Source organism: Photobacterium sp. NCIMB 13483, assembly GCF_003025475.1.
In the GTDB taxonomy this organism is placed as follows: Bacteria; Pseudomonadota; Gammaproteobacteria; order Enterobacterales; family Vibrionaceae; genus Photobacterium; species Photobacterium piscicola.
In genome coordinates this window covers 1-57,671 of sequence record NZ_PYLV01000004.1, presented here as the reverse complement: position 1 = coordinate 57,671, position 57,671 = coordinate 1, and the positions used below count along the sequence as shown (strand labels likewise).

General features: G+C 36.5%; 51 protein-coding genes (1 of these 51 running past the window's edge). 25 read left to right on the top strand and 26 right to left on the bottom strand.

Annotation, left to right across the window (positions count from 1 at the left end):
- The 3 genes from C9I86_RS05080 to C9I86_RS05070 form a co-directional block, all read left to right on the top strand.
- Window positions 1-308, top strand: partial view of an NAD-dependent malic enzyme gene (locus C9I86_RS05080; RefSeq protein ID WP_107275816.1) — the final stretch only. It extends 1,381 nt beyond the left edge of the window; only the last 308 of its 1,689 coding nucleotides appear in the window; the start codon falls outside the window, past its left edge; its stop codon occupies window positions 306-308.
- A 199-nt stretch (window positions 309-507) separates the two neighbouring features.
- Window positions 508-1,278: a vancomycin high temperature exclusion protein gene (locus C9I86_RS05075; RefSeq protein ID WP_107275815.1), complete on the top strand. Its 771-nt coding sequence runs from the start codon at window positions 508-510 to the stop codon at window positions 1,276-1,278.
- 496 nt (window positions 1,279-1,774) lie between these two features.
- Window positions 1,775-3,145, top strand: coding sequence for a DASS family sodium-coupled anion symporter (locus C9I86_RS05070; protein ID WP_107275814.1), 1,371 nt, complete (start codon window positions 1,775-1,777; stop codon window positions 3,143-3,145).
- A 75-nt stretch (window positions 3,146-3,220) separates the two neighbouring features.
- On the opposite strand, the gene C9I86_RS05065 is transcribed toward C9I86_RS05070, so the two are convergent.
- Window positions 3,221-3,619 (bottom strand): hypothetical protein, encoded by a 399-nt coding sequence (locus tag C9I86_RS05065; protein WP_080157325.1) that lies wholly within the window; start codon window positions 3,617-3,619, stop codon window positions 3,221-3,223.
- Between the two features lie 1,004 nt (window positions 3,620-4,623).
- Here C9I86_RS05065 and C9I86_RS05060 point away from each other — a divergent pair.
- Window positions 4,624-5,577 carry a TerC family protein gene (locus tag C9I86_RS05060; RefSeq protein ID WP_080157323.1) on the top strand — a complete coding sequence of 318 codons (954 nt, stop codon included), beginning with the start codon at window positions 4,624-4,626 and terminating at the stop codon, window positions 5,575-5,577.
- 98 nt (window positions 5,578-5,675) lie between these two features.
- On the opposite strand, the gene C9I86_RS05055 is transcribed toward C9I86_RS05060, so the two are convergent.
- Both C9I86_RS05055 and C9I86_RS05050 read right to left on the bottom strand, forming a co-directional pair.
- A complete protein-coding gene (locus tag C9I86_RS05055) occupies window positions 5,676-6,407 on the bottom strand; it encodes an HAD family hydrolase (protein ID WP_080157322.1) in 732 nt (243 codons plus the stop codon).
- Between the two features lie 148 nt (window positions 6,408-6,555).
- The gene (locus C9I86_RS05050; RefSeq protein ID WP_080157320.1) at window positions 6,556-8,337 is read right to left on the bottom strand and encodes a murein L,D-transpeptidase; all 1,782 of its coding nucleotides are present in this window, start codon (window positions 8,335-8,337) and stop codon (window positions 6,556-6,558) included.
- Window positions 8,338-8,982: 645 nt separating this feature from the next.
- Between C9I86_RS05050 and C9I86_RS05045 the strand changes: the two genes are divergently transcribed.
- Window positions 8,983-10,515 (top strand): YjjI family glycine radical enzyme, encoded by a 1,533-nt coding sequence (locus tag C9I86_RS05045; RefSeq protein ID WP_080157318.1) that lies wholly within the window; start codon window positions 8,983-8,985, stop codon window positions 10,513-10,515.
- A 16-nt stretch (window positions 10,516-10,531) separates the two neighbouring features.
- Window positions 10,532-11,404 carry a YjjW family glycine radical enzyme activase gene (locus C9I86_RS05040; RefSeq protein WP_107275813.1) on the top strand — a complete coding sequence of 291 codons (873 nt, stop codon included), beginning with the start codon at window positions 10,532-10,534 and terminating at the stop codon, window positions 11,402-11,404.
- Here the strand turns inward: C9I86_RS05040 and C9I86_RS05035 are convergent.
- Together C9I86_RS05035 and folE are read right to left on the bottom strand one after the other, a co-directional pair.
- Complete coding sequence (locus C9I86_RS05035) at window positions 11,395-12,330, bottom strand: LysR family transcriptional regulator (protein ID WP_107275812.1); 936 nt, start codon at window positions 12,328-12,330, stop codon at window positions 11,395-11,397. The two genes, C9I86_RS05040 and C9I86_RS05035, sit on opposite strands and share 10 nt — an antisense overlap.
- 88 nt (window positions 12,331-12,418) lie before the next feature.
- Window positions 12,419-13,072 (bottom strand): GTP cyclohydrolase I FolE, encoded by a 654-nt coding sequence (folE, locus tag C9I86_RS05030; protein ID WP_080157315.1) that lies wholly within the window; start codon window positions 13,070-13,072, stop codon window positions 12,419-12,421.
- Between the two features lie 310 nt (window positions 13,073-13,382).
- Between folE and moeA the strand changes: the two genes are divergently transcribed.
- From moeA to C9I86_RS05015, 3 genes are read left to right on the top strand one after another with little or no spacing between them, the layout of a single operon-like run.
- On the top strand, window positions 13,383-14,615 hold the full coding sequence (moeA, locus tag C9I86_RS05025) for a molybdopterin molybdotransferase MoeA (RefSeq protein ID WP_080157314.1): 1,233 nt from the start codon (window positions 13,383-13,385) through the stop codon (window positions 14,613-14,615).
- Between the two features lie 47 nt (window positions 14,616-14,662).
- On the top strand, window positions 14,663-15,430 hold the full coding sequence (gene moeB / locus C9I86_RS05020) for a molybdopterin-synthase adenylyltransferase MoeB (RefSeq protein WP_107275811.1): 768 nt from the start codon (window positions 14,663-14,665) through the stop codon (window positions 15,428-15,430).
- Window positions 15,431-15,455: 25 nt separating this feature from the next.
- Window positions 15,456-15,695 carry a glutaredoxin family protein gene (locus C9I86_RS05015; RefSeq protein WP_369925039.1) on the top strand — a complete coding sequence of 80 codons (240 nt, stop codon included), beginning with the start codon at window positions 15,456-15,458 and terminating at the stop codon, window positions 15,693-15,695.
- A gap of 100 nt (window positions 15,696-15,795) precedes the next feature.
- Here the strand turns inward: C9I86_RS05015 and C9I86_RS05010 are convergent, their stop codons facing one another.
- Complete coding sequence (locus C9I86_RS05010) at window positions 15,796-16,638, bottom strand: S1 RNA-binding domain-containing protein (RefSeq protein ID WP_080157312.1); 843 nt, start codon at window positions 16,636-16,638, stop codon at window positions 15,796-15,798.
- 326 nt (window positions 16,639-16,964) lie between these two features.
- Here C9I86_RS05010 and C9I86_RS05005 point away from each other — a divergent pair, with 326 nt between their 5' ends.
- Complete coding sequence (locus C9I86_RS05005) at window positions 16,965-18,359, top strand: hypothetical protein (RefSeq protein WP_080157311.1); 1,395 nt, start codon at window positions 16,965-16,967, stop codon at window positions 18,357-18,359.
- A 59-nt stretch (window positions 18,360-18,418) separates the two neighbouring features.
- Here C9I86_RS05005 and cfa read toward each other — a convergent pair whose 3' ends face one another.
- Window positions 18,419-19,561, bottom strand: coding sequence for a cyclopropane fatty acyl phospholipid synthase (gene cfa, locus C9I86_RS05000; protein ID WP_107275810.1), 1,143 nt, complete (start codon window positions 19,559-19,561; stop codon window positions 18,419-18,421).
- Window positions 19,562-19,941: 380 nt separating this feature from the next.
- On the opposite strand from cfa, the gene C9I86_RS04995 reads away from it, so the two are divergent.
- Window positions 19,942-21,408 (top strand): YdiU family protein, encoded by a 1,467-nt coding sequence (locus C9I86_RS04995; protein ID WP_107275809.1) that lies wholly within the window; start codon window positions 19,942-19,944, stop codon window positions 21,406-21,408.
- A gap of 102 nt (window positions 21,409-21,510) precedes the next feature.
- On the opposite strand, the gene gpmA is transcribed toward C9I86_RS04995, so the two are convergent.
- Together gpmA and metC are read right to left on the bottom strand one after the other, a co-directional pair.
- Window positions 21,511-22,203: a 2,3-diphosphoglycerate-dependent phosphoglycerate mutase gene (gpmA, locus tag C9I86_RS04990; RefSeq protein ID WP_107275808.1), complete on the bottom strand. Its 693-nt coding sequence runs from the start codon at window positions 22,201-22,203 to the stop codon at window positions 21,511-21,513.
- 507 nt (window positions 22,204-22,710) lie between these two features.
- Window positions 22,711-23,898, bottom strand: coding sequence for a cystathionine beta-lyase (metC, locus tag C9I86_RS04985; RefSeq protein WP_107275807.1), 1,188 nt, complete (start codon window positions 23,896-23,898; stop codon window positions 22,711-22,713).
- Between the two features lie 166 nt (window positions 23,899-24,064).
- Here metC and C9I86_RS04980 point away from each other — a divergent pair, with 166 nt between their 5' ends.
- The 3 genes from C9I86_RS04980 (at window position 24,065) to C9I86_RS04970 (ending at window position 26,280) form a co-directional block, all read left to right on the top strand.
- Window positions 24,065-24,550: a hypothetical protein gene (locus C9I86_RS04980; RefSeq protein WP_107275806.1), complete on the top strand. Its 486-nt coding sequence runs from the start codon at window positions 24,065-24,067 to the stop codon at window positions 24,548-24,550.
- 68 nt (window positions 24,551-24,618) lie between these two features.
- On the top strand, window positions 24,619-24,867 hold the full coding sequence (locus C9I86_RS04975) for a hypothetical protein (protein WP_107275889.1): 249 nt from the start codon (window positions 24,619-24,621) through the stop codon (window positions 24,865-24,867).
- 249 nt (window positions 24,868-25,116) lie between these two features.
- On the top strand, window positions 25,117-26,280 hold the full coding sequence (locus C9I86_RS04970; RefSeq protein ID WP_107275805.1) for a lysozyme inhibitor LprI family protein: 1,164 nt from the start codon (window positions 25,117-25,119) through the stop codon (window positions 26,278-26,280).
- 90 nt (window positions 26,281-26,370) lie between these two features.
- Here C9I86_RS04970 and C9I86_RS04965 read toward each other — a convergent pair whose 3' ends face one another.
- Window positions 26,371-26,913, bottom strand: coding sequence for a DUF3332 domain-containing protein (locus C9I86_RS04965; RefSeq protein WP_080157300.1), 543 nt, complete (start codon window positions 26,911-26,913; stop codon window positions 26,371-26,373).
- Between the two features lie 428 nt (window positions 26,914-27,341).
- Here C9I86_RS04965 and C9I86_RS04960 point away from each other — a divergent pair, with 428 nt between their 5' ends.
- The 6 genes from C9I86_RS04960 to C9I86_RS04935 all read left to right on the top strand — a co-directional run bounded on the left by C9I86_RS04960 (window position 27,342) and on the right by C9I86_RS04935 (window position 33,020).
- Complete coding sequence (locus C9I86_RS04960; protein WP_107275804.1) at window positions 27,342-27,644, top strand: helix-turn-helix domain-containing protein; 303 nt, start codon at window positions 27,342-27,344, stop codon at window positions 27,642-27,644.
- Window positions 27,645-27,822: 178 nt separating this feature from the next.
- Window positions 27,823-28,134: a helix-turn-helix transcriptional regulator gene (locus tag C9I86_RS20380; RefSeq protein WP_080157297.1), complete on the top strand. Its 312-nt coding sequence runs from the start codon at window positions 27,823-27,825 to the stop codon at window positions 28,132-28,134.
- Window positions 28,135-28,143: 9 nt separating this feature from the next.
- The gene (locus tag C9I86_RS04950; RefSeq protein WP_107275803.1) at window positions 28,144-28,914 is read left to right on the top strand and encodes an EAL domain-containing protein; all 771 of its coding nucleotides are present in this window, start codon (window positions 28,144-28,146) and stop codon (window positions 28,912-28,914) included.
- A 376-nt stretch (window positions 28,915-29,290) separates the two neighbouring features.
- A complete protein-coding gene (locus C9I86_RS04945) occupies window positions 29,291-30,883 on the top strand; it encodes a phosphoethanolamine transferase (RefSeq protein ID WP_080157765.1) in 1,593 nt (530 codons plus the stop codon).
- Between the two features lie 76 nt (window positions 30,884-30,959).
- Window positions 30,960-31,637, top strand: a complete 678-nt coding sequence (locus tag C9I86_RS04940) for a response regulator transcription factor (protein WP_080157294.1) — start codon at window positions 30,960-30,962, stop codon at window positions 31,635-31,637.
- A 6-nt stretch (window positions 31,638-31,643) separates the two neighbouring features.
- Window positions 31,644-33,020: a HAMP domain-containing sensor histidine kinase gene (locus C9I86_RS04935; protein WP_080157292.1), complete on the top strand. Its 1,377-nt coding sequence runs from the start codon at window positions 31,644-31,646 to the stop codon at window positions 33,018-33,020.
- Between the two features lie 32 nt (window positions 33,021-33,052).
- On the opposite strand, the gene C9I86_RS04930 is transcribed toward C9I86_RS04935, so the two are convergent.
- On the bottom strand, window positions 33,053-34,021 hold the full coding sequence (locus C9I86_RS04930; RefSeq protein ID WP_199190745.1) for a LysR family transcriptional regulator: 969 nt from the start codon (window positions 34,019-34,021) through the stop codon (window positions 33,053-33,055).
- Between the two features lie 80 nt (window positions 34,022-34,101).
- Here C9I86_RS04930 and C9I86_RS04925 point away from each other — a divergent pair, with 80 nt between their 5' ends.
- Together C9I86_RS04925 and C9I86_RS04920 are read left to right on the top strand one after the other, a co-directional pair.
- Window positions 34,102-35,313 carry an MFS transporter gene (locus C9I86_RS04925; protein WP_107275800.1) on the top strand — a complete coding sequence of 404 codons (1,212 nt, stop codon included), beginning with the start codon at window positions 34,102-34,104 and terminating at the stop codon, window positions 35,311-35,313.
- 395 nt (window positions 35,314-35,708) lie between these two features.
- A complete protein-coding gene (locus C9I86_RS04920; protein WP_080157288.1) occupies window positions 35,709-37,355 on the top strand; it encodes a SulP family inorganic anion transporter in 1,647 nt (548 codons plus the stop codon).
- Window positions 37,356-37,503: 148 nt separating this feature from the next.
- On the opposite strand, the gene C9I86_RS04915 is transcribed toward C9I86_RS04920, so the two are convergent.
- Window positions 37,504-38,124 (bottom strand): HAD-IA family hydrolase, encoded by a 621-nt coding sequence (locus tag C9I86_RS04915; protein WP_080157287.1) that lies wholly within the window; start codon window positions 38,122-38,124, stop codon window positions 37,504-37,506.
- 102 nt (window positions 38,125-38,226) lie between these two features.
- Complete coding sequence (locus C9I86_RS04910; protein WP_080157286.1) at window positions 38,227-38,670, bottom strand: hypothetical protein; 444 nt, start codon at window positions 38,668-38,670, stop codon at window positions 38,227-38,229.
- Window positions 38,671-38,996: 326 nt separating this feature from the next.
- Here C9I86_RS04910 and C9I86_RS04905 point away from each other — a divergent pair, with 326 nt between their 5' ends.
- Window positions 38,997-39,941 carry a DMT family transporter gene (locus C9I86_RS04905; protein WP_080157285.1) on the top strand — a complete coding sequence of 315 codons (945 nt, stop codon included), beginning with the start codon at window positions 38,997-38,999 and terminating at the stop codon, window positions 39,939-39,941.
- 84 nt (window positions 39,942-40,025) lie between these two features.
- Here C9I86_RS04905 and C9I86_RS04900 read toward each other — a convergent pair whose 3' ends face one another.
- Complete coding sequence (locus C9I86_RS04900) at window positions 40,026-40,259, bottom strand: hypothetical protein (protein ID WP_080157284.1); 234 nt, start codon at window positions 40,257-40,259, stop codon at window positions 40,026-40,028.
- Between the two features lie 328 nt (window positions 40,260-40,587).
- Here C9I86_RS04900 and C9I86_RS04895 point away from each other — a divergent pair, with 328 nt between their 5' ends.
- On the top strand, window positions 40,588-40,890 hold the full coding sequence (locus C9I86_RS04895) for an antibiotic biosynthesis monooxygenase (protein WP_080157283.1): 303 nt from the start codon (window positions 40,588-40,590) through the stop codon (window positions 40,888-40,890).
- 96 nt (window positions 40,891-40,986) lie between these two features.
- On the opposite strand, the gene C9I86_RS04890 is transcribed toward C9I86_RS04895, so the two are convergent.
- Window positions 40,987-41,688 (bottom strand): aldehyde dehydrogenase family protein, encoded by a 702-nt coding sequence (locus C9I86_RS04890; RefSeq protein WP_107275799.1) that lies wholly within the window; start codon window positions 41,686-41,688, stop codon window positions 40,987-40,989.
- Window positions 41,689-41,691: 3 nt separating this feature from the next.
- Window positions 41,692-44,841: a bifunctional proline dehydrogenase/L-glutamate gamma-semialdehyde dehydrogenase PutA gene (gene putA, locus C9I86_RS04885; protein WP_107275798.1), complete on the bottom strand. Its 3,150-nt coding sequence runs from the start codon at window positions 44,839-44,841 to the stop codon at window positions 41,692-41,694.
- Window positions 44,842-45,092: 251 nt separating this feature from the next.
- Here putA and C9I86_RS04880 point away from each other — a divergent pair, with 251 nt between their 5' ends.
- Window positions 45,093-45,728 carry an SDR family NAD(P)-dependent oxidoreductase gene (locus C9I86_RS04880; protein WP_107275797.1) on the top strand — a complete coding sequence of 212 codons (636 nt, stop codon included), beginning with the start codon at window positions 45,093-45,095 and terminating at the stop codon, window positions 45,726-45,728.
- Between the two features lie 439 nt (window positions 45,729-46,167).
- Here C9I86_RS04880 and ykgO read toward each other — a convergent pair whose 3' ends face one another.
- From ykgO to C9I86_RS04815, 10 genes are all read right to left on the bottom strand, one after another.
- A complete protein-coding gene (gene ykgO / locus C9I86_RS04870) occupies window positions 46,168-46,302 on the bottom strand; it encodes a type B 50S ribosomal protein L36 (protein ID WP_080157270.1) in 135 nt (44 codons plus the stop codon).
- Between the two features lie 882 nt (window positions 46,303-47,184).
- Complete coding sequence (cyaB, locus tag C9I86_RS04855) at window positions 47,185-47,745, bottom strand: class IV adenylate cyclase (RefSeq protein ID WP_107275794.1); 561 nt, start codon at window positions 47,743-47,745, stop codon at window positions 47,185-47,187.
- A 125-nt stretch (window positions 47,746-47,870) separates the two neighbouring features.
- Window positions 47,871-48,503, bottom strand: coding sequence for an HD domain-containing protein (locus tag C9I86_RS04850; protein WP_107275793.1), 633 nt, complete (start codon window positions 48,501-48,503; stop codon window positions 47,871-47,873).
- A gap of 219 nt (window positions 48,504-48,722) precedes the next feature.
- The gene (locus tag C9I86_RS04845; protein WP_107275792.1) at window positions 48,723-50,432 is read right to left on the bottom strand and encodes a L,D-transpeptidase family protein; all 1,710 of its coding nucleotides are present in this window, start codon (window positions 50,430-50,432) and stop codon (window positions 48,723-48,725) included.
- Between the two features lie 486 nt (window positions 50,433-50,918).
- Entirely contained in the window at window positions 50,919-51,911 is a 993-nt protein-coding gene (locus C9I86_RS04840; protein ID WP_107275791.1) for a 5'-nucleotidase, read from the bottom strand.
- Window positions 51,912-52,279: 368 nt separating this feature from the next.
- A complete protein-coding gene (locus C9I86_RS04835) occupies window positions 52,280-52,939 on the bottom strand; it encodes a hypothetical protein (RefSeq protein ID WP_107275790.1) in 660 nt (219 codons plus the stop codon).
- Window positions 52,932-53,798, bottom strand: coding sequence for a hypothetical protein (locus tag C9I86_RS04830; protein ID WP_107275789.1), 867 nt, complete (start codon window positions 53,796-53,798; stop codon window positions 52,932-52,934). The genes C9I86_RS04835 and C9I86_RS04830 overlap by 8 nt, the downstream gene beginning before the upstream one ends.
- 814 nt (window positions 53,799-54,612) lie before the next feature.
- Window positions 54,613-55,068, bottom strand: a complete 456-nt coding sequence (locus C9I86_RS04825) for a YaiI/YqxD family protein (protein WP_080157251.1) — start codon at window positions 55,066-55,068, stop codon at window positions 54,613-54,615.
- Between the two features lie 125 nt (window positions 55,069-55,193).
- On the bottom strand, window positions 55,194-56,789 hold the full coding sequence (locus tag C9I86_RS04820) for an ABC-F family ATPase (protein ID WP_080157764.1): 1,596 nt from the start codon (window positions 56,787-56,789) through the stop codon (window positions 55,194-55,196).
- 145 nt (window positions 56,790-56,934) lie between these two features.
- Window positions 56,935-57,411: a VF530 family DNA-binding protein gene (locus C9I86_RS04815; protein ID WP_080157250.1), complete on the bottom strand. Its 477-nt coding sequence runs from the start codon at window positions 57,409-57,411 to the stop codon at window positions 56,935-56,937.
- Window positions 57,412-57,671: the final 260 nt, after the last annotated feature.

Below are 57,671 nucleotides of genomic sequence, written 5' to 3'. Positions count from 1 at the left end.
GCTACATTTTCCCAGGTATTGGTTTAGGCGTTCTGGCTGTTAATGCGCGTCGTGTTACCAGTGAAATGCTAATGGAAAGTAGCCGCGCGCTTGCGGAGTGTTCACCATTAGCGATTCACGGTAAAGGTCCACTGCTTCCAGGGCTTGAGGATATTCAAAAAGTATCCCGTAAAATTGCTTTTGCGGTTGCCAAAAAAGCGGTTGAACAACACAAAGCACCTAAAAATTCTGATGAACGTATTCGTGAGAAAATTGATGCTAACTTCTGGCAATCAGAATACCGCCGTTACAAGCGTACCTCATTTTAACTAACCGTTAATTTGTCACTAACATTCGAAGTATTGAATAATGCTTCGAATGTTTATTTCGAGCAGTTTAACGCATGATATCGCGCACAAAACATACAAACCGTCATGATTGAAGCTTACGTTTGGGCTTTTTTAAACAAAAACATCATTTATTAAGGTAAGATATTAATAAAGCATTATATTTTTTTATTGGATAATTATGAAACTGCTCAACATAATTCGCATTACTGCAGTTCTCTTTATCATCTTTGTTGCCACGTTATTATTACTTGATCGTTGGGTTTCAGTACAAACAGCAAACCAAATTTACCACGATCCAGCAAAACTGCCTGATTATAATGTTGGATTGGTTTTAGGCACCAGTAAATACATAGCTAAAACACTCAATCCTTATTATACCTACCGCATGTCTGCTGCCGTCGATTTATATAACAAGCATAAAGTTGATGTTTTCTTAGTCAGTGGTGATAACGCACATCGTTCGTACAATGAGCCTCGTACAATGAAGCGCGACTTATTAAAGGCTGGTGTAGCTAAAAATGAAATAGTGCTAGATTATGCTGGCTTTCGTACCCTTGACTCTGTTGTTCGAGCAAAAGAAGTCTTTGATACTAATCGTTTTGTTATTATTACTCAGCAGTTTCATTGTGAACGTGCATTATTTATTGCCAATCACTATAATATCAACGCAAGCTGTTTAGCTGTTAAAGAGCCTCGCCGTGGTATGGCAAGTTTTAAAATTCGTGTACGTGAAGTGTTTGCTCGCATAAAAGCAATGATTGATTTGTTTATATTACATGTGCAACCTAAATTCTTAGGCCCCAAAGAACCCATCATTGATCCATTAATTACCGCGCCTGTGGAACATATTCTTGCACCAATAACTGATCAGGCTCCAATTAAAATAATCGTCCCCTCTGCCGCGATAAAAACAATTTCACCACCACCAGCATTAAAAACTGAACATTAAAAAAGCCAGACCCGTACTCATGAGGTATCTGGCTTTTAATCAGTCTTTTATTAAACTATTTGACTGACTTTATTTCTATTATTCATATTATCAAAAACCCGCTGTCGAACACATTTCATATGCTCTTGCGCTTCTCTATGAATTTTTTTAGTTAAGCTGATCTTTTTTTCTTTCATTATCCACTAGTCTTTATACTAATAAGCACTCCATTGCAGTACCTATAATAGCATAGCCTAGATCGCGCAGCACTAGTTATCTTAAGCCAAATTATATAACGCTAAAAAGCATTATTTCAGCAATATATAGCTTCCAGAAAATACAACCCAGCACATTAAAAGCCACATAAAGATCACAATACACACAAATAATCAACAAACACGCCTTATTAATATACTTTCATCACATTCATACTACCGTAACCCATCGTATGATCACTTCCGCTTACTAAAAGCTAACTATAAAAATAATGTAGTCTCAACATATGGAAGATTCACCTATGACAACACTTGCTCTTACACTCAAACATTGGCTATTCAATAGGAATAGTTTAATTCTGATTGGCAATAGTTTAATGATGTTTATACTCATCAATACATTACCTTTTGAACGTAATGTTGTGATTGGTTTAAGCATATTATTCTTCGTTGCTGTAATGTGGTTGACTGAAGCCATCCATGTCAGTATTACAGCCCTACTCGTTCCACTGCTCGCTGTAGGGTTCGGTGTTTTTGATACATCTAAAGCATTAACGAGCTTTTCAAATCCAATCATATTCCTATTCTTAGGTGGATTTGCACTTGCAGCAGCATTACATAAACAGCAACTCGACCAAGTAATTGCAGATAAAGTGCTGATTGCAGCCAAAGGGCGTATGTCTGTGGCTGTATTTATGTTGTTTGGTGTAACTGCTGGATTATCAATGTGGATCAGTAATACCGCCACCACAGCGATGATGCTGCCACTCGTATTAGGTGTCTTAAGCAAGGTCAATACAAAAAGTGGCCATAAGACCTATGTTTTTGTGTTATTAGGTACAGCTTATTGTGCCAGTATTGGCGGTATCGCAACCATTGTTGGTAGTCCACCGAACGCTATTGCTGCCGCTGAAGTGGGTTTAAGTTTTACTGAGTGGATGGCCTTTGGCGTTCCCGTTACTATTATTCTATTACCACTCACTGTCACACTGCTATACATCATCTTAAAGCCAGATCTAAACCATCAGTTTGAACTTGATCATACTCCCATTCAATGGAGTAATGGTAAGCTAATCACAATGGCTATTTTCATGGTGACCGTGGCCTTATGGATCTTCAGTAAACCCATAAATACCTTTTTAGGCGGCTATGCTAAATTTGACACCTTGGTTGCTTTAAGTGCCATCATCATGCTTGCGGTATCTAGAGTTGTTGAATGGAAAGATATAAAGAATTCAACCGATTGGGGCGTATTATTACTGTTCGGAGGTGGCATTTGTTTAAGTAACATACTTAAAGTAACGGGAACAAGTGTCTTCCTTGCCACAGCACTCAGTGACATGCTACATCAAGCAGGGCTTCTACTCACTATTCTTGGAGTAGCTATTTTTGTAGTTTTTCTTACTGAGTTTGCGAGTAATACGGCAAGTGCCGCATTATTGGTCCCAGTTTTTGCAACCGTAGCTGAAGCGCTAGGTGTATCACCCATTGTATTATCAGCATTAATTGCTATCAGTGCGTCTTGTGCGTTTATGCTACCAGTTGCCACACCACCCAATGCGATTGTGTTTAGTACCGGTTATATAAAGCAAAGTGAAATGATGCGAGTTGGACTTTATTTAAATATTGTTTGTATTATATTTTTAACTGTATTTACATGGCTATTTTGGTAAATCGACCAATAACTGCATAATATACTGAAAAATAAGAAAGGTGACATAAACCGTCACCTTTTTTTATGCGTTATTTTAATCGAGAATAAATAATAGCTGTTCCGTATTGTCTTTGACGAAGTCAACTGTTCCTTTTATTTCACTTTTTAATTCAATTAATTGTTGTTCTTCAAGCGAGTATGGAAGATAAACGACAAGCCGCATAATACCTTCTTGTTTTGCTAAAGAGGACAATCGAATTAAATTATTAATATCACTTGTATGGCTTGATAATATTTTTAATGCTTTTTTTTCTAGTCGCTCAGCACAAGATAAATTATTTTTACCCATTGTTTTTACTGTCGCTTCAAATAAAGGAATTAAATATTTTAAAGCGTCCATAAATGATAAACGTTGCTGGCATGATTTAGATAGAAACTCCGTGTAATCAAAAATCACATCCTTTTCTATGGCTTTATCAACGATTGTTTCCATAGCTATCCTTAGTCAGAAACATAATATTCATTTAAATATCATTAGTGGAACTACCTAATGTAATCACTATACGTTGATATCAATTCTAATTGTATATTTCACAATTAAAGTCTGTGATGAATATCTCATTCTATTTACACTTAAATTCACAAAAACACAATAAAAACAAATATTTAACAAAACGATCACAGTTAATACTTTATAAATAACTCTATATCTATAAAATCATTCTATACTTACAATAAATCGTTACTAGCAATAATTCCTCTTATCTCTGCCAAACAATTTATAGCAACATCACCACTAATAAATAAGCAATCATTCAATAATCTAACATCATATGATTATTCTTAACCTACTCCCTGCTGTAAGTAAAACATCCTTTATTGGCACCAATAATTTTATAATTGATTACATTTAATAAACTCACCACCTTACGAGTGTGAAACATCACCAATTATTATTAACAACCTAAAATAATGATTTTCACCACCCCAATAAAACGGTAATTTATTCACCATATTGATAATTAATTGCTTCAAATTAACGCTTTTTTAAATCTTATGTAAAATTAACCATAAAAACGACTGGAAACTTATGGGCTACAAGTCTAAAATTGCCTCGTTTGGGGAGTAGTCACAATTGTTCGCCTGTCGTCATCTCGAAGTCACAAACTTCCGGCAGCCGTGAATGGATTTGCTCGCAGTAACTTTTTGTCTGCAATAGACACCACTGCCAGCACCATTTTGACGAGACCAATGCCATTATCGTTTACATATAAATGTATTCGAACCTATGCAACATAATTGCATGGGTTTTTTTAATGTGCGGAAGGTTTTGTTTAGGCTCGCCTATGGCATACCTTTCGTATTTTATTCTATGCAATAACATATTGTTATGATTACTGTTTCATTTAATTCGATTTTTATAAATATCATTAAATAAACAATAAAACTAATAGCAATAAATTATCGCACTAGATATTTATATAAAGAGAGAACTCTATGAGTATTTTTAGTTATGAAGGGTTTGCTGTATTAACAGTATTAATGTTTGCACTCGATCTGTATCAAACACGTGGTGGTAAAATATCGATTAAAACAGCCGCACTTTGGAGTGTTTTTTGGGTATGTTTAGCTCTTATTTTTATGGGCTTTATTTACCTATACTGGCCTCAAATGGCACCAGAGAGTACATATACAAATAAACAAGCAGCAACATCATTTATTACTGGCTACTTATTAGAGAAATCGTTAAGTGTTGATAACTTATTTGTTTTTGCATTAATCTTTGGCCAATTTGCCGTACCTGAACGTCTACGTCCTCGTATTCTTATGCTGGGTATTGTCGGTGCACTCTTCCTACGTGCTGGTATGATTGGTGTTGGCGCAAAACTATTGGCTGATTATCATTGGATCCTATACATCTTTGCTGTTTTCTTACTTTATACTGGTTTTAAACTATGGCGCGAAGGTGAAGAAGAACAGGAAGATTTCTCAGATTCAGCACCAGTGCGTATTGTGAAGCGCTTCTTTAGAGTCTCTGATGATTATCATGATCATAAAATGTTTATTAAAGACAGTAAAGGTTGGCTTGCAACACCACTATTAGTTGTCGTCGCAGTTATCTCACTAACCGATGTGATGTTTGCACTGGACTCAATTCCTGCAATTTTCGCCGTTACCCAAGAAGCATTCTTAGTCTTTACAGCTAATGTGTTTGCCCTACTGGGTTTACGTTCACTGTATTTCGTATTGGAAGGCATGTTGACTCGTTTCTGCTATTTACGCGTCGCTTTAGCATTTATACTGAGTTTTATTGGTATCAAAATGCTACTTGTTGGTTCACCATATGCGATTCCAACAGTGATTTCACTTTGTGTGATCATTCTTTCTATTACGATTGCTATCAGTGCATCGCTATGGAAAACACGTAATATTGAAACAACTGAACAATAATCACTGCTGATTACTGATTAAATAAAAAATGCCACTGCTAACTAAAAATGATAACCAGTGGCATTTTTATTCTTTACTTTATCACTACTAACTATTCACTAAGCAAGATGTTGTGTTATCACATTCAAGAGCTGTTGTGGCTGAGTCACAATATATGACGGTATGATTTGCGAAAGCTTGTCATGATCGCTCTTCTTGCCTGTATCAACCCACACACTAGCAATACCAGCCCCATTTGCACCTGCAATATCAGCCGCTAATGAATCTCCCATATGAAGGGTTTCACTTGGCTCACACTTCACCAGATCTAATGCTTTTTTAAAAATACTTAATGCAGGCTTCTCTTCTGGCTCTTCCCCACCAACAATAATATAGTCTACATGTTGATCCATAGCGGTAGCTGCAAGTTTAGGATACTGAGAAAAAACAGGCCCGTTAGTGATCACCACCAGCTTATAATGTTGACGAAGCGTCGCAAGCATCGCTTTAACTTCAGGAAAGAAATCAAACCCAGCCATACGACCATCATCAAACGCTGCTTGAATAGCTTTTGCTTGCTCAAAAGAAAGAGAGATCTGTTGTTGAGCAAATAGTGTTTGTACTAATGTTTGACGAAACAGTAATTCATTATCTAATAACGCCACTAATTGTGGAAATTCACTATTTAACTGTTTATAAATTCCGGCAATGTAACGTTGGCAAAAAACATCAGCATTCAATGTCGGAAATTGTGATTGAACATAGTGTGTTAATGTCGCTAAAGCTTGTTTATCTGCAACTGATGTTGCACATAACGTTTCATCCATATCTAAAAAAATAGCTTTTAACATTACGTCCCCATTGTGCCGTACATCATGACACTCTAACTATGTAGTTTTAAAAATAATAATTAAATTCTACCCTGAGTTACCAAATTGCGCACATAAAAAAGCCAGCATTCAAGTGCTGGCTTTAACAGATTACGCAATCAATAATAATTTAGTGATTCACAAAATCTTTCATTGTAATAAATTTAGCTTTAATTGGCTTAGCTTGTGGTGAGTCATAGCCATAAATATCACTACGCATTTGTAGGTGACCATCTTGATCAACCCATGCAGTTAAGTACACAAAATCAACATCAATACGCTTAGATAGGCTTACCACTTTATGTTGCTTGGTATCTAACATTGTCTTAAACGGTGCAATACTACTACGATTTTGATAATTAATTACATAATTAGCTAAATCATCAGCACGCTCAACACGTACACAACCAGAGCTTAAATCACGCTTATTACGGCTAAATAAACCATGAGCAGGCGTATCATGTAAGAAAATAGCATAATCATTTGGCATTAAGAATTTCACATTACCCAATGAGTTATGAGGACCAGGACCTTGCTGGAATTCATGAGGGAATGTTTTTGGATTTACTGTTGCCCAATCAATGCTACTTGGTGGAATAACAGTACGATCACGCCAGCTATTTAGAATTTGCATGTTATGTGCTTTCAAATAATCACGCGATATCTTCACTTTTGGAATAACATCGTTCTGTTTAATGGTGATTGGCACATTCCAATATGGATTCACAACCATGGTTGTAATCGCAGATGAGAACAAGTTTGTTGGGCGAGTATCACGACCGACGATAACTTTAGACTCAAATACTTTTTTACCGTTGTCGAACACTTCTAACTTGTAGTTCGGAATATTTACCCAGATATGTGCACGAGTATCATTATGACGGTTTAAAGCCGATAAACGTAACGTATTCAATGCAAGAACACGTGCGATATCACTATAAGGCATTACTAACTGTTTAACAGTACCAGCACCAATAACACCATCAACACTTAAGCCATGACGCTTTTGGAAAGTCTTAAGACTCTTAAACATTATACCTGTGTTTGTGACTGTTGGCTGAGCCAATAAGGTATCACGATCTGCAGCTGACATATCGCCAAGGTTATATAGAACCTGAACAATTTCATGTCCTTTTGGCAATACAGCGCCTTGACGATATACGCCTTTAAAATTTGATGCAACTAAATGATGCGGCGCTAAATTTTCAAACTTCTGAATAACCTTTATCGTTGGCTCAAAATCAACATATGTAGGGCGGTACATTGTTAATTTAGCCATCGTCATTGGATATGCGTCATCCCCCTTCGCATATTCCAACATGCTATGGGTCATATTAACGGGTTTAGATAAGAATAAAACATTACGGTGTTGAGCAATGTAATTCTGAAATGCACGATAAACATAGTAAGTATCTGTCGCTAATAAATCATAGCCACGCAGATTACCGTCTTGTTCAAGTTGCTTCATTTCAGTTAAACGCTGTGCAATACCAGGGAGCATTTTACTATCAGCAAGTACTTGAAGTTGTAATGCTAACTCATTACGCAGTGCGACTGTATTCCAAAGTGGATAAAATTTATTTTGCGCATAAGCTTGTTCAATTTGCGGAGCGAAACACACATTACTGGTTGTATCACCACATAGCATTTTCGTGCTTTGCAAATGCAGGTTATTCAATGAAGACCAATCAACACTGCCAGCAGTTAACGGTGCTTTTCGTGTATCAGTAGGCATTTTAGGCAATACTGCACTAGAACCGACAATGGGCACATTATTATTTTGTGATACAGCTGCGACATTGTGTGGAACAGCAGAGCTTACCTCAGCAGCAAAAGCACTACCGGGTACCATCAGTGACAACACTAAAAGTTTGCTAACACGCTTAGCAACAACACGTTGAGGATTAAACATCGTCAAAGCGATCCTTACCTATAAAATAGAACGAAAAATACCATACCTAGCATTACAGCTTATCTTATTGATATGCAATGACGGCAATCCATAGTTCATAAAAAAAACTAACTAGGTATATTTAGACAAATTTTGACAAATGATACAATTCAAAAAATGAAACTTTAAAAATTAATTATGCCGCATCATAATTTTTTATTTAGAAATTGCACAAAAAACATAAATAACACACTGATTAAAAAGAACTTAAAATTTATTTTTTCATTTCAACACTAAAAAAACAGTTTTTTATTAAAAGTTTTATATAACGTAAAAAAATGGATTTTTCGCTTTTCTGCTTAATATTTGTTCGATAATTAAGCTGAATTGTTATTGTGTCGATACAACATTGCCCCTTCCATCGCCTTCTATTACCCAAAAAAGCAATTACCTTTCGTTATGGTTATTATAATTGCATAACCTAACCTTCACTTTGAGCTCAATTCAATATTGGCATCTATATTTAACCACACAAACATTGATTCACTATCATCACCACGGATTTCCTTTTTAGAAAAACACCATTCCTTCTTTTTCACTTCTGGAAAAAACAAACATACGCTAGATTAGCCACATAAAACCTATGGATATAAGAAGAACATAGCAATGACATCACAAAGCAAGATCAAAAACATCATTACTGATGCAACACTTAGTGCAAAACAAAAAACATTGTTCCTGTCATTAGAAGCTGAAGCTCTTGTAGATTACATGCCTATCTCTGATTCGGTGTTAGCTGCAAAAGAAGCTGGTATTATTTGTGATATGTTTGAAGGTAATGCCCCCTTTAAGCCACGTTATGTTCTTCCTGATTACGCCAAATTTTTACAACAAGGTTCAGAATACTTAGAGCTTGAACCGGCAACGAATTTAGATGAAGCCATCAACCTGCTGACTATTATTTATCATCATGTACCTTCTGTTACCAATATTCCCGTTTACCTTGGCCAACTTGATCAAATCTTACTGCCTTTTGTTAGTGACATCAGCGAAGACGCTCTTTACCGTAAACTGAAAAACTTTTGGATAATGTTAGATCGCACCCTTCCAGATGCGTTTATGCACGTTAATATTGGCCCAACAGACAACATTGTTTGTCGTATGATTTTGAAGATTGATGCTGAGCTTAAGCAAGTCGCACCAAATTTAACCTTTATGTACGACCCCACAACCACGCCAGATAGCCTGCTACAACAAGCATGTAATAATATCTGTGAGTGCAGTAAGCCACATATCGCTAACTATCCAATGTTCTCAGATGCTTTTGGCAAACAAGGATTCGGTATTGTAAGTTGCTATAACTCTCTTCCGCTTGCGGGTGGTGCAAATACACTTGTCCGGCTTAATTTAAAAGAAGTGGCATTGCAAAGTAATAGCATTGAAGATTTTTTAGCATCGACCTTGCCTCATTATTGTGTACTAATGTTTGAACTTATTGATGCGCGTTCAACATTCTTACATCAAGAATCAAACTTCTTTACTGGCTTCTTAACCACAGAAGGTTTGATTAATGAAGATCGTTTTGCCCCTATGTTTGGTATTTATGGTATGGCAGAAGCCGTTAATATTCTGATGGAGAAATCAGGCTCAACGGCACAATATGGTCATAATGAAGATGCTAATGCCATTGGGTTAAAAATCAGTGCAACATTAAGTGACATTGTAACAACAACCCCAGTAAAATACGGTTTTAATGGTCGAGCATTATTACACTCTCAAGGTGGTATTAGTTGTGATCACGAAGTCACACCCGGCATTCGTATTCCTTACGGTACTGAACCCGACCCTGTAATGCACATTAAGGCATTAGCCGCTCATCATAAATACTATACATCGGGTATCAGTGAAATTTTAACTCTTGAAGAAACCATTAAGAACAACCCACTCGCATTAATGCAACTATGTAAAGGTGCATTAGCGTTAGGTTTCCGTGAGTTTACAGCTAACGTTGCTAGCAATGATCTTGTCCGTGTCACGGGTTACATGGTTAAGTTGTCTGATATTGCGAAATTTAAACAACAAGGCTCACGCACAAATACAACCTGGTTAGGTACTGAAGCATCAGAAAATACACATATTCTAGAGCGTCAACCTCGTGTCGTTAGTCGTGAAATGTCACCTGTTTACCCATCAAAATAAATAAAGAATACTTACTATGATTTCTGCTACCGTCAGCAAAATATTGAACTACTCATGTGTTGATGGGCCGGGTAATCGAATGGTGCTGTTTTTGCAGGGGTGTAACTACCGCTGCAAAAACTGCCATAATCCACAAACTATAGATATGTGTAATCAATGTGGTGATTGTGTACCAAATTGCCCAACGCAATCATTACAGCTCACCACACAAAACAATAAACCGTTTGTAGTATGGAATATGACAACTTGTACTGAGTGTGATGCATGCCTAACCACGTGTAATAAACAATCAACACCAAAAACACAGCAGTTAACAGTCACTGATACCTTGGCATTAATTAGAGATAATTTATTCTTTATTAATGGCATTACGGTAACGGGCGGTGAAGCAACATTACAATTACCGTATATAATTGCCCTTTTTAAAGCGATAAAATCCGATCCTAGCTTGCAACATCTTAGCTGTATGATCGACAGTAACGGTAGTTTAAGTATTACAGGGTGGCAATCAGTCTCCCCTTACCTTGATGGGGCGATGATTGATTTAAAAGCATGGAATAACACCACTCATCGGTGGTTAACTGGCCGTGATAATGACCGAGTATTGGCGAGTATTTGTTGGTTAAGTCAACATCAAAAATTATATGAGATACGCTTATTGCAGATTCCAAACGTCACCGATTACGAGCAATACATCGATGATATTGCAGGATATTTAGCAACATTAAATAATGACGTTCGTATCAAGCTTAATGCGTTTCAACATCATGGTGTCACAGGCGAATCATTAAATTGGACACCGTGTAGCCAAACCGATATTGAAACATTAGCAATGCAGCTAACCGAACGTAATATCACTAATCTAATACTGCCAACGGTTTATGTATAGCGACCAATTTTATGTCCAACGGTTGTAATTTGCTGGTACAGCCACCGTAACGCAGGATCGTTCATACTTGGCTGATACCACACTAAACTGTAACCAACTTGGCCATAATTAAATGGCAATTCTTTCATGGTCAACGATTGTGCTTGCGCTGCCACTTCTGCCCACCTCTTTGAACACGTAAACAGTAATTTAGTATTTTTACACAATGTCGCTGCTGCACCAAAATCAGCAACGTTGACCATAACTTTACGTTTTCTATGTTGCTGAATAAGCTGCATTTCAAAAAATGGTACACTGAGATCATTATCAACAATTCCAATATGATCATAATGTAAATAATCATCAATGGTCAGTGGTTGAGTCGCTAATGGGTGTTCATTAGACATTAAACACACCATTTCATCAGTAAATAAGGTTTCCCAAACTAAGTTATTATCGATATTTGGTGGCTGACTAAGATCATGAGGCAGAATAATAAAATCCAATACCCCTTTTGCTAGCCCACTAACACCAATATTATCTTTAGACCAAATATCTAATCGAATATTGGGTGCTAACTTTAATACTTGCTCACATAACGGTGCTGCAATTAACTCAAAAGTGCTTTCACGCATCGACAATGAAAAACTCCCCGCATAATGCGCAACATCAAATTGTTCTTGAGTCATGATTTGATTCATGTCATTGATCATTTGGTGCACTGTCGGCCCTAAACGACGCGCTAATGGCGTTGAAACCAACCGATTACCATTACGATAAAATAGCTCATCATTTAATGTATCTCGAAGCTGAGTGAGCGTTTTGCTAACGGAAGATGGACTAACACATAATCGATGAGCACACGCTGTCACACTGAGGGTATCTAACATAACGTGCAAGGTAATAAGGTGCTTCATGCTAATGCGTGATAGCTTAATTAAATCCATTTACTATCTCTTGAATATAAATAAAAAATGCCAGCCAACATTCATTGACTAGCATTTAAATAACAATCAGTTACAGCAAACACTGCGCTTAACGAATACCACTTAGAAATTCAGCACGGGTAGCAGGATTACGTTTAAAAATCCCGCCAAGTGCCGTCGTTGTCGTTACACTGGTTGCATCCATTACGCCGCGAGATTTAACACAGTAATGAGTTGCATCAATAGTCACGGCGACATCTTCACTTTCAAGTAGTGTTTGTAGTGCTACTAAAATTTGTTGCGTTAAACGCTCTTGCACTTGTGGGCGCTGAGAAAAGAAACGCACAATACGGTTAATCTTTGATAAACCAATAATTTTTCCACGTGGAATATAAGCAACTGTCGCTTTACCATCGATGGTAATTAAATGGTGCTCACAAGTACTGGTTAATGTAATGTCTTTTACTCGCACCATTTCATCACAGTTCATTTTATTTTCAATCACTGTGATTTTAGGGAAATTGGTGTAATCCAAACCTGAAAAAATTTCATCGACATACATTTTTGCAATACGGTGCGGTGTTTCAACCAAGCTATCATCCGTAAGATCTAACGCTAGTAGTGAAAGGATCTCACGCATATGGTATTCAATTTTTTCTTTCTTTTCTTCTCGACTTACAACATCAGCCGTCATCGGGGTTTCTAGATCACGGGCGGCTAAGGCGTCACGTACTTGTACTGCAGATACACTTAATGCTGTCATTCTTTTCCTCCAGCTGACCTAGGTAGAATAAAAAAGACATACCCTTCTGACCTTGCCAGCGCTAAAATCCTTAGCAGAATACCTCCAAATGAGAATAATTTCACCACCAAATTACCTCCTAATACCGTCTTCCAGCGTATTTTAGTATATTCAATCCCTTACAGCGGTAGTCAATAAAGGGTAAACTACCCAATAACGAGCAATCTGAACAATACTTAGTAAGAAACTGAGTAAAACATGCAACCTCAAACTGAGAATTTTTCAGACCTGCTCACTTTCATTATCACGAATAAATAAAATGGATACGATTATGGGATGCTGCGACGTACCAGGTTTAATGACTGTTGAAACTGCGTTAAATAATATTCTAACTCAAGTATCACCACTAACGACAATCACCACGATAGCATTAACTGATGCTATGGGTATGGTGCTTGCTGAAGATATTCTATCACCTATCAATGTACCGCCTTTTGCTAACTCAGCAATGGATGGCTATGCTCTTCGCGCCGCGGATCTTGAGCATACCGATACTTTAACCATGATAGGTAAATCATTTGCGGGGATCCCTTTTACTGGCACTTGTGAAGCAGGTCAATGTGTTCGTATTATGACAGGCGCTGAAATTCCAGCAGGCACTGATGTTGTTATCATGCAAGAAGAAACACATGTTGATGGCAATAGCATTCAGTTTACGATCAAGCCAAAAGCAAACGACAACATTCGCCCAGTTGGTGATGATGTTCATTTAGGTGAAACAGTATTAGTAAAAGGCACTCGCTTAACTGCACGTGAAATGCCACTGCTCGCATCATTAGGTATTGCTTCTTTTGCTGTATACCGTCGTCCTAAAGTGGCCTTTTTCTCAACTGGTGATGAATTACGCCCTGTCGGTGAAGCATTAGCAGCGGGTCAGATTTACGATAGCAACCGTTATGGTATGAAGGCTTTATTAGAGAAGTTTGGTTGTGATGTATTAGATCTTGGTATTATTCCTGACTGCCCAGAGAAACTACGTCAAGCCTTTGTAACCGCATCAACAGACGCCGATGTGGTAATTACCTCTGGCGGTGTAAGTGTCGGTGAAGCCGATTACACCAAAGACATTTTAGACCAAGAAGGCAAAATTGGTTTTTGGAAAATTGCCATGAAACCGGGCAAACCATTTGCATTTGGTACGATTAACAATGCATGGTTCTGTGGCCTTCCTGGCAACCCAGTATCTGCAATGCTGACCTTATATCAATTAGTACAACCAATGCTGGCAAAACTAGCGGGTCATAGCCAATATCAACCCCCTGTTCGTTTACAAGCTAAAGCAACTTCAATGTTTAAGAAGCGCCCAGGCCGTACTGACTTCCAACGTGGTATCTATAGCATTAATAATGGTCAATTTGAAGTAACAACAACTGGCAACCAAGGCTCTGGCGCGTTCAGTTCAATGCACCACGCTAACTGCTTTGTGGTATTAGAACAAGATCGTGGCCGAGTTGAGGCGGGCGAACTCGTTACTATTGAAATGTTTAACCACACCATGTACTAATTTGTCGTTAATATACGAATAAACAGCTAATAACGGTAATTTCACTTATGACAACAGAACAACACACCAGTGCTGAATTATCAGATGCAGAAATGCTACGCTATAACCGCCAAATTATTCTGCGCCAATTTGACTTTGAAGGCCAAGAAGCATTAAAAGCCGCTTCAATGTTAATCTTAGGTGCCGGCGGTTTAGGTTGTGCCTCATCACAATACCTTGCGGCTGCTGGCGTGGGTAAGATCACCCTTATTGATGACGATAAAGTTGAAGTTTCTAATTTACAGCGCCAAGTTTTGCATACAGATGCGACGGTCGGTATGCTTAAAGTTGAATCAGCAAAACAAGCATTAACGGCAATAAACCCTTATTTAACCGTTAAGACAATTGCAAAACGTTTAACTGATGACGAATTATTACCACTCATAAAACAACATGATTTAGTGTTGGATTGCTGTGATAACGTTGATACACGTAATCAATTAAATCGCTTATGCTTTGAGACTAAAACACCCTTAGTTTCAGGGGCTGCTATTCGCATGGAAGGCCAAATAAGTGTTTATAACTACCATGATGGTGAACCTTGCTACCAGTGCTTAAGCGCCCTCTTTGGTCAACAAACATTAACCTGCGTTGAAGCTGGCATTATGTCACCCGTTGTTGGTATTGTTGGCGCGGTACAAGCCATGGAAGCAATAAAAGTGGCCACCAATGTTGGCACGCCATTAACGGGCAAGATCTTGATGCTCGATGCTATGAGCATGAGTTGGCGTGAAATGAAATTGATGAAGCAACCAAACTGTTCTGTGTGTAGCTAATCAAATAGCGTCAAATAGCGAAGTAATGATGATGAAACGTATTACCCTGTTTACTCAGAAAAACTGTGCGCATTGTAAAGATGCTCAGCAGTATATGAAAACAAAAGGTTATCCTTTTCGTTTAGTCGATGTAGCAAGTCCACAAGGCAGAAAAGAATTAAGCCGAACAGGCGCTCGCTCTGTCCCCGTCATTAAAGTTGGGGATAGTGTACTTATGGGCTGGAATATGACTAAGTTCGAAAAGCTATTGCACGACAACGATTAATATAGCCATAACAAAAATGCATAAAAAAACCGACATTATTTACTATTTCTAGTTAAACGTCGGTTTTTTTTATGTTCACTAATATCGAAATTAGTGGTGATTAATCGTTATCATTCAGACGAATACCGTCTTTTTCGATCACAATTAAGCCTTTTTTGTATAAACCACCAATCGTTTTCTTAAACGTTGCTTTACTGGTACGGAATACACGGAAAATATCTTCAGGGCTTGATTTATCACTTACTGGAATAAAGCCACCTTTGATCTCTAAAGACGTAAGGATCTTATCCGCTAAATCGTCAACTTTGCCTAAGCCTACTTTTTGTAGTGATAAGTTAATTTTGCCATCTGGACGAATTTCTTGAATATACGCTTTTAGTTGCTTACCAATAAATAGTTTACCAAAGGCTTCTGTTTTAAAGAACAAACCCCAATGCTCACCATTAATTACCGCTTTGTAGCCAAGTTCTGTCGTTTCAGCGATAACAACTTGTACTTCTTGGCCTACTTTGTAGTTTGCAGGTGTTTTATCAAGAAAACGGTTGAACTTAGTAGAGCCAACAATACGACCTGATGCACGATCCGTGTAAACACGAACCATCACTTCTTCGCCTTCTTCTAAGCGACGACGTTGCTCACTAAATGGAATCAGTAGGTCTTTACGTAAACCCCAATCAGCAAATGCGCCAATTGTCGTTGCACCTACAATACGTAATTTAGCAAAACCACCCACTTCAACTAATGGTTCATCAGTCGTTGCAATGACTTCATCTTCAGAGTCAAAGTAAATGAAAACTTTAAGCTTGTCGCCGAGCTTAGTACCTGCTGGCACTGTGTTCTTTGGTAACAAGATATTACCGAAATCATCACCACCATTTAGGAACACACCAAAATCTACCAATTTGATAACTTCTAGAGTGTTGTATTGTCCAATTTTAATCATGTATCAGGTACTCTCTTTATAGGCAACAACACGCTTACAGTGCAGTTGGTTCAATATCTTTATCAATCAATTTTTTTGCCGCAATAATTAATTCACTATCGCTGACTAGGCAATACGTTATAATGAACGGGTTGCGCTTATGATATCGGCATTATACGTGATGTTGCGACCCTTCGCCCAACCTATCTGCAATTATTTGATGTTTTTTCATTCTATTAGCATCAATAATTGCGATTTATAAATAATGGACAAAAAAATATTCTCATATACTCTCAATGACAACCAATTTATGCCATTTAGCATTTGCCTAGGAGGGCTAATTAAAAGTGATTACTGTCGATAAAAAAGATGGGCATAAACTCAAAATATCTCATGTGATTCAAGAAACAACTAATCGACAGCTTGATATGTACATCTTTATCCCAGGAGAGCTGGGTTTAAATGCCAATATCATCTCTGAAGAAGAGTTTTATCACAATGCCATTCATGGCAAACGGACTTATTTCAGTGATATAAACCATCTGCCTTTAGTGCATAGTCGCCTTGCAAGTCGAGGCAAGTTATCTATTGAACAATATCGTTTAAGTTTAAGCCTCTATGCCTACCAATATGCATTAGCCTTGGAAAAAACAACCCAGCAATTATTAGGCGATAGTAGTGAGTCTAAACAAGAAGAAATTGAAGAAGCGGCACAATTGGCTGTTCGAATTTTAAAGCGATTACGTCGCAACATTCCAACAGATAAAAAGCTGCTCAAATATTACGAGAATATTGATAATTATTTATCTTGGTTTACAGAACAACGGCTTCTACAAATCATCGCCCATCTACCCCGTGGAGCTGAGTACAATGAAATTAAGCCACAGCTATTAGAAATCTGTCAAAAGGAATCCCAACACCGAACTGATAACAATTATAACTCAGTCAGGGCGATGCAAGATCCAACACGTATGTCGAATAAAATGCGTTTATTACGCCGTTTAATTGAATACCCTGTCACCATGAATGAAAAAACCATCGAGCTCGGTAAAAATACCCGTAAGATTGTAACGGGTGCCGCCGCGGGTATTGTGATGATTTTTGTTACTTTAATATTAATAAAAGCACGTGGTATGTTGGGTGATATTACCGCTTCTTTCATTGTTGTACTGTCATTCATTTATGCCGCACGTGAAGTGTTTAAAGATGACTTAAAAACCATGTTATGGCGATGGATGAGAAAAGGTAAAGCACGGTGGAAGAAGCAATTTTTTGATGCTAATACAGGTAATGTTATTGGACAACAACTTGAATGGTTAGAGTTTATAAACTACGACAGTTTACCCGAAATTATTCGAAAAACCCGTAAGCATAATGTCTCTCACCGTGAAGAAACCATTTTGCATTACAAAAGTACCACCAGAATGTCACCCACAAAGTTTTTAAGTGGTTACGAGCAAACGCGTGAATCTATTATTCTTGATATGCGAGCGGTTGCGACATTAATGGAAAAAGGTTCACAACGTCTTTACCAACTCAAAGATGGCCAAGTAACCAAAGAATCGGTAGAGAAAAGACATCTAATTAACTTGATCACCAAAGAAACCGACGAAGATAAAACAGTACGTATTCAACGGTGGAAGATCATTATGAGTCGTTCAAAAATTGTTGATATTGAGGCCATCATTACGCCAGAGCCTAAAAAATCAAAACCTAAACAAACACTCAATATAAAGAACTAACCTACAAAAATGCCCTCATTTTGAGGGCTTTTTTATCAGTTATGCATTCTATTCAAATCTTAGTTAGAACGTACACATAACGGTAATTCAGCACCTTTTTTCGTTAAACCAAATTGCCAGACATTAAGATCACGGCAACGAAATGCTCCTGCGCATGACAATAAATAATAACGCCACATACGATAGAATTTCTCACCGTATTGCTCTGATATTTTAGGCCAATTCTGTTCAAACTTATCGTTCCATGCGACTAATGTTTTATCATAATCAGGGCCGATATTTTGCACATCTTCAATATTAAAATAATCTTCTGCAGCAGAGCCAATCTGCGTCATTGATGGCACAACACCGTTTGGAAAAATATATTTGTTTATCCACGCGTCTGTTTCTGTTTTAGAGTTTGGGCTACCAATGGTATGTAATAAAAAGATTCCATCATCAGCAAGATAACGGTAAGCAGCGTTGAAATAATCAGGATAATTATCAGGACCTACATGTTCCATCATTCCAATAGAAACCACCCGATCATAAGGCTGCTCTGGCTCATGTAAACGATAATCTTTAAGGATGAATTTCACAGGAAGGTTTAAATCATCAGCACGTTGTTGACCTAATGCGGCTTGTTCTTTGGACAGCGTTAAACCATCACAAATAACCCCGTAATGTTCTGCAGCATAATTCATAAAACTGCCCCAACCACAACCAATATCCAATAAGCGCATACCTGGTTTAAGCCCCATTTTACGGCATACCAAGTCAAGTTTAGCCTCTTGAGCACTATCAAGATCGATTGCATCTTTCCAATACCCACAGGTATATGTCATTCGCTTATCAAGCATTGACTCAAATAAGTCATTACCTAAATCATAATGGAAAGGTACATCCTTAGTAACTCGATCAATACTTTGATGATTAAAAAGGTGTTTTACTTTTGATGCGCCAATTTTTAAACCAACAGCAAGTTTAGTTGATAAATCCAGCTTTTCATCAATACGAGCATGTAAAACGCGATTAATCATTTCATCAATCGCATTACAGCTCCACCAGCCATCCATATAGCTTTCACCAAAGCCTAATGAACCATCCGTTAATACTCGATCATATAATCGTTCATCATGAACTTGCAGATCCCAAGGGCGAGATCCATTAATAATAATATCAGCATGGGATAATAGATTTTGGAAAAACTTTTCATTTGTCATCGCGAATATTCCTTATATAACAATTTGTATGACAAATTGCCTTTAAATAAGGTTAGCGACAAGATGAATTCTTGAAAAATAAGATTTAATAAATTATTAGATGCATTATTTAAATCTAAAATTACAAAAAATATTAGCAGTCAAATCCTATAAAATAATTCCACATATAGAGAAGTGCGTTATTTATAATATATTTTCAATGAACATCATATGAATGGTTAATAAATACATGCTTATTTTGTTTTTTATTAAAAGAGCTATCAATTTTATAAAAAATAAACTCTGACATGATTATAACTAATACCCCTACTTTTCATCCCTTGTTTATTTATCATAACTCGATAAGCTTAAATAACGCCCTTTTAGCTTTAGGTATGCCCATGAAAACATTATCGACACTGACATTTGCTAATAGCTATTGTGATCTTCCTGATAATTTAGGGACACGGGTTACTCCACAGCCTTTAGATAACCCTTTTCTAGTGCATTTTAATCCACTTGTAGCAGAAAAACTTGAGCTAGCTTCCATTACCGCACTTGAGCCAACCTTTGTTGATGTATTTAGCGGTAAAGCAACATTGGCAGGATTATCACCTTTAGCAATGAAATATTGTGGGCACCAATTTGGGCAATATAATCCCGATCTTGGTGATGGACGTGGACTTCTACTTGGTGAAGTCATTACCAGTGCTGGCGCTAAGTGGGATTTACATCTAAAAGGCTCAGGCAAAACACCTTATTCTAGAATGGGAGATGGACGTGCGGTTTTACGCTCATCTATTCGTGAATACCTTGCCAGTGCCGCAATGGAAGGTCTAGGTATTGCAACAACACATGCTTTAGCCATTATAGGTAGCGAAACATCGGTTGTACGAGAAAAAATAGAAACAGCCGCCACACTGATTCGAGTTGCAGAAAGTCATCTTCGTTTTGGGCATTTTGAATACTTATTTTATAGTAACCAACATACCGAACTACAACACTTAGCGGATTATGTAATTGAACACCATTTTTCTGAATTAACCACTGCAAGCTCCCCTTATGCCGAAATGTTTAAACAGATCTGTCATCGCACTGCAACAATGATAGCAGCTTGGCAAGCAGTAGGATTTGCACATGGCGTCATGAATACTGACAATATGTCGATACTCGGACTAACATTTGATTATGGTCCATTTGGTTTTCTTGACGATTATGACCCTCATTATATTTGTAATCATTCAGATTATTCTGGCCGTTATGCTTTTGATCAACAACCTGCCATCGCCTTATGGAACTTATCGGCTTTAGGTTACGCCCTAACGCCACTTTTAGAAAAAAACGCTATAGATCATGGTTTAGAGCATTACCAACACCAGTTACAGCAGCAATATAGCCATAACATGCGTCAAAAATTAGGATTAACACTAACAGACGATGTCGATAGCATCTTATTTTCAGATCTATTTCAATTGTTACAGCACCATCATGTTGATTACACTTTATTCTTTCGAACATTGTCATATATTACGGTGACAGACTTACCTCATAGCAATCCTTTGTTCAGTGAATTATTCCAATGCACTTCAGATCTTAGAAAGTGGCTAGATCGTTATCAACAACGGGTGCGACTTGAACCTAATGATAGCCAACGTTTAGCTATTATGCAGCAACACAATCCTAAGTATATTTTACGTAATTACCTTGCCCAACAAGCCATTGAAAAAGCACAACAAGGTGATTATAAACTCATAGATCAATTAATGACGGTATTAGCCCGCCCCTTTGATGAGCATGAAGACGCAGAAATATTAGCTCAACTGCCGCCACATTGGGGTAAGCATCTTGAAATCAGTTGTTCATCATAATAACGCCAACAGTTAAATTTATGCATAAAAAAACCTCACTTCAACAATAACATGAAGTGAGGTTTTATTTTTGACATTAACTCATTAAGTACTTAGGTACTCTTATAAATAATAATATTTTATTGCTTTCAAATTGCTGTCTAATTCATAGACTAGCGGTACTCCAGTAGGAATTTCTATCTGTGTTATTTCATCATCAGCAATATCACTAAGGTGTTTCATTAACGCCCGTAAACTGTTGCCATGAGCAGCAATAAGAATATCAGCTCCGCTGTTTATTTTAGGAACAATTTCCTCGTTCCAAAATGGTATAACACGTTCATAAGTGTCTTTCAGTGATTCGCCAACAGGTAATTCGTCAATAGTAAGATTTGCATATCGCTTATCGTTACCCGGGTAATAGTAACTGGTTTTATCAACTGCTGGTGGTCGTGTATCATAGCTTCTACGCCACGTAAACACTTGTTCATCACCAAATTTTTCTGCTGTTTCAGCCTTATTTAAGCCTTGCAAATTACCATAATGGCGTTCATTTAATTGCCAGCAATGATCAACAGGCAACCATAATAAATCAAGCTCTTCTAAAACAATTGATAACGTTTTTATTGCACGGTTCAGCATTGAAGTATAACAAAAATCAAATTTAAAATTATTTTCTATTAATTTTTTACCTGCTATATGTGCTTCTGCTTCACCTTGTTCTGTTAATGGTATATTAGCCCAACCTGTAAAACGGTTCTCTTTATTCCACTGACTTTGACCATGACGGATTAAAACAATTCGAGTATTTTTCATAGCAACCTCTATATTTTTATTTTTGATATTAAGATCGGCGCTAATTATTGTTATTGGGATATATATATTAATAATCTTATTAATAGTAATTAAAAATAAAAAAACCTAGTATGAAACAACAATAAATAGTAAACAATTATTACCTTATCACGCTTTCATATGCTTCATTAGGTCATGATATTTATTAATAACGGGTTCTTAAATGCTAAATCTTATTGATAATCATTCTTATCTATGCCAAAAAAGATACCACTCTCGTTTCATCATGGCAATAGCGCCAATACTGGTAAATTCCGTAGCAAGAGCTAAAAACAGAATAAATAAGAATAGCTACCCATTGATCAATATCAAAAGTAACAATAAGAATATGATTTTAAATGAATAATAATATTTTGGAGGTAAATGAAAAATAGATAATGCAATACAAAATTTATAGCTATTGTTGCAATAGCTAAAACCAATTAAACGTCTTAACATACTGATGCTAAGACGTTTAATTTATAAAAGTTAAGCAATACGCATTAACCCTTGCGCAAGATCATCAAGCAAATCGTCACAATCTTCTAATCCTATATGAACGCGTACCAATGTACCCTCGAAATCAACCTTACCCGCAGGGCGAATACGATTAAGTTCTTCAGGTTGATTGGCTAAAATAAGAGATTCATAGCCCCCCCATGAATACGCCATACTGAAATGTTTAAAATTATCTAAAAAATCCGCAATCTGATGACTATCAAGACGTTTTTTTAACACAAAAGAGAATAAACCACAGCTACCATTAAAATCACGTAGGAAAAATTCGTGCCCCTTACAGCTAGGTAACGCGGGATGGTTAACTCGTTCAACTTGAGGGTGTTGTGCTAACCACTCTGCAATTTTAATACTACTTTCATGGTGTTGCTTTAAACGCACTCCCATCGTACGTAAGCCACGGGCTGCGACATAAGCAGTGTCAGCGTCCACCATTTGCCCCATCAGATATGATCGTTCTTGCAATTGATCCCAGCAACGGCTATTTGCAACAGCAGTACCTAACATCGCATCAGAATGGCCCACAATATATTTGGTGCCCGCTTGAACAGATATGTCTACATCATGATCAAGTGCTTTAAATAACACTCCAGCAGCCCATGTATTATCAACAATGATCACCACTTCAGGGTTAATCGCCCTAACCGCTTTAACAATAGCCGGAATATCTTGCACTTCCATGGTAATAGAACTTGGTGACTCTAAAAATACCACTTTAGTATTGGGCTGTACTTTGTCCGCAATACCAGCGCCAATGAGAGGATTATAATATGTAGTATCAACATTAAGCCCTTTTAATACCACATTGCAGAAATCTTGAGTTGGTTCATAAGCCGCGCCCGTCATTAACAAATGATCGCCCGCTTTTACAAATGCTAAAATTGAATTCGCTACAGCTGCCGCACCACAAGGATAAAGATAACACCCAGCACCACCTTCTATTTCAACCATCGCTTGTTGTAATGAAAAATGAGTTAATGTGCCTCGACGACCATAAAACAATTCACCATTAGCACGATTGATCGTGGCTTGCTTTTTATCTGCGACAGAATCAAACACTAATGAAGATGCTCGTTGAATAACGCTATTCACCGCTCCTAAACCAAATTTCTTCGATCTTCCTGCCGTAATCAGCTGAGTATTTATTTTATGACTAGACATGTTACTCCCTCAATGTGTCGTCAGTATGTTATTGAATATTCATTGTATAGCATGAATAACCGTATCTAACTAGAAACTAAAAGTTATTAATTACTACTCTTCGATCATCACAACAGAACTTTAATAATGTATATTGTTCATATTCTATATTGATGGTCATAATCCAATGAAAAAAATATATCATCTAATCCTGCTCACCATACTATTTTCTAGCCATGCTTTCGCTGAAAGTAATATCTGGTTAAATAGCAACAGTAAAAGCATTACGCCAAATGCAATAATAAAAAACAATCAAGTTTGGTTACCGACTAATGAAACTCAAACACCAAACTTTGTTATTTTTCATCAAATGGATAAAAATAAGATCATTCAAGCATTAACGAATAACCAAGGTGTTGTGATCCTTAAAAATAACCATCTTTGGATTAATGAAACGAGCACTCAACCTCCATTTGCAATCTTGCGTAATGGTAATCAAATTTGGTTACAAGATAATCATGGCACCGTTGCCAATGCAGTAATTAAACCTGATGGAACCTTATGGTTATCAACCAATAACAGTACAATTGCGAATGCTTATATTGAAGGCAATAATCAACGTCAAGATGGTTTCATTGTCGCTGCACTATTGTTATCTCAACAATTAGGCTAGTGTAATTGGTCGTTTTTTCTTAAAATACGCTATCGCAACATGTAATCACGTAAAAGAGAACAAAAATGATTAATAATGAACTAAGTGTTATCGATAGCCTTGAAGAACTAGAAGCTTTTTTGCTTTCAGTTGAAAACGGCGGTCTAGGTTTACAGGGTATCGAAGGTATCGGTATGGCAACTAACAATACTGATGGTCGTCACTTTGTTGCTGTTTTTAATAACCAACATCAGCTTATTTATGGGCGTTGGGTGAGCGATGCTGTATTTGAAAACGGTAAAGAATTAGTGAGCAAAGGCCCCCGCCGCACACATTAATTGATACGATTATCTCTCTTTGATATACAAAAACGCTTGCTCAATAATGGCAGGCGTTTTTATCAATAAAAAAAACCAATATACAATGGTTTGCAATTTTATAAGTTAATAGACTATTATCAGACAATAATATAGAAATATATTCATCTTATAAATATCGTTATCCGTTTTAATATTAAATACATTATTTTTTACCGCTACGGCAAGATAACGCCAAACATCACTTATAGAAATATTAAGGACATTATCATGCCATTATCCTCTTACAAACCATTATTATCTTTGGTGATGATGGGTAGTGCTCTTATCATTAGTTTTAACGTTAATGCTCAAGGTCTGCAATGCAATAGCCCAGCTTCTGCAATAGAAAAAACGATCTGCGCTTCCTCAGCATTAACCAAAATGAATAACCAACTTGAACAAGCGTATACACAATTAAAAAAAACACAGTCCCCTGTTGATCAAGTGGTAACAACAAATACGCAAAATCAATGGCATGAACATATAAAAAAACAATGCAACCAACAAAAATATATGGAAGGTTGTATTCAACTTAATATTCAACGCCAATTATATGATATAAAGCATAATGCAACAGCATTAATGACAGTAAGTAAAAAGTGGCAACGTTTAAATGGGTCATTACGAGAATATGCAAATAGCGTAAAAAATAATACTCAACAATGCTCAGGTATTACCCGTCGCCCTCCTAAAAATGTGACTCAATTAATTCCAAGTCAATACGTTTACGCTAAATCTTTGGTTAATGCTCAATGTGATACCGTAGTGAGAACATTCGTTGGATGCAGTGCACTTAAAAATAACCGTTGCAGTAACTGGCAGCTCAAGCTCGTTGCTTCTGATGCAAAAAATCAACATCCATATATTATTGGTACATTAGCCACCACTAGTAGAACAGGTAATAGTAGTGCTATCTTTATTCCTTATAAATTTAGTCCTAATGGTAAAAACATCATTCTAAAAGCGATGATGAGACCATCTGGTGCCGGTGGTGGTAATATTAATTATGGCTATGACGTACTTATTCATAATGATAAACAACAACTATCAACAACTACACAACATTATTTAGCACCGGCTAATGCACATTTCTATGCTAATGGTACCCGCGTTGCCTATTTAGAGAACTCCCCCTTATTACCTAACTACCCCCAACCAGGCGGTGGTTCTAATAACGGAAAACTAGTCATTAAAAATGTAAACACAGATCAAGTGTTAATGACAAAAGAGCACTCTGATACCAGCTATGCGATTAAAAATATCAACATAGCAAGTCACACAATGACAATCACTACAACCCAACATAGTTTTGGTAGTCAGTGCCCAAGAACAGAAGATTCTCTTAACTGTAGTACTCGCACTACGACCCAAGAAAAAATAACATTACCTTAATTGCCATAACTGTATTAGACATAAAAAAAACCGCATATTTGAAATAAATATGCGGTTTAAATTTAATAACTTAATTAGATAATGAATTTATTATGACGCTTGTAAATCAGCGTACTGATCAAGATCGGCAATAGTAACAGCCGTAATAAAGTTACCATCTAAATAAAAATTAACGGCATCACCTGCTTTTTCTCCACGTAATAATGTTGTTGTGCCATTATTGTGAGAAACCTGCATTTCTAAACTATTATCATCAAGCTGTTTAAACGTCGCCGCTTCAATATCACTTTGTTGAACACTAGCCAAAGGAACCGTGGTTAAAGAACGATCTAACATACTATTCAGTTTGATATATGTTTTTACTTTCATATCTGCAACGGCTGGTGATTTACCCGTAATTGGATTCTTACCCGTCCAAAACTCAATTGAGTTAAAGATAAATAAATCAGCAGCAGCTGCAATACCATATACAGGACTTAAGAGTACATATAATCCAGCACGCCCATAACGGTTATCAACAGCAGATAAGTTAGCTTTAGTCACGACCTTTGATACACCCATTTGACCAATACAGCCTGTAAGTGTTGTAGCCAATACTGTAATTACTACTGCTTTAAGTACAAATTTTTTCATTTAAAACCAACTCCGAACGTATAACTTGATGAGATCAAAAACGAGCGGATTATAGGGTTTTGAACATTGATTACGAGCAAATAAGTAATAACAAATGTTTCATTTGAAACAGCATTGTCACACTTTATAAATTCACTAATTATGCTTCATTATCACTATTTGAGAATCTAATAATTATTTTATAAAAAAAAATAAAAAAATGAACTAATTATTTAATCAAAGTGATAATAAATTCAAAATAGCTATTAGATATACATAAGTTTCCCTCACTAAATTATATTCCAATAAAGAATTAATCAATACTTAATAGCACTTTTAATAGGTGTCCTATTTTTAATACAAAAACAATTTTTAGCTATTATTTTATTTAAAAAAAACAGAAGCATATTGTAGAATACACAAATGTTCTGCTAGCTAATAACTTTAAAATGAATATAAAAATTCTTAGGCTTAGATATTCATTAAAACTGTCACAAAGTGATATGGCCTTGGCTTTAGGCATTTCTAGAAGTACCTTAGTTAGAATTGAACGTGGTGATATATCACCTAAAGCAGATATTATAAAAAAACTATCCATTTTATCAGGAAAGAACATCAGTTATTTTTATCACACGAAAGATAGACATATAGAAAAAATTCAAAATATTCTCATTGAGAAAAACGTTAGTAATGATATTTTATTATTATTAATCAAACAAATAGAAGAAGAGCTCATTAGCGACAGTTTATGATAGAAAGACATTATGATAAAAGCGTAGTTTCTGTAAAAATAATGCGAAACTTCATACAACAAAAAATATTAAATGATGATTTATCAGATATAGAACAACTTCTCGATCTATACTATTTAAAAATTAAAGAATTATCATCACTTATTGATTTAACATCTGGAGATGCCAACTAATTTACATGCATAACAATATAAAAACGGCTCGAATAGTATCAAAAATATCACAATTAGAAATGTCGGAACTGCTAAATATTTCAAGACAATCCTACATTGATATTGAAAATGGAACCCGAGTGCCACGGTCCGATATCTTATTTAATATATCTTTAATAACTAAAAAAAATATCACCTTCTTTTATAATGAGTGTCATCCAAACCAACTAGATACACTTATCTTTTTATTCCAAGGAAAAACAGATATAGAAAAAGCACACTATATTGAATTACTAGAGTTACTCATCGAACAAAACAAAAATAATCCTTTGTCTTAATGGCCAAAAATGAACAGCATTGCTACTCGAAAAGCACAAATTAAAAATGCGATTGCAATAGATAAAATACAACCGTTTATACAACCAATAGTTAATATAAACAAAAAGTTAGTTGGATTTGAAGTACTTGCTCGATGGATTGTATCTGAACACGAAATTCAATTACCCTTGAAATTTATCCCAATAATAAAAGATGATCAACCACTGTCTGAAAGTTTAACCATTAGTTTATTACAACAGCTCATTAAGCATTTTACAGTACATCAAAATAAGGAATTATTTCTATCTATAAATATTTATAGTCATAGTTTAACTATATCTGTAATTAATCTATTAACAGAATTAAATGTTTTTATTAATATTGTTATTGAAATATTAGAAAACGACGACATTAGTAATGCTAATGACTTTAAAATAATACTACATTATTTGAAAATCAAAGGTATAAAAATAGCACTTGATGATTTTGGTTGTGGTAATAATATCAATGATAGATTATTTGACTACCCTTTTGATTACGTCAAAATTGATAAAATGTTTGTCAGAAATATTGATAATGACGTTCAAAAACGAGAGTCCTTGCAGTCAATGATACAATTAATACATTACTTTAATTTACCGATCATCGCTGAAGGTGTAGAAAATGAACATGTTTTTAAAATATTAGCAACATTAGATATAGAAATGTATCAAGGATATCTATTTTCCAAACCTGTACCTCTAACTGATACGCAATATCAACAACCACTGTTAATAAATAGTAATTTAGAAAACAAATGACACTTTATTAATTACGGTGCTTTACTCTACTAAAATAGTATAATTAACAACAAAGCACCGCTAATCTTAAATACAATCTGACACACATAAAATTCCCCAAAGGCATATTGTGAGCATTTTATTTTACAGTAGCAACATCACGATCTGGTGTGCACAACATTGATTATGCATAATATATAAATAAAATCTTTAGATACTATAACCGAAAATGAGAATCACACTTAATGGAATAATATAGCATCGCTAACACACAAAATGACCTCTATTCTATGCTTTCAGTGATCATTCTTAAGTAAGCCTTAAGTTACGCTCAAGATAATAGCAGCATTCGTTATTTGACACAGAGTAAACAATGCGCAATATTTTCCACTTAAAAATGACAACTTTTATAGTATGGTTATCCCTTTATTTTTCATTATGTTTTAACTTTCCGACATTAGAAAAGATTTTCTCATTAAGTAATACAGTCTCTAATCCTGTATTTCCTTATACTGCGCCTATTGTTTTAACTGCTGCTTTTATCATCATTTTCAGCTGCTTATGTTGGCCATATATTTTTAAAGCCATCATGATTTTTTTAGTTATAACATCATCAATGGCTTTATTTGCTGAAGTCAATTACCACACCTTATTTGATAATGCAGTTATCGAAAGCATCTTCCAAACACGTTCAGATGAAGCACTATCGTATGTTAATTTGCACTCGATAACCTATATTATCGTATTTGGTTTACTACCCAGTATTTGGATCGCTTGTGTAAAAATCACTAAGCGTGAAAGTATTTTTAAAGAAATTATTGCTCGAATTATACTTATTGGCATTGCAACAACAGCACTGCTAATTATTGCTCTGACTAACTATAAAAGTTATGCCGCGGTTGGTCGTAATAATCATTATTTAAACCGTATGATCATTCCTGGTCATGTATACGCGGGCGGAAAATACTTATACAAAGAGTTTATTTACAAACCTCTACCCTACAAAAAACAAGGCTTAGATGCAAAACTACTGCCAACTAAAAACCACAAACCAACCTTATTTGTTATGGTGTTAGGCGAAACCGCACGTACTTATGATTACGCTTACAACGGCTATAAACGAGATACTAATCCTTACACTAAAAACGAAGGCATTATTTCATTTAAAAATGTTGAATCTTGCGGTACTTATACAGCACTATCTGTTCCTTGCATGTTCTCTAATTTAACGCGTGCTCACTACAATCAAGATCGCGCTTACAGCCAAGATAATGCCGTTGATATTATCCATCGCGCTGGCGCTGAAGTATTATGGATTGATAATGATGGTGGTTCAAAAGGCGTTGCAGCGAGAGTACCGTATGTAGCAACTGACACGTCACAACACAATCAATACTGTGATGGAACAAGTTGTTACGATGGCGTAATGCTAAAGAAAGCCGCTGATTTTATAAATAAAGACGATAAGAACAAATTATTAGTCTTACACTTAATTGGTAGCCATGGTCCAACGTATTTCCAACGTTATCCAAAACAGTTTGATCGATTCAAACCGTCTTGTAACCGTAGTGATATTGAAAACTGTACTGACCAAGAAATTAAAAACGTTTATGACAATACTATTCTCTACACCGACTATGTCGATGAACAAGTGATTAAATTATTGAAGAAAAACGAAGCTAAATACAATGTAGCAATGCTATATATGTCAGACCATGGTGAATCACTTGGGGAAAATGGATTCTATTTACACGGAGCACCTTTTCCAATCGCACCGAAAGAACAAAAACATGTACCATGGTTATTATGGATCCCAACTCAATATGCTCAACAAAAAGGCATTAATCTTAGTTGCTTAAGAAATAAAGAGGATATTGGCCATCTATCACATGACAATTTGTTCCATAGCCTATTAGGGCTTTATGGCGTCCAATCTAAAGTGATCAACCCCGCACTTGATATTAGCGCAAGCTGTAGAGTTCCATCTTAATCAACTAAGATAACATTATGATTTAATGTATACTTATACATCTCGTATAGGTATACATTTTCAATTTGAGTATATAATGAAGCTATTGATCATCGAAGATTCATCCGCATTACGCCGCAGTTTAGTTGTAGGATTCAATAACTTAGGCATTACAACTGATGAAGCTAGTAATGGTACTGATGGACTCAGCTTAGCACTCAATAATCCTTATGATATTATTATCTTAGATCTCATGTTGCCCGGTATCGATGGCATGGATATACTCAAGCAATTAAGAAAATCAGCGGTTCAAACGCGGATAATTATTTTATCAGCCAACAATCAGCGTCAAGATCGTATTGATGGTCTACTTCAAGGTGCTGATGACTATCTTACAAAACCATTCTCTTTTGATGAATTACATGCCAGAATCCTTGCTGTCTCCCGCCGTGGTTTAATTAATAACTTCACAAACACGATCACTATTAATGGCTTTATATTAGATTCAAATAAAATGACCCTACGTTATGAGACCACAGACATAGAATTAACACCGAATGAATTTAAAATAGTTGAATACCTTTTCAACCATAAAGATCAAGTGATGAGTACATCAATGATCAGCGATAATATTGCTAATAATTTTGATTATATCTCTAAAAATACTATTGAAGCGCACATATCAACAATACGTAAAAAAATAAAACTAAAGATGATTGATGCTACCTTTCCAATTAAAAACAAACGCGGTTTTGGCTATTATATTGAGGGATAAGTAATAATGAAAACACGCTCAATAAAAAGAAATCTCATTAATTCTATCTCAGCGATTTTTGGTTTATTTATTATCATTGTATTTACCTTTGTTGATGTCAGTGTTGATGACTGGGTTCAGCAACAATTCAAAATAGAATTAAAAGAAAAAACCAGCCAAATTAAAATCTTAGCTCATGAAGACATCACATCCCGACTGGATAATCCTGGGAGTAATTATGTTTATCAAATCTGGAAGAACAACCAAACAATCAAACGTTCAGCATCCCTTCGCCCTTATCCTGAATTAGACTTAGTTCATCCTAAAATCCCAGTAAATTCATATCGATTGGTTGATGTAACAATGCCAAACAATGAGTCAGGACAAGCACTACTATCTTCATATATTCAACGAAATAAAGATGGTTCAAGTGACTATATGTATATTACAGTCTCCACATCAACGAAGAGTCTGGATCGTATTACAGGTATATTAGATATATTACTCATTGGCAGTTTTTTATTATCTATGATAATCATGAGGATCGTTGCTAAAAAAATTGTTCAGCAAGGCTTACATCCTTTAGAATCGTTAAATAGACAAATTAAAAAATTCAACAATAATAACGCTTATTCAAATAGCAACTTTTCATTTTACGAGCAGAAACATTATTCAGAAATAGATTTAATCATTAAAGAATTAAATAACTTTCTTATAATTCATCGCAATAGTATTGAAAATGAAAAGCGAATCACATCTGATATTGCTCATGAGATAAAAACACCTATTGCAGAGCTCATTACGTTAACTGAAGTCCACCAGCGCTTTCCTAATGATGCTAGATTAGCAGAAACATTTACTGATGATATTTTACAGATTTCTAATAGAATGCGAGTCATTGTTGAAAATTTATTATTACTTCAACGTACATCATCAACCATTGAACTCTACAAAGAGCCAATTGATATCACCTTATTACTAAATAGCATTCAGCATGAACTTACGTTTAAATATCAAAATATAACTAATAGAATACAACTTAAAATACAACTAAATACAGTAATTATTGCCGATGAATTTAGCTTAAAAACCATTCTAACTAATATTATCGATAACGCATTATTTTACAGTCCATTGGCCTCAAACATTCAAATAAATGTACTAAATAATCAATACAATATCATTATCGAAGTGATCAATGTTGCAACGATTAACTATTCAGAAACTGAGATCAAAAAGTTAGTTCAACCTTTATATCAATACGATAGTTCAAGATCAGATGATAATCGCTACGGCTTAGGGCTATCTATTGTTAATAATATTTGTAAGATTAATCAATACCCATTATCAATCACACAAACAACAAAGGGTGATTTTATCGTTACAGTATCTATTGCTAAATAAAGAGAATAAAACCACACCTTATCGATAGGTATCTACAGATTAGAATAATCACCGTTAGGATCTATTCCGATCATTTGTTGGATCCCTATCGTCATGACTTCCATAAACAACCGCAATCTTTTCGAATAATAATTTGAATAGGGATAAACAAAATAAATAGGTAATGGATCTGCTTGCCAATGTTCTGCCATATGGACAAGTTGGCCGGTCAGTAAATAAGGTTTAACTAACCATGATGATATTGCACCGATACCAAGCCCACCTTTAATACACTCCAATGCTGAATAAAGATTATCGGTTGATAGAATCGGATCAAGCCCTAATACCGATAACTCATTTGATAGCGTATTCTTTAGTATTAGCTCATGATTATAAAATGTACTAACCGCGATCCAAGGCCATTGCTGTAACTCAGAAATATTCTTAATATCACCGTGTTTTTTTATTACCTTCGGTGCTGCAACAATAATACGTGGCACATAGCCGATCAGTTTTGCCACAACATTGGGATTTGTAATCGCACCAACATGAATAGCACAATCAATATTGTCAGCAAGAAAGTCAGGTGATATATCATTCAAGAGCCAATCAATACGCATTTCAGGATAAAGGGTTAAATATTCCATTAACGGTTTGATTAATTGTTGCTGTCCAAAAGCATGTGGCGCTCTTACTCTCAATCGGCCTTTAATTTTTGCAGTATCACTCCCTACCGAATCTTCTAATATCGACCACTGCTCTAATAACTGCTTAGCATGCTGGTAGCAAGTGTCTCCCTCATCGGTTAATTTTAACTGGTGCGTCGTGCGTAGCATTAGCTTGCACTTAAATATCTGTTCTAACGATTGTAACCGTCGACTAACGGTAGGTTGAGTCGTCTTTAACTGTTTAGCTGCAGCACTTAAACTTCCAGCTTCAACAATTCTCACCCACGTTGTCAGTAACAAAATACGATCGAGATTTTTAGGGTTATTTATATTCATACGCTGAGTGTATAACAATATTACGATAACGCCCTCTATAAAAGCACGTTCTGTTCAGGCATATTCCTATCGAACATTTTTCCACTCATGGATACACAATGACAGCGCAGACCAACATAATAAAAAACAATGAAATATTACCGCTTAAACAGCTTTTTGGCTTATCCGTTGGCGCAGGGTTTAGTGTCGCTTCAATTTATTATAGCCAACCTATCATTGGCTTATTATCACATGCATTTCAGTTAAAAATCAGTGAAGTCGGACTGGTTCCAACGTTAACGCAAATCGGTTATGCGCTAGGTATTTTTTTTCTAGTTCCTCTTGGTGACATGATCAATCGAAAAAAGCTGATCATTACTAAATTAGGGTTGCTTTGTGGTGCACTGGGCTTATGTAGCCTTAGTGCCACTTTTCCAAGTTTATTAATAACAAGCTTACTCATTGGAATATTAGCAACAACAGCACAGGATATCGTGCTCACAAGCACTGCAATCGTACCACCCAGTCAAAGAGGAAAATCAGTTGGTATTGTCATGACAGGCTTATTGTCAGGCATACTCTTATCGCGCGTCTTTAGCGGTATTATTGGTCAATTTTGGGGATGGGAAGCTATCTTTCAACTAGCCGCTGCCTCTATCATGATGTTAATGGTGTATTTTTGGGTTTCATTACCCACTATGCCGGCTCAAAACACACTTACTTATCAACAGATAATGCGATCATTAAAACCATTATGGCATCAATATCCGCAATTAAGACAATCAGTTATCGCTCAAGGATTACTATCAATTGCATTTAGCGCATTTTGGACAACCCTCGCGGTATTTTTATTACATAACTACAACTTAGGCAGTGCCACTGCGGGGTTATTTGGATTAGCTGGAGCCGCGGGGGCTATCGCAGCACCGTTAGCTGGCGGGCTAGCCGACCGTTTAGGTGCAAATAAAATACTCTTCTTGACGATTAGCATTGTTATATTATCGTTTATCGCGATGTTCTTTATTCCATTACTCGCCATACATTTTCAGATCGCGTTTTTAGTTGTGTGTGTCATCTTGTTTGATTTTGGTATTAACGCATCGTTAGTATCACATCAAACGATTGTTTACAGCCTAAAACCTGAAGCCAGAGGACGCCTTAATTCGATCTTGTTTACATTTGTATTTATCGGCATGGCAATAGGATCAGCTTTCGGCGGCTATCTTTACCAGCATGTAGGATGGAACGGCGTTTTAGTGCTTGCTATCGTAACGCCATTAATCGCATTAATTGTTCGATTAAAATCAAACTCAAGTACTCACGCAGTCTAAATCTTTCTAGCAATGAAGTGATGAGGTAATACTCTTCACTTCATCTTAAATAATACATCGTATATTCTATATATCCAGTATGTTGATCCCATTACTCACTGACTATTTTAAAGCCTTGTGACACATAAAATTATGTCACTCGCTTCATTTTGTTTATAAAATCATTATTATAGTATTTTCTTGTCACAAGTATCACCTAACCATATGAAATATAAAAGAAGATCATCTACAAAATAAGATAATCATTATTGCTTTTATCTGTGACTATAATGCATTTATCTTCGTCAATTCAAAGTGTTACCAAGATCTTTCTGAATTATCTATTTTGACATTCCTATAAAGAATGAGATTATGCACGCCGATTATATAACGTCATCTTGATATCGGAGTATCAAATGCAAAATAGAGTACATAATATGATGACGTGGCGTCAGGATATTTTTGCAGGATTATCCGTCGCTGCCATTGCCCTCCCCGCTCAAATGGCGACCGCACATTTAGCTGGGTTTCCTGTTATTTATGGATTATACGTTTTTGTTGTATCCAGCCTTGGCTTTTTCATTTTTGGTAGTAACCGTTATTTATCTTGTGGTGCAGATTCAACCATCGCCCCTATTTTTGCAGTGAGTCTTGCCAGTTACGCCACATTATTCAGCGTGCAATATATGGCATTAGCGTCACTATTAGCATTGCTTGTTGGAGCGATATTATTGGGGGTATATATATTTAAATTAGGTTGGGTGGCTAATTTATTGTCTTATCCGGTCACACTAGGGTTTTTAGCCGGTGTGTCGATTCATATTATTGTTAGCCAATTACCGTCAATATTAGGTTTACCACACAGTTCAGCATCGCCATTTCAAACGCTTTACCACTTAGCGCAACACATCACACAACTGAATCTTATCACGACATTCATCGGTGGCGGCGTGTTTGCCTTTATCTTCTGGTTTAGTCGCCAATATAAACGTTTCCCCGCAGCACTGATTGCCTTGGCTATCAGTATCACCATTGAAATGGCCTTAAATGCAAAGAACATTCATATTCCAACCTTATCAAACCCGGCTGGCTTTGAACTTCATTGGGCTTTTATTGGTTTACCTTGGCATCAAGCATTAACGATTTTTCCATTAGCATTATTAATCGCAATGATTTGTATCGTTCAAACCTCTGCGGTATCAAGTACCATTAAAGATCGTAATACGACCCCTAACTTTAACCGTGACTTTGCTGGCATCGGCTTAGGTTCTGTATTATCAGGTTTAATTGGTGGCTTCCCTGGAAATGCGAGTCCACCACGTAGCATGTTAATTCAACAAGGTGGTGCGCATTCAAAATGGGCGGCGTTATTTTCAGCGGCGGTTATTTGTGTGGTTTTGTTATATGCACAAAGCGCTTTTCATCTGATACCTAAAGCAACATTGTCCGGTATTTTAGTGTATGTCGGTTTAAGTATTTTCAAATGGAATGAAATTAAACGTATCTATCATCAAAACCGTCAAGAATTCTATTTATGTTTAACAACCATCTTGATGATCGTGACTTTTCGTATCGATATTGGCGTCATGTTTGGTGTTTTCTTATCATTACTACATAGTATATTTATTATTACTCGCCCAAACTGTGAAGAATTATTTCGAGAACCACACTGTGATCACTGGGGACACCGTTCACGTTTAAATCCAGAACATAACTTATCCGCAGAAGAAGATGTTGCTGTACTTCACTTTTCAGCACCTTTATATTTCACCACTTTTTCATACTTTGAAGAGCGTATTTTAAACTTAGCCAATACCCGTCCTCTATTGCGTTTAGTCATTATTGATGCCAGCAGTATTAGTGATATGGACTTAACTGCTGTTGATAAAATTGAAGTATTGAATCAAAAACTAGCTCATCGAAACGTCACATTACTGTTTGTTAATATTGAACATCCACGATTTAGGCGTTTAGTTAAGACAACTAACTTATTGGCGATATTAGATCAAAAAACAGAATATACCAGTATTGAGGCTGCAATTACTGCGTATCGTTCAATATAAGAAGAAACAAAAGAGATAAGAGATGGGACAGCCATAACTTACGCTGCATAAAGTATAACCAATTAAAATGCCTTAAAATTGGTTATCACAAAATAGCGATCTTATGGGTGTCCTGTCTTTAAGCATTAACTGTCTTTTTTGATGTATTTTACATCGCTAATAATGCGAGAAGTTGTTGCGGCTTATCTATAATATAATCAGGATTTTTATCGAGAAGCGCTTTTCGATTGTTATATCCCCATGTAACCGCAATACTTTTAATATTAATTTTTTTAGTTGCTTCAATATCACGGGTTTCATCACCAATGTAGTACACATCATCGGCAATAAATTTATTCTTATTGATGATCTTTTTTATGATCCCAGATTTACCAAAGATACTTGACTTAGAAAAGACAGCATCAAACTGAGTAATATTATTTAAACCAAGAAAAATATTAATATTTTCTTCCGAATTAGAGCTCAATATAAAGAGTTTATGCCCTTCTTGTTTTAAGCTTTCAAGAACAGAAGCAACCCCTGTAAATATTTTTTGCTCTTTCATTCGTTTAGTAAAATCACCACGAATTCGATGAGCAATAATGGGTATTTGTAATGGTGATATACCGAGATAGTGAATTATCTCTTTGCTGGTCATGGCTCGACATAGTTCAATATCCTCATCATGAATATATTTAAAATCATATTCATGGTGGATCTTTCTCATTACATCAATATACAAATTAAATGTATCTGCAATTGTTCCATCAAAATCAAAAATTAATACCATTTATAGCAACCACTTACACTTAACTTAACTTAACTTAAAAAATACAACAAGGGTTAGGATACGTGCCAATGTTACGGCACATATCCAATCTAATACGTAATATTAGCTATTTGCTTGTTGTTGCAATACTTTCTCAGCTTTCACTAAATCAGCAAAAGTCCAACCCACCGCTTCAGTTTTACTCATTAATTCACAGATATCAGCGATTTGAAATACATCTTCTGAATTATCAGTATAAGTAACCACTAATTGCTGACCTTTCATATCCCAAGCTTCGGGATCTTTTTCACCAATTAGGCCGTCTAAATAATCACCTAAGCAGCAATGCACCACAAAAAAGTGCTGCATTTGTTCTTCTGAAACACCAAGGATGATAGCGGCTTCAACATAGTCATACATATATGTATCTGATTCAGTATCCACAAAAAACTTAGAACCTTCAGCATCCCAATACTCAAAGTCTGTCACTTTAGCCGCTACATAACACTCAATCGCATTAACAACGACACAGTAATCACCAACCATTGACTCATATTTGTTAGACATAACGACCTCTTAAATGATGTTTACACATGTAAACACCTAATGACCGAGCAATTATACCCAATACAAACAGTGATGAAAGCTAACATGAATAATTAAAATAATAAAAAACACACTAACCTAATGAATATTAATCGTTTTAACATTCAAGCATCTAATTAAAAGACGAGGAAAATATACATAAAAGAGGATTTTTATAAATATACAGATTAATGAAATAAATATAGATGTCAGCTCAATTACTTATCATTTGATATTTATCATACAATATTGCTCGTGCTTCACTTATATTGCTTGAGATTTATATCATTACATAAAGAACAATCATTATGACTAATAATAAGCTTGGCCTACTTTACAGTAGTATTACACTTTTATTCTGGGGAATATTGCCTATAGCACTAAAACTTTCTGAAAAATTTATTGATGCAACATCATTAAGTTGGTTCCGTTTTTTCATTGCTTTTATTGTTATTTTTATTCTTCAACTAACCTCTAATAGTTTGCAACAATTTCGAAAAATAACACTAAAAGAGATAATTAAACTGCTATTTGCTGGTATATTTTTAACACTTAACTACGTTACTTTTGTGTTAACATTAAAATACTTATCGCCAGGTGAAGCACAATTAAATTTTCAAGTTGCCCCTTTTTTCCTTGCTTTTGGTAGTCTGTTATTTTTTAAAGAACGCTTAACGGCAATCCAACTTTCTTGCCTCTTTACATTAGCCGTTGGCATTATTCTTTTCTTCCATCCCAATCTTAGTGGACATATTAATACAGGAAGTAAAGTTCTAATTGGTGTTGGCATTATTGAATTTTCAGCATTATCTTGGGCGTGTTATACCCTATTGCAAAAGTCATTAATGGCGAAATTATCAACGTCGAACGTTTTACTGTGCGTATTTGGGGTGGGTATGGTTCTCTTAACACCATTGACTGATTTTACGCGGCTATCAACATTGTCAGGCTTTGATTGGAGCATTGCTTTATTTTGTGCACTCAATACGTTAATTGCTTATAGCGCATTAGCCAAAGCATTGGTTTTCTGGCCAGCAGCTCAAGTGAGTGCTGTTGTTGCCGTAGCGCCAGTGATTAGCTTTATGTCAAGCGCATTTGTTGTCACCATGGGATGGTGGCCAAACATTATCAAAGCGCATTCTCTAAGCTCATTATCAATTTTAGGCATTATTGTTATTGTTGGCTCAGTTGCAACCATGCAATTATTACCGCATTTATTGAAAAAAAGTAAGCCTATTGAACAGCTTAATTAATTATTCATCACATCATAATTAACAACAAAAAGGGTGGCTCATTAGGCCACCCAGCAAACATGCCATTAAAAAGTGTGAAAACGACTACATCGCTCTTTCTACATTAGATACATAATCTGGCAAATTTGTTACATAAGGTGCAAACCATGCCCCTTTAATACAATGTGATTCACAGTCTACAATACAAATATCTTCACTTTGGCTTTCAACAACACCGAGAATAAGACCATCGGCTTCACCAGTAACATTAATTGATACATCAAACCAGTATGTAGAGCTCTCTTTATTACAATCTTTACCAGAAAAAACAGCCTTCATTTGTCTCTCCAAATCACAAATTCATTAACGTGACTATCAAGCTAAAAGATAGGAATGATCTCGTGTAACCATCTGAATATAATAATGATTATGCTATCTATTCGCTTGAACTGGCATCAGTTTATACCTTGAGAGAATCACCAACTTAGTCATTGATCACAAAATAGAAGAAGCATTAAAAAACGAGTAATCTTATGGGTGTCCTATGTTTATTTTCTCTGGTGTTCTTTTTTAGCAAATACATATTCTATTTTTATCAATGGTCAATTAGGCCGTTGATATGATAATAATAATGACTATCAGTAGTAAAACTCACTAAGGACATCGTATGTACATTGCAATGAACCGTTTCAAAATTCGTTTAGGTTCTGAACAAGAATTTATCGATATCTGGAAAAATCGTGATACTTATCTAGATACTGTCCCTGGTTTTCAGTCATTTGATTTACTGCAAGGGGCGTCTAATGATGAATATACTCTGTTTGCATCTCATTCAGTGTGGCACTCTCGCCAAGCATTTGAAGATTGGACACAGTCAGAACAATTCCGCAAAGCCCATGCTAACGCGCGAGGCAACAAAGAGATCTATTTAGGTGCACCAAACTTTGAAGGGTTTGAAAGCTGCCTTTAATCTATAAAAATCATAGCTGACATAAAGCCCTTACTACGTAAATGAACTGAAGATCCCATTTAGAAATGGTCAGTTTATTCATTAAGGGCTTTTTATTTATCCAATATCCCCACTTCCTAGTTCTAACAAGGTTGCATTTCCCCCTACCGCAGTAATATTAATCGTGCGTGTACGTTCAGTAATAAACCGTAAACAATAACGCTGACTGCCAATAATAGGCAGTGTGATACCATCAAGTTCAACAACTAATTGAGCCAATAATCCCTCTCGTTGTGCTAACTGCCGCGCCAATTGCTGCGCACCTTGAACATCACCACAATAAGCAACACCAGCCGTTGATGGGTGCTGAACTAACGCATCTAGTGTGCTATCACTGACCACGGTGATCACATTAGTGAGGATCTCAACGTGTTCAAGTTGAGCAACAATTCGTTCGGCATACTGAGTATCCGCCAAACACACTAAGACTGAATTGCCACATACCAATGCTGCAGTTAATTGACCGACAATTGCTTCTTCGGTTATGCCCTCTTGCGCAGTAACAATAAAAACACCTCGCCCACCACAATAAAGGGTATTGCTCTCACCTGTTGGTCCGGGCATTAATGTCTGTTTAGCGATATATTTCAGCGCATTAGCACATTGAAATTTAACCATTGCGGCAGACTTTAGCGGCAGTTGTTGTGCCCAACCTTGTAAAATTTCAGCTCGTGCTTCAAAACCAAGCTGATTCCATAACATCATTGCAGCATGGCTCGTATCAATTAACCGCTGCACTGTAGCTACATTATGCTGCATCAATTACTCCTTATGATAAATAGGTTGCACACACTCTTGAGTAAAACGGTATAAATAATTCGGCCCGCCTGCTTTAGGGCCTGTTCCTGATAATCCTTGCCCACCAAACGGTTGAACACCGACAGCAGCACCAACTTGATCTCGATTGATATAACAATTTCCCACCTGAGCACGTTGCTCGATATCAAAATAAGTGTATTCATTACGACTATGAATTGCCATCGTTAATCCAAATCCGGTCTGATTTATTTGGTCAATAACTTGATGTAATTCACAGGATTTAAAGCGCACCACATGCAAAATAGGGCCAAAATGCTCTTGTTGAAGTAAATCAAGATTATTAATTTCAATGGCTGTCGGAGGAACAAAATCACCAAATTGACACTCTGAGGCCAAGGGTGTTTGTGCAATTAATGTTGCTTGATGAGTTAATGTTTCAATATGAGTTAGTAGCTTTTCACGAGCGACGGCATCAATCACGGGGCCAACATCGGTGCTATGGTATTGAGGACAACCAACACTCAGCTCAGCCATTGCGCCTTTGATAAGCTCAATCACTCGATCTGCAATATCAGCTTGAACAAACAATACCCGTAAAGCAGAACAACGCTGACCCGCAGAAGCAAATGCCGAACGAATAACATCACGCACCACTTGTTCAGGTAATGCAGTGCTATCAACAATCATGGCATTTTGCCCTCCCGTTTCAGCAATCAACGGTACTGGTGCACATTCCCTTGCTGCTAACATACGGTTTATTGTTTGTGCTGTTGGGGTCGAGCCCGTAAATACCACACCAGCAATGCGTTCATCGGATAATAATTGTGAACCTATCTGCGCGCCACGCCCAGGTAACAGATGAATAACCCCTTGTGGTAGCCCTGTTTCCAACAATAACTCAATCGCGCGATAAGCAATTAATGACGTTTGTTCCGCAGGTTTTGCAACCACAGTATTACCAGCAGCGAGTGCAGCACTGATTTGACCAATGAAAATAGCTAATGGAAAATTCCACGGACTAATACAGACAAAAACGCCCCGTCCTTGATAACGTAATTGTTGCTCAATGTCGTCATAAGTAGTGATCTGTTGTGGTGATTCAAAATTAAGGATTGCTTGTTGAGCGTAATAACGGCAAAAATCCACCGCTTCACGTATTTCATCAATCGAATCTTGAATGGTTTTTCCCGCTTCACGGTGACATAACGCAACTAATTCATGCTGGTGTAACGCTAATTTATCAGCTAGTTGTAATAAATAACTGCATCGAACAGAAGCGGAAGATGTAGACCAATTAGCAAACGCATCAGCCGCCTGTGTTATAGCCATCTCGACATGTTCTTCATTGGCAAAGATGACTTTACCGACAACATCACGGCGATCATAAGGTGCAGTTACCGTCATTATTTCTGCGATAACATCACTCATCAAATGAAATTGAGGTAACGGTCCAGCTTGCCATTGATACTCAGAAAAAGCCGTTACTGCCGCATTATATGGCTGCCATTGCGATTCAATATCAATATTAATCGCAACTGAATTACAGCGCTCAGCACCAAAAATATCAGACGGTAAAGGAATCAAACTATTATGTAATGTTGAATGTTTTTTCAGTGTCTCAACAGGATGCTCAATGAGTGCTTCAATAGGACAATCAGCATCAACGAGCCGATGAACAAACGAACTATTAGCACCATTTTCTAATAATCGCCGCACCAAATAAGGCAATAGATCTTTATGACTACCAACGGGAGCATAAATACGCACCGCAACATTGTGCATCGCCATCGCATGGTTATACAGCGCATCTCCCATACCATGTAAACGCTGAAACTCAAACTTATCATGTGTAGCCATCGCAACAATAGCACTCACAGTATGAGCATTATGGGTAGCAAATTGAGGATAAATAACCCCTTTGAGAGCGGGAGATAACAACAATCGTGCACACGCTAGGTATGATGTATCAGTCGCTTCTTTACGAGTAAATACCGGATAAGCGCTATACCCTCCTTGCTGACTTATTTTCAGTTCACTATCCCAATAAGCACCTTTGACAAGTCGCAATGGAATACTATCACCCTGTTGTTTAGCTAGTGCCGCCACCCACGCTAATACAGCTAAGGCTCGCTTTGAATAAGCTTGAACAACAATGCCAAATTGCCCCCAACCTTGCAGTTGTGGTGATTGATATAACTTTTGAAATAATAACAGTGAAAGCTCTAATCGATCGGCTTCTTCAGCGTCAATCGTAATTCCAACATTATGTTCACGCGCACAACACAATAATGACAATAACGCGTCATACATTTCAGTAACGACGCGTTCGGTGTTAGCAACATCATAGCGAGGATGTAGTGCAGATAACTTAATAGACACTGTCGAATTTAAGGAATGATGAAGCGCCCCATCGGTGGTCGAATAACTGTCACGCCCGACTGCAACAATCGCCGTCATATAATCTTGATAATACTTAGTGGCATCATCAGCGGTTAACGCTGCTTCACCTAACATATCAAACGAATAACTAAAGCCTTGATCGCGCTTTAACTGCCCTTGCTTCATTGCCTCGGTGATATCACGCCCTAATACAAACTGATGACCCATAATTTTCATGGCTTGGTGCATGGCTTGGCGGATCACTGGCTCCGACATTTTATTCACTAATCGATTAATAACATCCACAGCAGAACCATCTTTCGATATCTCTAATCCGACAACTTTTCCAGTTAACATCAACCCCCATGTCGAGGCATTTACAAACAAAGAATCTGAATGTTTAAGGTGAGATTTCCAATCCGCAACGCTTAATTTATCCCGAATCAAAGCATCAGCCGTCGCGGTATCAGGAATACGCATTAATGCCTCAGCTAAGCACATCAATAGCACTCCTTCTTTGGTGTCTAAGCTATATTCAAGCAACAATGCATCTATCATTTGAATCGCATTTTTGTCCGCGCGAACACGAGCAATTAATGCTGTCGCATGCTGATCCATATCTCGATGTTCTTGTAATGACGGTGTCGCTAACGGTATTAATTGCGCTAACCACTCTGACTCATCAACCGCATAGTGAGGAGAAATCAACGCCCACAACCGATCAAGAGGCTGTTCAATAAAAGATGGCTGTAAAACATCAGCGGCATTAAACATAATAAATTCCTCGATATAATCTGCGTTATAAATCAGCTTTTGTGGCGTGATTATCTTTCTTTAACTATGACACTACCTTTTAATTACTACACTACATAACAAAAAAGTAACAATATGAGGTCAATATCAAAATATTCCAATAAAAGATATTTGAGTTTTTATTTAATTTGCGAGGCTTTCATTCATTACGTGCTGGCTATTTTTGTATAAACATGCAAACTATTATCATTATCAACAACAAGACTGTAATAATGAATAATATAGCCATATGGGGTGCAAGCAGTGGATTAGGTGCAGCCATGGTCGACTACTTCCATGAGCAAGGCTTCAATGTGATAGCCATTGCCAGAAACCCAACCAAAAACCCTCACATTGCACAATACGATCTGATGTCTATTGCTTGCGATGCGACAGATAAAACACAAGTTGAGAATACAGTCGCTATGCTGCCTGACAATACGCTCAATATTTCAACAATGGGCAGCTTTCATGCGGATATCCCTGTGGATTATATTGGTCATCGTTATTTGATTGATACGCTTGAAAAAAGCACCTCAAAGCGCCTATTACTGGTTACATCTTTAGGCTGTGGCGATTCATGGCAATTTATGTCAGATCGCGCTAAAAACGTCTTTGGTGGAGCATTACGAGAAAAAACACTGGCGGAAGCATGGCTTAAAAGCAGTGCATTGAATTTTACGATCCTGCGTCCGGGTGGGCTTAAAGATGGAGCGCCAACACACCACGGTCAGTTATCACAAAATGAAGAAGTACATGGAGCGATTACTCGCGGAGAAGTGGCGCGATTAAGCCATGAGTTACTGTTAAATAACGATAGTATTCATCAAACATTTCAGTGTGTAGATCCTAGTATCGCGCCTTACTAAACATCACAACTCACAGCAGTAAAATACAAGGAGGTAATGCCATGCTTACCTCCTTTATGAATTCATCACTTTGATACCAAAAAGAGTAAATAACCCACCAGTAATATAATTAATTTGCCCAGAAACACGCGCATAAACGTTTTTGGCTGATTGATGTGAAAAGGCGAACACTAAAAACAGATGCCAACTAAGTGTGATTAACGACATTGTTAACATTATTGCCAAAAGCAACATCGAATGCATATTTTCAGGTATAGAAATACTAAACAAACTAACCACAAAAAAGCCTGTTTTCGGATTAAATATCCAATAGCAAAAAAGCCCCCATCTTTAAAATGAGGGCTTTTGGGGGCGAATTTTTGATCGTTAAAATAATATTTATCTAACGCTATACTATTAATAACAAAGAAACTCTGGTTATCCCTGCTATTTTTAAGCGCTATTTTTTCTTACCCTGCACTGCTTTAAATCTTGGATTAGATTTACAAATCACATAAATACGACCACGGCGTTTAACCACCTGACAGTCTTTACTGCGATTTTTTGCACTTTTCAACGAACTAAGAACCTTCATTAACTTTCACCCTTTAACATCATAATGTTGTTGTCTTAACGAGCCGTCTTATCAGCCAATTAAACAGCGTGTAATTGCCATAGTATTGAACGCTAATAAGACCCTCCCAACAATAGTTATGTTATAACATAACAACAAGCACACAGTAAACATAATAAAAAGAGGCAAGAAGAAAACGAAGGCAACCATGATAACAATCGTTATGGTTCCCTACAGCTCTTACTAAAGCTTTATTACAGGAAATAAAATTAATAGATGTTTACCTAATGGCAGATAATAATGAGGATTATCCGTTTTCTGGACTGGGATTTAGAGACAATTCTGTTTAAAGGTAAAATTATGCTACAAGTTGTTTTTTATTATTTTCAAACTAACACTAACATTTTGCTCATTCGTATTAGATAAGACCATATCATATCTCTTTGTCGTTATTTGAGAACTGTATAGTCGCATATATTCATTTAATGTAAATATCAACTTACTATTTACACTAATACTTCCATTTTGTTTTATTGTATTTAAAGAATATGTAATTAACACTTCATCATTCTTAATTGGTATAATCATAATTGAACTAGTACATAACTGAACATCACCACAAGTCATAAAACTTTCTTCAGTTGCTGATTTTAAAAAACATTAACGTTATGATTTACTATATTATCCTTATATTCATAACTAATATTAAACAGCGCGATATAATCAGCCCCTTTAGAAAGCCCACTATCAATTATAGATTCTTTAAACTCTTTCGAGAAAGAAAGAGATGAAAATAAGAATAAAAACACATAAAATATATTTTTAGACCATATTAATACATTAATAATAAATATATCCCCCATCATAATTATGCTTATTTACTACATATAATAACAATTAGTATTATTTATTTTTGACACAGATTTCAAAATACATTTGTCGGTAAGAACGATGTTCTAGATCTATTGCACTCAAACCAAACTTATTGGCTAATATAACCAATTCAGCTCGATAACCATCAAGTAAACTTTCATCATCAGTCATAATGGCAAATTCAGCGAAGTCACCTACCCCATCAAGATGATCGACAGTAATATGAAACTTACCCACAAAATAAATACTGCGGGTTTTCTTCATCGCCAATACAATTTGATAACCCATTGTGGTAAGCATACTTTGTGCTTTATTGACATCAGTAATATTTACGGCTTCACAGCGATCAGCTTCTGGTCCTTTTACGATCCAAAGCTTAATGCCTGACGGTGCCATTTCACGAATGCAAAGGCTTTTATTTTCAGCTAAAAGCTGTTGTTTTGGGGTATCAAAATAACAATCAGATTCTATATTATCTTGAAGCATAATTTCATGCGGCATTGATTTTAATATCGCTAAGAACTGAGATATATACTTCAATCGATATTTAAGTTCGACTTCAAATTTACCACTAAAATGATCTGAAACCATCATTGCTACTTACTGAATTATAAAGAGCGCAGATTAACACACCAACCCAAAGGTTTATGTTAACTATGTATGATTACTATTGATAACAAAAAACCAGTTGCTTTAAATAAACAAAATAGCAGTGATTAAACCTCATTCGCAAGCTGATCTAAATAGCTCTGCATAAAGCTCATTCTTTTTGTAGCTTCTTCTTTCGCCGAGTGGGTTTGCATTGTGTCTGCAAGTTTTAATAACTTGGTATAAAAGTGATCTATGGTGTAAGTACCATCGTCAGGTTCTCGATTGGCGCAGAAAGGATCAACTGTTGAATATAATGTTCGCCCAAGAGTTGTACTCACTTGAAGGCACCTTACAATTCCCACCGCACCTAGCGCGTCGAGCCTATCCGCATCTTGAACAATTTTAGCCTCAATCGTCATTGGTTTTACATTGGCGCTGAAACTATGAGCGACGATTGCGTGGTGTATCTCTTGCCAATATTGTTTGGGATATCCAATTTCATTCAAAAATTTAATTGCCTTTTCTGCTGCGAAGAATGAACTTTGATTACGTTGAGAATGTCCTTTGGGGAAGGTGAAGCAGTCATGTAAATATGCAGCAGGAATAGCAATGTCAGCGTTTCCGCCTTCTTGTTTACTCAACTGTTTAGCTGTCTTAACGACTCGCAGCACGTGATTAATATCGTGTGCCGCATCAGTAACCATTTCCGTTGAGATGAACTCAAGCAATTGTTTTTCAAATACTTCTAAATTACCCATCTACACCTCAAGCCGCTAACCAACAATACAGGACACCCACATCTATATGCTTTCAAGTTTCAACATACTAATAGTAGATTCCCTACCGTCCACACAAATATTCACAGTTGGTAATGACGATAGGCAGCTCTAATATTACACCAAATAATAACCTTGGTTCTGCCTACTTTATTGCATAAAGAATTATGGGTGTCCTATGTTTTGGGTGATGTTTATTTTTTAGCTACTTTGGCCATTCAATGCCAACTTAATACGTTGATGCGTACGGTAGTTTGGAGTCGAAATAAATTGATTCTGAATTGGTTTAGCTCGAGGGTTATCATAACCGTAGATATCATGGCGCATCTCTAACTGGCCATTAGGTGTTACCCAAGCTGTTAAATAAGCCACATCAAGATTCACACGCACCTTTAAGCCAATCTCACGGTGCTTGTTCGAATTAATCATATCGTCGACAGAGGGCAAACTTGGCATATTTTGATAAGACAAAATAATTTTCGCCATCTCACGAGGTTTTTGTACACGCATACAACCAGAACTTAAATCGCGATGATGACGTTTAAACAATGGATATTCTGATTGTGACTCGTCATGCATATATACAGAGAACGAATCAGGCATCAAGAAGGCTACCCGTCCTAAAGCATTCTCAGGGCCGGGATCTTGACGGAATTGGTGCGTAAAGGTATGCGGATTTACCGTTGCCCAATCAATTGAACTAGGTGGCACAACAGAACGATCACTCCAACTGTTAATCACATCCATGCGGTTATTATTTAAGAAATTAGGATTAGCTTTAGCTGATGGAATAGTGTTCTGCACTTTGATGGTTTCAGGCACATACCAATAAGGGTTAATCACAATCGTATTAATGTATGACTGAAACAAATTGGTTGGGCGTTTTGGCATCCCATCGATAATTTTCGATTCAAATATTGGCTTTTGATTATCGTATAGCGTCATTTTGAAATCAGGAATATTAACAATAATTTGCGGGCCATTCCCTTGCAATTGCGCAAAACGTTCTCGTTGTAAATTCAATGCCGTAATACGCGCTAAACTTGAATACGGACGTATTAATTGACTCACAACGTCAGGTCCTATAATGCCATCCATCTTCAAACCATAATTACCTTCAAAGGTTTTTATCGCTTGATTCATCACTCCGGTATTTGTAATCGTCGCTTGATCAATAATCTGTTGATACTGAGGCTGAGTTAAATAGCCTAAATTCCAAAGCACTGTCGCCACTTTAGGACCATAAGGGATGGTGTCACCGAGGTAAACAATCTTATCAAAGTGAACATTACTCGAATCAAGTGGATTAGCAGGTAAACTTAATAGATGGTTGATCACTCCCATTGTTGGAACAAACTGCGAAGAAGGAATAAGAGAATTGATCTTTTGAACCGTTAATGGGAAATAACTCTGCACCATTTTTAATGTCAAAGGCGCCAATGTTACTGGATGTGAGTTGTATAATGGTCGAGGATCTTGCATTAATTGATGCACATAATCCACGTAAACTAGATACGTATCGGTTAATAACAGATCATATCCGCGCTGATCTGGCAATACTGCTAATTTCTTCAACTCTATTAAACGTTGCTTCATGCCTGGTAGCGTATTGGAATCTGCCAGCGCTTGTAATTGCGGCATGATCGCATTGACAAGCACTGGGTTTAACCAATATGGCATGAAGTTATTTTTGGCATACAGCGCATTCAAAATACTACCGTTACACACTTTGACCGTTGAGTTTGAACACAAAGATGCGGTGCTATTCACTGTAACACCATCTAGAACATGTAAATCTAACGTATTGGTCACCGCATTATCAGCAGCCAAAGCTGATCCACAGGTTAGTAATGCTGAAACGGTCATTACTGAACGAATCAATGTCGTTATTTTTTTTCGATTAAATTTCATTCAACGGTCCTTTACTAAAAAAGTAAGAATATGCTTTTTTAGAATTAAAAGCATTCACCATTAAAAGTGACAAAGATTTCAAGAATGATGAGTAAAAAGTTAAAAAGGAGCCGATTACGATCTATTTATAACCAAATCGAACACAAAACACATACAGCAATAGCTATTTGGTGAAACACTGGTGATCGGCACTCCACCTTCTAGCTAGTATTCATTGTTCAACTAAAGCTTATTCACAGAGCACCGTCAGTATTAAACATACTGAATTACAGTTTTCTTTAAGGAATTACTTCAACGGATTGGGAGTAAAGAATTATGCATAACAGCGCCAATATGACATTGGTTATTATCCGTGATCTCGGAAGTTGAGGAACGAAGCTATCCGTGATCTACTCAACCCGAGATCGAGCCTTAAAAGACACCAGTGAAATCGTTATTCTACGGCGGATTAAAGGATATATAATTCGAAGAAATGTTATGGGTGTCCTATATTTTTATTTTTTTAGATTGACTATTTTGTGTCGTTTTTAGCTTGTTTAAAGGAGAATCCGTTCTATATAGAACTTTTCCACAAGGAACAACCAAAGATGAATGCTCTAAATGAACATCTTGGTCGTCGAAAAATATGTGTGCTCTAAATGCCTTTAAAATGTTACTTTTTTCAACACCACCTAAAAAGAAGGCCTCGTCAACATACACTCCCCAACTTCTTAATGTTTTAATAACGCGCATTTCTGAGGGACTATTTCTTGCTGTAACAATAGCGATACGAACGGGTGATAGTTCAACACTCATTGGGAGTCTTTCTTGCAATTTTGCCAATTTAATAAGGAACTTTGCGAATGGACCTTCCTTCATCGGAGTATTTTGCGCGATATTTTCATGCTCATGAAAAGCATCCATACCTTTATTTTTATATACAAGTTCGCTTGTCTCATCAAAAATAACCGCATCCCCATCAAAAGCAATCCTAACTTGGCCATCAGGTATCTCACATCTGTAAGTTGGAGGAATAGATAGAACGGCAGAAGAACACGAACCACTATCAATCACCATTTGAGCATCAGATTCATTTGTGGTCAGGAAAAGATCAACTTCAAACGCTTCTAAATAATCTGCGCCAGATTCTCCCGCGGTAAAAGCAGAGCGAGTAATATTTAATTTGTGATCTCTAATTGCATTTAAAACTCGCATACCTGTTTCAGGGCTATTTCTAGACATAACAACCACTTCAACCAATGGTTTTTGTCCTTTACCTTGATATAAATTTAAACTTAAAAGAGCTTTAACTAAAGGAAAACCAACACCTTCATCTAATCGTTTTTCTTCATTTTCCAACATATATTGCTTATATATTTCTATTCCATTTTGAGGGTCTTTAGCAACCTCTTCTTTAAACAGTTTGTCTGCATCAGATAAGTCAAATAATGCCGTTGCGGATATCCCTACAACTAAGGTATTTTCAAATGTAGTAGCCACATTACTCTCCAGAAAACTAACAAAATGTATGTGTGAAATATTTATAGCTTTAAATGTAAAGTAAAAAATAAGTTAATATGATTCATAGTATAAATTCAATTAATAATATAATAATTGAACTTGATCGTATAACTTAGTAACGAGAGACTGGACACCCATATTTATACTCGGGTAAATAGATGCCCTATCGCTCCCTCAAGCATTCATTGTAGGGAATAACAATTGTCAGTTCAGGTAATAGCGTTAATTATTATCTATTTTCTGAAACAGAAAATTATGGATGTCTTATATTTTTCTCGGACTTATCTAACACTTCGTATATGTATCGGATACGCGACACATATCCTTATCTGTTACATGCTGAATAACTATATATCACCAAATTTAGCTGTAGAACCTAAAAGTGTCTTTTCAGTCAGGTAGTATGGAATAAAATTTGATATATAGTAAGTAAAATTTCTCCATTGAATAAAAATCACACAACAAAACACAGCAGTAATTAATAAAAAATCTATAATTTGAATGTTAATACCACCAAGTGATAATGCGATAACAATTGAAAATAACATTTCACCTGATGCATGAGTAGATTTTATATACGTTCTAGATTTTTCAAGTTCTTGTGATACATCTCTTGATACATAATAATTAATCAAATTATCGTTAGACTTAGCTTTATCCACATTTTCGATTATTTTTTTCGTATATTCATCAAAGTTAGTTGACTTCGAAAGCAATTTAAATACATATTCACTTAAACAACCATAAAGCCACCTTGTTAAATAAGTAAGAATCAAGCACATAAATAACTGCTGAATCGTCACACTCGATAGCAACCCATTTTTAAAATCAAAGATAAAACTTACTTTAATTTTACCAACACCATCAACTAAACGTGCATTATTTACAACGTTGTATATATACAGTGAAAGCATAAAGATAAGTAAAATAATAAAACGGTGAATTGGATATTTTGACATTAAGTCTTCAATATATTTCTTTTGAACCGCTTTAGCTAACTCATCCATCGCACAAACCTAGAAAATAAATATCACCTGCAATAGGGTCAAATGCACCATACTCAATAAAAGGTGAACCATAAAATAGAAATTCAGAGTCAGTTTCAAAAAATGGTATTACACTGTTGAGCATTTCTTTATTTATAAAGAAAAGATTGGCAACACTGTCACTATCTTTATTAACAATTTTAGCGCTTTTATTAAACTTGTCCATTTGTGACAATTGCGCCTTATAAATTACTGGTTCTCCTAAAGCTTTCTTTGTAACTGTATTATGAAATGCAGTAGCCGTCTTTTTGTTAAATTCAAATATTTGAGTGTTTTTACTACCAGTCAAAGCTAATTCAAATGTGCTATCCCCCGCACTTCCTGCCCGAATCAGTGTTAGTATCTGATCAATTTCACGCGAAATGGCTCTGTCTCCATAACGTCTAATTACTGACACATCAGGATTCTCAATAATGTCATTAAAGTCTCTTGGAGTTAAAATACCTTGTTCAACTTGAACAATTCTATCACTGACTGACTCTTCAAGTTTTAATGCTTTTTGTAAACCATCTTGTTTGGCATCATTTACTGCACTATTAATAGCAGAGGATACGCGATCAATAATGTTGAGCGTTAAAGGGTTAGACGTTAAAAAATCAAGAACATATCCGCCTTCTTTAGGCTCTTGAACAAGCAACTCGACATCATAATGATAGGCTTGACGCATTTTAGCGTATTTCCATAACTTACCATTACGATCTTCTAAATATGCTCTATCAATTGAGTTTTGTAAATGAGTCAATGTCTTTGCTAGTGTTCTCATCGAAACTTGGTGATTTGTTGCAATATCACCATCAAAATGGATTTGTACTACACCCAAAATACTACTTCCCTAAGAATTTAAATTAAACCAATTTGAAACATGCAATAAAATATTAATAAGCATTCGCATCTTTATGCAAAAATACTTATATACTTCGCCAATCTTATTCTATTTAACTCATAAATATAATGAACTTGATTGCATTATTTTGTTTCAAAATGTTTATAAGAAATGTAGAAAGTGAAAAATGTATTTAATCAGTATTATTAAAAACGAAACTCAATCTAAAAATCACCATGGCTCGTTATAACTATTTAAATAAACTGTAAATGAAATTAATCAAAAATAACGTTAATACGTTATAAATTAATAAAAACACTAAGAAGAAATAGAGAAAAAACGTGTTAGATTCATATTTCACACCAGTGTGATCACCAAGCCGATCAGCCTGCAACACACTCATATATCTAAAAACTATAATGTTCCATATTCGTATTATTTAATATTTCAACACGCGGTGAATAGATCCCCTATCGCCCTCACGGGCATTCACTGTAGGAAATGACGGGGCTGGATGGATTATGCAAAAGTTCGATTTACGTAGTTTCAGATAAAGACGTCATTCGCACTATGTAAAATTTCAACACGCGGTAAATAGATTCCCTATCGCCCTCGCGGGCATTCACTGTAGGGAATGACGGGGTTAGATGAATAGTTTCATGATAGCTCTTGCAGGATATTCAATATTTGAAATAACAAAACGGAATAAAATTATAGGACTAAGTAGATTTAGCAGAAAAATAAGAAGAAATGTGAATACAACTGAAGGGAAAAAAGGAGGTAAAACTGAGTTCACCCCCATAGCTATAACTTATTGTATCTTATGGTTTTTAGCCAAGAAAGCATCAAGCTTATTAGCGAAATTTTGGCGGTCAGCTTGCGTTAATGCAGACGGTCCACCAGTCTGAATTCCGCTGCTCCGCATGGTTTCCATGAAATCACGCATTTGTAGGCGTTGCTTGATGGTGTCTTTGGTGTACATTTCGCCGCGTGGGTTTAATGCGTGTGCGCCTTTGGTGATCAGTTCATCAGCCAAAGGAATATCAGCGGTGATCACCAAGTCCCCTACTTCGCATTCCTGAACAATATAATTATCTGCAACATCAAAGCCTTGCTCTACTTGAATCGAGCGTAGAAATGGTGATGGTGGTGTACGGATATATTGATTCGCCACCAGCGTTACACTTATTTTGGCGCGATCTGCTGCGCGAAAAAGAATCTCTTTTACAACGTTTGGACATGCATCTGCATCAACCCAAATTTTCATAGGTTTCCCTTAAATATTGAGATTACGTGAATGAACACGTTAAATTTATCTATAAAAAAACCGCCCTTAATAAAGGCGGCTTTTATTTAATTCTTTGGCTTAGGCCGCTTGATTAATAGTGAAACTTAACCAATTAGCGCTTTCTTAGCAATGTACTCATCGTAAGTGCCGTGGAAGTCTTCTACGCCATCTTTAGTGATCTCAATGATGCGTGTTGCAACAGAAGTTACAAATTGACGGTCATGAGATACGAACATTAATGTACCTTTGAAGTTCTCTAACGCAAGGTTAAGTGCTTCAATAGATTCCATGTCCATGTGGTTTGTTGGTTCATCCATTAATAGGATGTTAGGACGTTGCATGATTAGCTTACCAAACAGCATACGACCTTGCTCACCACCAGAAATCACTTTAACTGATTTCTTAATGTCATTTTGTGAGAACAACATACGACCAAGGATACCACGAACAACTTGCTCGTCGTCGCCTTCTTTCTTCCACTGACCCATCCACTCTAGTAGTGTAATATCTTCAGCGAAATCAGCACTGTGATCCTGTGCGTAGAAACCGATATTGTTATTTTCAGACCACTTAATCATACCTTCCATTGGGTCCATTTGGCCCGCTAGTGTATTTAGGAAAGTTGATTTACCAATACCGTTTTCACCGATGATCGCAATGCGCTCACCCACTTCTACCAATAGGTTAACGCCATTGATAAGAATGTTATCGCCGTAACCTTGTTTTAGGTTCTCAACTTCAAGTGCGTTACGGAACAGTTCTTTTTCCTGATCGAAACGAATGAATGGAGATTGGCGGCTAGATGCTTTCACAGCTGTTAGCTGGATCTTGTCTAATTGCTTTTGACGAGATGTAGCTTGCTTAGCTTTAGATGCGTTAGCAGAGAAACGGCTTACGAACGTTTGTAGTTCAGCCATCTGTGCTTTCTTCTTCGCATTATCTGCTTGAAGTTGATCACGAGATTGCTCTGCTGCGATCATGTATTCGTCGTAGTTACCAGGGAACAGACGCATTTCACCGTAATCTAGGTCAGCCATGTGAGTACATACGCTGTTTAAGAAGTGACGGTCGTGCGAGATAATGATCATTGTGCAGTTACGTGCAAGAAGGATCTGCTCAAGCCATGCAATTGTATGGATGTCCAAGTTGTTCGTTGGTTCGTCAAGAAGCATGATGTCTGGGTTAGCAAACAATACTTGAGCCAATAACACACGCACTTTAAGACCAGGAGCAACGGCGCTCATAAGACCAAAGTGTTGATCTTCAGAAATGCCAAGACCTAAAAGAAGTTCGCCTGCACGTGCTTCTGCTGAGTAGCCGTCCATTTCTGCGAATTCAACTTCAAGATCAGCAACACGCATGCCATCGTCTTCAGACATATCAGGCATCGCGTAAATACGATCACGCTCTTCTTTCACAGTCCATAGTTCTTTATGGCCCATGATTACAGTATCGATAACACTGTAGTTTTCAAATGCAAATTGGTCCTGACCTAATTTCGCCATACGCTCGTTAGGATCAAGTGAAACAGTGCCACCAGATTGCTCTAGTTCGCCACCCAAGATTTTCATGAATGTCGATTTACCACAACCATTTGCGCCGATCAGGCCGTAACGGTTGCCACCACCAAATTTAACTGAGATGTTTTCAAATAATGGCTTATCGCCAAATTGCATTGTGATATTAGCTGTTGAAATCAATGTACTGTTTCCAAAATTTGTGAATATATCAAGCATTAAAAAAGCCGCTCAATATAGGCGACTTTTTCTCTAAATTGTTGTCTAGTATAGCAGCTTTCGTGACATACATCACCCTAAATTAGTGCTGCTATTTAGTAACTAATGATTAACGACGCGATCGACCGCCGTTATTGCGGCCACCATTACGACCACTGTTAGAACGTTCTTTATGTGCTGATGCCGCTTTTGCTTGTGATAACAAAATAGACTCAACAGTGAGTTCCATTGGTGTTTTTGGTGTAATGCCGTGGGCAAATGTACGCATACGTGGCGGTAATTCAAATTCAGCCGCAGAAGCACGAGGCATACGCTTAAAGCGAGACAGGTAAAAACCTTCTACTTTTTCACGTGCCCACTCTGTTTTCTTCAGGTATTTAACGCTACTTGCAATAGACGGTTTGGTATTGAAACAGTTCATACGCATTGCTGTATCAAGAATTTCCCAACCGTAATGATCAACAAGTTCTGTTAGCATTTTCTCTAAGCTAAGACCATGTAATGGATTATTTTGCAGTAATTGCTGCTCTAGCGTCAGTTCTTTTACTTTTTTTTCTGATTGTGGTTGTTGATCTAATTCTTGCATGTTAATTCCTAACAGAGACTCACTGAGTGGCGCGCATTATACTGATAATAGCAAAATAATCATTAATAAAAAAAGAGAATAAAAAAAGCGAGCACTATACTTAATGCTGATCAGTTAAGCCCAAAATGATCAATTGAACGATCCTGTAGATGTGTAAAAATCCAAGTGTATTTAATGCACTTGGATTTTTTTATGTTTTTAAGACAAGCACTTGAACAGATACATGCCTTCTCAGCTGATAAATTAAACGGCTTATCAGA

Coding starts and splice junctions, on each gene's coding strand:
- C9I86_RS04965 (WP_080157300.1), bottom strand. CDS start 26,913: ATGAAAAAATTTGTACTTAAAGCAGTAGTAATTACAGTATTGGCTACA.
- C9I86_RS04945 (WP_080157765.1), top strand. CDS start 29,291: ATGACAACTTTTATAGTATGGTTATCCCTTTATTTTTCATTATGTTTT.
- gpmA (WP_107275808.1), bottom strand. CDS start 22,203: ATGAAAAATACTCGAATTGTTTTAATCCGTCATGGTCAAAGTCAGTGG.
- C9I86_RS05055 (WP_080157322.1), bottom strand. CDS start 6,407: ATGTTAAAAGCTATTTTTTTAGATATGGATGAAACGTTATGTGCAACA.
- C9I86_RS04835 (WP_107275790.1), bottom strand. CDS start 52,939: ATGGATGAGTTAGCTAAAGCGGTTCAAAAGAAATATATTGAAGACTTA.
- C9I86_RS04935 (WP_080157292.1), top strand. CDS start 31,644: ATGAAAACACGCTCAATAAAAAGAAATCTCATTAATTCTATCTCAGCG.
- C9I86_RS04960 (WP_107275804.1), top strand. CDS start 27,342: ATGAATATAAAAATTCTTAGGCTTAGATATTCATTAAAACTGTCACAA.
- C9I86_RS05060 (WP_080157323.1), top strand. CDS start 4,624: ATGAGTATTTTTAGTTATGAAGGGTTTGCTGTATTAACAGTATTAATG.
- C9I86_RS05075 (WP_107275815.1), top strand. CDS start 508: ATGAAACTGCTCAACATAATTCGCATTACTGCAGTTCTCTTTATCATC.
- metC (WP_107275807.1), bottom strand. CDS start 23,898: ATGTCTAGTCATAAAATAAATACTCAGCTGATTACGGCAGGAAGATCG.
- cyaB (WP_107275794.1), bottom strand. CDS start 47,745: ATGGTTTCAGATCATTTTAGTGGTAAATTTGAAGTCGAACTTAAATAT.
- C9I86_RS04895 (WP_080157283.1), top strand. CDS start 40,588: ATGTACATTGCAATGAACCGTTTCAAAATTCGTTTAGGTTCTGAACAA.
- C9I86_RS04900 (WP_080157284.1), bottom strand. CDS start 40,259: ATGAAGGCTGTTTTTTCTGGTAAAGATTGTAATAAAGAGAGCTCTACA.
- C9I86_RS04950 (WP_107275803.1), top strand. CDS start 28,144: ATGAACAGCATTGCTACTCGAAAAGCACAAATTAAAAATGCGATTGCA.
- C9I86_RS04910 (WP_080157286.1), bottom strand. CDS start 38,670: ATGTCTAACAAATATGAGTCAATGGTTGGTGATTACTGTGTCGTTGTT.
- C9I86_RS05065 (WP_080157325.1), bottom strand. CDS start 3,619: ATGGAAACAATCGTTGATAAAGCCATAGAAAAGGATGTGATTTTTGAT.
- C9I86_RS04825 (WP_080157251.1), bottom strand. CDS start 55,068: ATGAAAATTTGGGTTGATGCAGATGCATGTCCAAACGTTGTAAAAGAG.
- C9I86_RS05050 (WP_080157320.1), bottom strand. CDS start 8,337: ATGTTTAATCCTCAACGTGTTGTTGCTAAGCGTGTTAGCAAACTTTTA.
- C9I86_RS05015 (WP_369925039.1), top strand. CDS start 15,456: ATGATGATGAAACGTATTACCCTGTTTACTCAGAAAAACTGTGCGCAT.
- C9I86_RS04925 (WP_107275800.1), top strand. CDS start 34,102: ATGACAGCGCAGACCAACATAATAAAAAACAATGAAATATTACCGCTT.
- C9I86_RS04920 (WP_080157288.1), top strand. CDS start 35,709: ATGCAAAATAGAGTACATAATATGATGACGTGGCGTCAGGATATTTTT.
- C9I86_RS04905 (WP_080157285.1), top strand. CDS start 38,997: ATGACTAATAATAAGCTTGGCCTACTTTACAGTAGTATTACACTTTTA.
- C9I86_RS05070 (WP_107275814.1), top strand. CDS start 1,775: ATGACAACACTTGCTCTTACACTCAAACATTGGCTATTCAATAGGAAT.
- C9I86_RS04995 (WP_107275809.1), top strand. CDS start 19,942: ATGAAAACATTATCGACACTGACATTTGCTAATAGCTATTGTGATCTT.
- folE (WP_080157315.1), bottom strand. CDS start 13,072: ATGACAGCATTAAGTGTATCTGCAGTACAAGTACGTGACGCCTTAGCC.
- C9I86_RS04880 (WP_107275797.1), top strand. CDS start 45,093: ATGAATAATATAGCCATATGGGGTGCAAGCAGTGGATTAGGTGCAGCC.
- C9I86_RS04890 (WP_107275799.1), bottom strand. CDS start 41,688: ATGCAGCATAATGTAGCTACAGTGCAGCGGTTAATTGATACGAGCCAT.
- putA (WP_107275798.1), bottom strand. CDS start 44,841: ATGTTTAATGCCGCTGATGTTTTACAGCCATCTTTTATTGAACAGCCT.
- moeB (WP_107275811.1), top strand. CDS start 14,663: ATGACAACAGAACAACACACCAGTGCTGAATTATCAGATGCAGAAATG.
- C9I86_RS04970 (WP_107275805.1), top strand. CDS start 25,117: ATGCCATTATCCTCTTACAAACCATTATTATCTTTGGTGATGATGGGT.
- ykgO (WP_080157270.1), bottom strand. CDS start 46,302: ATGAAGGTTCTTAGTTCGTTGAAAAGTGCAAAAAATCGCAGTAAAGAC.
- moeA (WP_080157314.1), top strand. CDS start 13,383: ATGGGATGCTGCGACGTACCAGGTTTAATGACTGTTGAAACTGCGTTA.
- C9I86_RS04850 (WP_107275793.1), bottom strand. CDS start 48,503: ATGGGTAATTTAGAAGTATTTGAAAAACAATTGCTTGAGTTCATCTCA.
- C9I86_RS04815 (WP_080157250.1), bottom strand. CDS start 57,411: ATGCAAGAATTAGATCAACAACCACAATCAGAAAAAAAAGTAAAAGAA.
- C9I86_RS05040 (WP_107275813.1), top strand. CDS start 10,532: ATGATTTCTGCTACCGTCAGCAAAATATTGAACTACTCATGTGTTGAT.
- C9I86_RS05035 (WP_107275812.1), bottom strand. CDS start 12,330: ATGGATTTAATTAAGCTATCACGCATTAGCATGAAGCACCTTATTACC.
- C9I86_RS04980 (WP_107275806.1), top strand. CDS start 24,065: ATGAAAAAAATATATCATCTAATCCTGCTCACCATACTATTTTCTAGC.
- C9I86_RS04915 (WP_080157287.1), bottom strand. CDS start 38,124: ATGGTATTAATTTTTGATTTTGATGGAACAATTGCAGATACATTTAAT.
- C9I86_RS04940 (WP_080157294.1), top strand. CDS start 30,960: ATGAAGCTATTGATCATCGAAGATTCATCCGCATTACGCCGCAGTTTA.
- C9I86_RS05045 (WP_080157318.1), top strand. CDS start 8,983: ATGACATCACAAAGCAAGATCAAAAACATCATTACTGATGCAACACTT.
- C9I86_RS20380 (WP_080157297.1), top strand. CDS start 27,823: ATGCATAACAATATAAAAACGGCTCGAATAGTATCAAAAATATCACAA.
- C9I86_RS04845 (WP_107275792.1), bottom strand. CDS start 50,432: ATGAAATTTAATCGAAAAAAAATAACGACATTGATTCGTTCAGTAATG.
- cfa (WP_107275810.1), bottom strand. CDS start 19,561: ATGACAAATGAAAAGTTTTTCCAAAATCTATTATCCCATGCTGATATT.
- C9I86_RS05010 (WP_080157312.1), bottom strand. CDS start 16,638: ATGATTAAAATTGGACAATACAACACTCTAGAAGTTATCAAATTGGTA.